The sequence below is a fragment of the Rossellomorea sp. QJM3NY_18 genome (genome assembly GCF_056173145.1).
The window spans coordinates 2106425-2164095 of the sequence record NZ_CM149659.1 but is presented as its reverse complement, the minus strand read 5'-3'; the positions used below and the strand labels follow the sequence as shown (position 1 = coordinate 2164095).

Annotated in this window: 59 protein-coding genes and 1 riboswitch (2 of these 60 running past the window's edge); of the genes, 14 read left to right on the top strand and 45 right to left on the bottom strand. The window is 40.8% G+C overall.

Features of this window, described 5'->3' with window-relative positions:
* On the bottom strand, positions 1 to 2748 hold the 5' portion of the coding sequence (locus AC0VXY_RS10990; RefSeq protein ID WP_475525268.1) for a GNAT family N-acetyltransferase. Its footprint begins 330 nt before the window's first position; only the first 2748 of its 3078 coding nucleotides appear in the window; its start codon is at positions 2746 to 2748; the stop codon falls past the left edge of the window.
* A gap of 267 nt (positions 2749 to 3015) precedes the next feature.
* On the opposite strand from AC0VXY_RS10990, the gene AC0VXY_RS10985 reads away from it, so the two are divergent.
* Positions 3016 to 3360: a DUF3889 domain-containing protein gene (locus AC0VXY_RS10985; RefSeq protein ID WP_475525267.1), complete on the top strand. Its 345-nt coding sequence runs from the start codon at positions 3016 to 3018 to the stop codon at positions 3358 to 3360.
* Between the two features lie 58 nt (positions 3361 to 3418).
* On the opposite strand, the gene AC0VXY_RS10980 is transcribed toward AC0VXY_RS10985, so the two are convergent.
* Entirely contained in the window at positions 3419 to 3982 is a 564-nt protein-coding gene (locus AC0VXY_RS10980; protein ID WP_475525266.1) for a helix-turn-helix domain-containing protein, read from the bottom strand.
* A 302-nt stretch (positions 3983 to 4284) separates the two neighbouring features.
* Here AC0VXY_RS10980 and AC0VXY_RS10975 point away from each other — a divergent pair, with 302 nt between their 5' ends.
* Both AC0VXY_RS10975 and AC0VXY_RS10970 read left to right on the top strand, forming a co-directional pair.
* Entirely contained in the window at positions 4285 to 5109 is an 825-nt protein-coding gene (locus AC0VXY_RS10975) for an STAS domain-containing protein (protein ID WP_435990759.1), read from the top strand.
* 148 nt (positions 5110 to 5257) lie between these two features.
* On the top strand, positions 5258 to 6259 hold the full coding sequence (locus AC0VXY_RS10970; RefSeq protein ID WP_435990761.1) for a DUF3231 family protein: 1002 nt from the start codon (positions 5258 to 5260) through the stop codon (positions 6257 to 6259).
* A 76-nt stretch (positions 6260 to 6335) separates the two neighbouring features.
* On the opposite strand, the gene AC0VXY_RS10965 is transcribed toward AC0VXY_RS10970, so the two are convergent.
* From AC0VXY_RS10965 to AC0VXY_RS10905, 13 genes are all read right to left on the bottom strand, one after another.
* A complete protein-coding gene (locus tag AC0VXY_RS10965; RefSeq protein WP_475525265.1) occupies positions 6336 to 7121 on the bottom strand; it encodes a serine hydrolase in 786 nt (261 codons plus the stop codon).
* Between the two features lie 17 nt (positions 7122 to 7138).
* The gene (locus AC0VXY_RS10960; protein ID WP_475525264.1) at positions 7139 to 8143 is read right to left on the bottom strand and encodes an ABC transporter ATP-binding protein; all 1005 of its coding nucleotides are present in this window, start codon (positions 8141 to 8143) and stop codon (positions 7139 to 7141) included.
* Positions 8140 to 9063 carry a C40 family peptidase gene (locus AC0VXY_RS10955; RefSeq protein WP_435990767.1) on the bottom strand — a complete coding sequence of 308 codons (924 nt, stop codon included), beginning with the start codon at positions 9061 to 9063 and terminating at the stop codon, positions 8140 to 8142. The genes AC0VXY_RS10960 and AC0VXY_RS10955 overlap by 4 nt, the downstream gene beginning before the upstream one ends.
* A gap of 18 nt (positions 9064 to 9081) precedes the next feature.
* Positions 9082 to 10161: a mandelate racemase/muconate lactonizing enzyme family protein gene (locus tag AC0VXY_RS10950; RefSeq protein ID WP_435990769.1), complete on the bottom strand. Its 1080-nt coding sequence runs from the start codon at positions 10159 to 10161 to the stop codon at positions 9082 to 9084.
* A complete protein-coding gene (locus AC0VXY_RS10945; protein ID WP_475527779.1) occupies positions 10158 to 11096 on the bottom strand; it encodes a S66 peptidase family protein in 939 nt (312 codons plus the stop codon). The genes AC0VXY_RS10950 and AC0VXY_RS10945 overlap by 4 nt, the downstream gene beginning before the upstream one ends.
* A 93-nt stretch (positions 11097 to 11189) precedes the next feature.
* Positions 11190 to 12815 (bottom strand): ABC transporter substrate-binding protein, encoded by a 1626-nt coding sequence (locus AC0VXY_RS10940; protein ID WP_475527778.1) that lies wholly within the window; start codon positions 12813 to 12815, stop codon positions 11190 to 11192.
* A gap of 42 nt (positions 12816 to 12857) precedes the next feature.
* Positions 12858 to 13871 (bottom strand): ABC transporter ATP-binding protein, encoded by a 1014-nt coding sequence (locus AC0VXY_RS10935; protein WP_475527777.1) that lies wholly within the window; start codon positions 13869 to 13871, stop codon positions 12858 to 12860.
* 5 nt (positions 13872 to 13876) lie between these two features.
* Positions 13877 to 14830, bottom strand: coding sequence for an ABC transporter permease (locus AC0VXY_RS10930; RefSeq protein WP_475527852.1), 954 nt, complete (start codon positions 14828 to 14830; stop codon positions 13877 to 13879).
* Positions 14830 to 15762, bottom strand: coding sequence for an ABC transporter permease (locus AC0VXY_RS10925; protein ID WP_435990779.1), 933 nt, complete (start codon positions 15760 to 15762; stop codon positions 14830 to 14832). The genes AC0VXY_RS10930 and AC0VXY_RS10925 overlap by 1 nt, the downstream gene beginning before the upstream one ends.
* 14 nt (positions 15763 to 15776) lie before the next feature.
* Positions 15777 to 16601, bottom strand: a complete 825-nt coding sequence (locus tag AC0VXY_RS10920; RefSeq protein WP_475527776.1) for a M55 family metallopeptidase — start codon at positions 16599 to 16601, stop codon at positions 15777 to 15779.
* Between the two features lie 923 nt (positions 16602 to 17524).
* Complete coding sequence (locus AC0VXY_RS10915) at positions 17525 to 17734, bottom strand: hypothetical protein (RefSeq protein WP_435990783.1); 210 nt, start codon at positions 17732 to 17734, stop codon at positions 17525 to 17527.
* Between the two features lie 84 nt (positions 17735 to 17818).
* On the bottom strand, positions 17819 to 18994 hold the full coding sequence (locus AC0VXY_RS10910) for a TraB/GumN family protein (RefSeq protein ID WP_475527775.1): 1176 nt from the start codon (positions 18992 to 18994) through the stop codon (positions 17819 to 17821).
* A 186-nt stretch (positions 18995 to 19180) separates the two neighbouring features.
* Entirely contained in the window at positions 19181 to 19768 is a 588-nt protein-coding gene (locus tag AC0VXY_RS10905; protein WP_435990787.1) for a vWA domain-containing protein, read from the bottom strand.
* A 94-nt stretch (positions 19769 to 19862) separates the two neighbouring features.
* Here AC0VXY_RS10905 and AC0VXY_RS10900 point away from each other — a divergent pair, with 94 nt between their 5' ends.
* Positions 19863 to 20342, top strand: a complete 480-nt coding sequence (locus AC0VXY_RS10900) for a hypothetical protein (protein ID WP_475527774.1) — start codon at positions 19863 to 19865, stop codon at positions 20340 to 20342.
* A gap of 34 nt (positions 20343 to 20376) precedes the next feature.
* Here AC0VXY_RS10900 and AC0VXY_RS10895 read toward each other — a convergent pair whose 3' ends face one another.
* The 10 genes from AC0VXY_RS10895 to AC0VXY_RS10850 form a co-directional block, all read right to left on the bottom strand.
* A complete protein-coding gene (locus tag AC0VXY_RS10895) occupies positions 20377 to 21066 on the bottom strand; it encodes a hypothetical protein (RefSeq protein ID WP_435990791.1) in 690 nt (229 codons plus the stop codon).
* A 195-nt stretch (positions 21067 to 21261) separates the two neighbouring features.
* Positions 21262 to 22338 (bottom strand): NAD(P)H-dependent flavin oxidoreductase, encoded by a 1077-nt coding sequence (locus tag AC0VXY_RS10890; RefSeq protein WP_435990793.1) that lies wholly within the window; start codon positions 22336 to 22338, stop codon positions 21262 to 21264.
* A 149-nt stretch (positions 22339 to 22487) separates the two neighbouring features.
* Entirely contained in the window at positions 22488 to 23162 is a 675-nt protein-coding gene (locus AC0VXY_RS10885) for a serine/threonine protein kinase (RefSeq protein WP_475527773.1), read from the bottom strand.
* Positions 23163 to 23338: 176 nt separating this feature from the next.
* On the bottom strand, positions 23339 to 24610 hold the full coding sequence (locus tag AC0VXY_RS10880; protein WP_475527772.1) for an MDR family MFS transporter: 1272 nt from the start codon (positions 24608 to 24610) through the stop codon (positions 23339 to 23341).
* Between the two features lie 38 nt (positions 24611 to 24648).
* On the bottom strand, positions 24649 to 24924 hold the full coding sequence (locus tag AC0VXY_RS10875) for a helix-turn-helix transcriptional regulator (RefSeq protein ID WP_435990799.1): 276 nt from the start codon (positions 24922 to 24924) through the stop codon (positions 24649 to 24651).
* A gap of 616 nt (positions 24925 to 25540) precedes the next feature.
* A complete protein-coding gene (locus AC0VXY_RS10870; protein ID WP_475527771.1) occupies positions 25541 to 26224 on the bottom strand; it encodes an HAD family hydrolase in 684 nt (227 codons plus the stop codon).
* 66 nt (positions 26225 to 26290) lie between these two features.
* Complete coding sequence (locus AC0VXY_RS10865; protein WP_435994516.1) at positions 26291 to 26785, bottom strand: NUDIX domain-containing protein; 495 nt, start codon at positions 26783 to 26785, stop codon at positions 26291 to 26293.
* Between the two features lie 54 nt (positions 26786 to 26839).
* Positions 26840 to 27028, bottom strand: a complete 189-nt coding sequence (locus AC0VXY_RS10860) for a hypothetical protein (protein ID WP_475527770.1) — start codon at positions 27026 to 27028, stop codon at positions 26840 to 26842.
* A gap of 30 nt (positions 27029 to 27058) precedes the next feature.
* Entirely contained in the window at positions 27059 to 27511 is a 453-nt protein-coding gene (locus tag AC0VXY_RS10855; protein ID WP_435990807.1) for an NUDIX domain-containing protein, read from the bottom strand.
* 304 nt (positions 27512 to 27815) lie between these two features.
* The gene (locus tag AC0VXY_RS10850; protein WP_435990809.1) at positions 27816 to 28106 is read right to left on the bottom strand and encodes a hypothetical protein; all 291 of its coding nucleotides are present in this window, start codon (positions 28104 to 28106) and stop codon (positions 27816 to 27818) included.
* A 262-nt stretch (positions 28107 to 28368) separates the two neighbouring features.
* On the opposite strand from AC0VXY_RS10850, the gene AC0VXY_RS10845 reads away from it, so the two are divergent.
* Positions 28369 to 28857 (top strand): sigma-70 family RNA polymerase sigma factor, encoded by a 489-nt coding sequence (locus tag AC0VXY_RS10845; RefSeq protein WP_475527769.1) that lies wholly within the window; start codon positions 28369 to 28371, stop codon positions 28855 to 28857.
* 89 nt (positions 28858 to 28946) lie between these two features.
* On the opposite strand, the gene AC0VXY_RS10840 is transcribed toward AC0VXY_RS10845, so the two are convergent.
* Both AC0VXY_RS10840 and AC0VXY_RS10835 read right to left on the bottom strand, forming a co-directional pair.
* Entirely contained in the window at positions 28947 to 29405 is a 459-nt protein-coding gene (locus AC0VXY_RS10840; RefSeq protein WP_475527768.1) for a GNAT family N-acetyltransferase, read from the bottom strand.
* Between the two features lie 250 nt (positions 29406 to 29655).
* Positions 29656 to 30303, bottom strand: a complete 648-nt coding sequence (locus AC0VXY_RS10835) for a pentapeptide repeat-containing protein (RefSeq protein WP_435990815.1) — start codon at positions 30301 to 30303, stop codon at positions 29656 to 29658.
* A gap of 213 nt (positions 30304 to 30516) precedes the next feature.
* Between AC0VXY_RS10835 and AC0VXY_RS10830 the strand changes: the two genes are divergently transcribed.
* Complete coding sequence (locus AC0VXY_RS10830; protein ID WP_435990817.1) at positions 30517 to 31023, top strand: GNAT family N-acetyltransferase; 507 nt, start codon at positions 30517 to 30519, stop codon at positions 31021 to 31023.
* 153 nt (positions 31024 to 31176) lie between these two features.
* Here the strand turns inward: AC0VXY_RS10830 and AC0VXY_RS10825 are convergent, their stop codons facing one another.
* On the bottom strand, positions 31177 to 31686 hold the full coding sequence (locus tag AC0VXY_RS10825; protein WP_475527765.1) for an NUDIX hydrolase: 510 nt from the start codon (positions 31684 to 31686) through the stop codon (positions 31177 to 31179).
* 270 nt (positions 31687 to 31956) lie between these two features.
* Positions 31957 to 33042, bottom strand: coding sequence for a citrate synthase/methylcitrate synthase (locus tag AC0VXY_RS10820; protein ID WP_475527764.1), 1086 nt, complete (start codon positions 33040 to 33042; stop codon positions 31957 to 31959).
* 112 nt (positions 33043 to 33154) lie between these two features.
* Here AC0VXY_RS10820 and AC0VXY_RS10815 point away from each other — a divergent pair, with 112 nt between their 5' ends.
* Positions 33155 to 34033 (top strand): LysR family transcriptional regulator, encoded by an 879-nt coding sequence (locus AC0VXY_RS10815; protein ID WP_435990823.1) that lies wholly within the window; start codon positions 33155 to 33157, stop codon positions 34031 to 34033.
* Between the two features lie 51 nt (positions 34034 to 34084).
* On the opposite strand, the gene AC0VXY_RS10810 is transcribed toward AC0VXY_RS10815, so the two are convergent.
* Together AC0VXY_RS10810 and AC0VXY_RS10805 are read right to left on the bottom strand one after the other, a co-directional pair.
* The gene (locus AC0VXY_RS10810) at positions 34085 to 34789 is read right to left on the bottom strand and encodes a class I SAM-dependent methyltransferase (RefSeq protein ID WP_435990825.1); all 705 of its coding nucleotides are present in this window, start codon (positions 34787 to 34789) and stop codon (positions 34085 to 34087) included.
* Between the two features lie 336 nt (positions 34790 to 35125).
* A complete protein-coding gene (locus AC0VXY_RS10805; protein WP_435990827.1) occupies positions 35126 to 35650 on the bottom strand; it encodes a GNAT family N-acetyltransferase in 525 nt (174 codons plus the stop codon).
* Positions 35651 to 35840: 190 nt separating this feature from the next.
* Between AC0VXY_RS10805 and AC0VXY_RS10800 the strand changes: the two genes are divergently transcribed.
* Both AC0VXY_RS10800 and AC0VXY_RS10795 read left to right on the top strand, forming a co-directional pair.
* Positions 35841 to 36398 carry an MEDS domain-containing protein gene (locus AC0VXY_RS10800; protein WP_435990829.1) on the top strand — a complete coding sequence of 186 codons (558 nt, stop codon included), beginning with the start codon at positions 35841 to 35843 and terminating at the stop codon, positions 36396 to 36398.
* A gap of 133 nt (positions 36399 to 36531) precedes the next feature.
* Entirely contained in the window at positions 36532 to 36966 is a 435-nt protein-coding gene (locus AC0VXY_RS10795) for a hypothetical protein (RefSeq protein ID WP_435990831.1), read from the top strand.
* Between the two features lie 73 nt (positions 36967 to 37039).
* Here the strand turns inward: AC0VXY_RS10795 and AC0VXY_RS10790 are convergent, their stop codons facing one another.
* Both AC0VXY_RS10790 and AC0VXY_RS10785 read right to left on the bottom strand, forming a co-directional pair.
* Complete coding sequence (locus tag AC0VXY_RS10790; RefSeq protein WP_475527763.1) at positions 37040 to 37414, bottom strand: nucleotide excision repair endonuclease; 375 nt, start codon at positions 37412 to 37414, stop codon at positions 37040 to 37042.
* A gap of 127 nt (positions 37415 to 37541) precedes the next feature.
* Positions 37542 to 38429 carry a diacylglycerol/lipid kinase family protein gene (locus AC0VXY_RS10785; protein WP_475527762.1) on the bottom strand — a complete coding sequence of 296 codons (888 nt, stop codon included), beginning with the start codon at positions 38427 to 38429 and terminating at the stop codon, positions 37542 to 37544.
* A 354-nt stretch (positions 38430 to 38783) separates the two neighbouring features.
* Between AC0VXY_RS10785 and AC0VXY_RS10780 the strand changes: the two genes are divergently transcribed.
* Entirely contained in the window at positions 38784 to 39806 is a 1023-nt protein-coding gene (locus AC0VXY_RS10780) for an STAS domain-containing protein (RefSeq protein ID WP_435990837.1), read from the top strand.
* Positions 39807 to 39821: 15 nt separating this feature from the next.
* Here the strand turns inward: AC0VXY_RS10780 and AC0VXY_RS10775 are convergent, their stop codons facing one another.
* Both AC0VXY_RS10775 and AC0VXY_RS10770 read right to left on the bottom strand, forming a co-directional pair.
* Positions 39822 to 40691: an aminoglycoside adenylyltransferase domain-containing protein gene (locus AC0VXY_RS10775; protein ID WP_475527761.1), complete on the bottom strand. Its 870-nt coding sequence runs from the start codon at positions 40689 to 40691 to the stop codon at positions 39822 to 39824.
* 148 nt (positions 40692 to 40839) lie between these two features.
* Positions 40840 to 42237 (bottom strand): protoporphyrinogen oxidase, encoded by a 1398-nt coding sequence (locus AC0VXY_RS10770; protein WP_475527760.1) that lies wholly within the window; start codon positions 42235 to 42237, stop codon positions 40840 to 40842.
* Positions 42238 to 42457: 220 nt separating this feature from the next.
* Positions 42458 to 42565: riboswitch (SAM riboswitch) on the top strand.
* Positions 42566 to 42671: 106 nt separating this feature from the next.
* Between AC0VXY_RS10770 and AC0VXY_RS10765 the strand changes: the two genes are divergently transcribed.
* Positions 42672 to 42887: a Fur-regulated basic protein FbpA gene (locus AC0VXY_RS10765; protein WP_475527759.1), complete on the top strand. Its 216-nt coding sequence runs from the start codon at positions 42672 to 42674 to the stop codon at positions 42885 to 42887.
* 72 nt (positions 42888 to 42959) lie between these two features.
* Here the strand turns inward: AC0VXY_RS10765 and spoIIP are convergent, their stop codons facing one another.
* Both spoIIP and AC0VXY_RS10755 read right to left on the bottom strand, forming a co-directional pair.
* On the bottom strand, positions 42960 to 44126 hold the full coding sequence (gene spoIIP / locus AC0VXY_RS10760) for a stage II sporulation protein P (protein WP_435990845.1): 1167 nt from the start codon (positions 44124 to 44126) through the stop codon (positions 42960 to 42962).
* A 172-nt stretch (positions 44127 to 44298) separates the two neighbouring features.
* Entirely contained in the window at positions 44299 to 45774 is a 1476-nt protein-coding gene (locus AC0VXY_RS10755; protein WP_475527758.1) for a flavin monoamine oxidase family protein, read from the bottom strand.
* A gap of 203 nt (positions 45775 to 45977) precedes the next feature.
* Here AC0VXY_RS10755 and AC0VXY_RS10750 point away from each other — a divergent pair, with 203 nt between their 5' ends.
* Entirely contained in the window at positions 45978 to 46214 is a 237-nt protein-coding gene (locus AC0VXY_RS10750; RefSeq protein WP_435990850.1) for a hypothetical protein, read from the top strand.
* A 327-nt stretch (positions 46215 to 46541) separates the two neighbouring features.
* Here the strand turns inward: AC0VXY_RS10750 and AC0VXY_RS10745 are convergent, their stop codons facing one another.
* Both AC0VXY_RS10745 and AC0VXY_RS10740 read right to left on the bottom strand, forming a co-directional pair.
* A complete protein-coding gene (locus AC0VXY_RS10745) occupies positions 46542 to 46856 on the bottom strand; it encodes a DUF3892 domain-containing protein (protein WP_475527757.1) in 315 nt (104 codons plus the stop codon).
* Between the two features lie 148 nt (positions 46857 to 47004).
* The gene (locus AC0VXY_RS10740) at positions 47005 to 48417 is read right to left on the bottom strand and encodes an N-acetylmuramoyl-L-alanine amidase (protein WP_475527756.1); all 1413 of its coding nucleotides are present in this window, start codon (positions 48415 to 48417) and stop codon (positions 47005 to 47007) included.
* A gap of 625 nt (positions 48418 to 49042) precedes the next feature.
* Between AC0VXY_RS10740 and AC0VXY_RS10735 the strand changes: the two genes are divergently transcribed.
* A complete protein-coding gene (locus AC0VXY_RS10735) occupies positions 49043 to 49687 on the top strand; it encodes a glycosyltransferase (protein WP_475527755.1) in 645 nt (214 codons plus the stop codon).
* Between the two features lie 56 nt (positions 49688 to 49743).
* On the opposite strand, the gene AC0VXY_RS10730 is transcribed toward AC0VXY_RS10735, so the two are convergent.
* The 3 genes from AC0VXY_RS10730 to AC0VXY_RS10720 form a co-directional block, all read right to left on the bottom strand.
* Complete coding sequence (locus tag AC0VXY_RS10730; RefSeq protein WP_475527754.1) at positions 49744 to 50316, bottom strand: maltose acetyltransferase domain-containing protein; 573 nt, start codon at positions 50314 to 50316, stop codon at positions 49744 to 49746.
* 208 nt (positions 50317 to 50524) lie between these two features.
* Positions 50525 to 51826: a M20 family metallo-hydrolase gene (locus AC0VXY_RS10725; protein ID WP_475527753.1), complete on the bottom strand. Its 1302-nt coding sequence runs from the start codon at positions 51824 to 51826 to the stop codon at positions 50525 to 50527.
* A 225-nt stretch (positions 51827 to 52051) separates the two neighbouring features.
* Entirely contained in the window at positions 52052 to 52900 is an 849-nt protein-coding gene (locus AC0VXY_RS10720) for a sulfite exporter TauE/SafE family protein (protein WP_475527752.1), read from the bottom strand.
* A gap of 100 nt (positions 52901 to 53000) precedes the next feature.
* Between AC0VXY_RS10720 and AC0VXY_RS10715 the strand changes: the two genes are divergently transcribed.
* Complete coding sequence (locus tag AC0VXY_RS10715; RefSeq protein ID WP_475527751.1) at positions 53001 to 53843, top strand: LysR family transcriptional regulator; 843 nt, start codon at positions 53001 to 53003, stop codon at positions 53841 to 53843.
* Between the two features lie 49 nt (positions 53844 to 53892).
* Here AC0VXY_RS10715 and AC0VXY_RS10710 read toward each other — a convergent pair whose 3' ends face one another.
* The 3 genes from AC0VXY_RS10710 to AC0VXY_RS10700 all read right to left on the bottom strand — a co-directional run.
* A complete protein-coding gene (locus AC0VXY_RS10710; protein ID WP_475527750.1) occupies positions 53893 to 55116 on the bottom strand; it encodes a dicarboxylate/amino acid:cation symporter in 1224 nt (407 codons plus the stop codon).
* A 138-nt stretch (positions 55117 to 55254) separates the two neighbouring features.
* Entirely contained in the window at positions 55255 to 56916 is a 1662-nt protein-coding gene (gene abc-f, locus AC0VXY_RS10705; RefSeq protein ID WP_475527749.1) for a ribosomal protection-like ABC-F family protein, read from the bottom strand.
* A gap of 469 nt (positions 56917 to 57385) precedes the next feature.
* Positions 57386 to 57671: the 3' end of an SDR family oxidoreductase gene (locus tag AC0VXY_RS10700; protein WP_475527748.1), read on the bottom strand. The gene runs 494 nt beyond the window's last position; only the last 286 of its 780 coding nucleotides appear in the window; the start codon falls outside the window, past its right edge — the gene reads right to left on this strand; it ends in the stop codon at positions 57386 to 57388.

The following is a 57671-nucleotide window of genomic DNA, read 5'->3' as shown; positions in this document are numbered from 1 at the left end:
GAGCTTGAAGAAAGCATCCAGATCCAGTATTTCTTTGTCAAACGTTTGCCCTGAATGTTGATGGATTTCTGCGTAAACGGCAAGAACCGGTACATCCGGCAGGGTCAAGGCGTATTGTTGTAGAGTGACGCCTTTCATCTTCCCGTGCTGCTTAAACTCTGTTGTTATACTGAGGCCGGACCAACGGTGACCGTTCTGATCCACTTTCGTTACTGATTCAATCGTTGTTTTTTCTTTCAGCATGGAATACCCACTGATATTTCGGAAGGAGTATGCAATCCCACCGCCCCATGGGTTCCACCAGGCACGGGGGCCAGGGGTCGGGTATTGATGATCAAGAGTTTCATTTCCATTTAAACTTAATGAATAAATTCCCGGATAGTAATTCGAAGAGGCCTTAAACGACGCAACCCCATTATCAACAGACCAAATCCCATCATTTTGTCCAATCTTTACATCACTTTTTCCTATAACAAATTGCAAGGAATCCACCCTCGCCGTTTGACTCTTTGTAATGAATTCACCTGATATCCATTTTACCCCAGGGGAATTATGTTCAAGTTGAACACTTATTTGAGTAAGACTCTCTTCTTTCAGCACATCCTTCACAAGCGTTTCATCTTCGTGCTGAACGGATAATGTTCCATGAACATAAGGAGTCATCATAGATTTGAATGAATAATCCTCTTTAACACCTAAGCTAGAGACAACGTCTCCCTTTACTTTTTCGAAAGCATAAAGAGGAAGCTCCTTCAATTCTACATCTTTCCCTGTAATGAATTCGCGCCACTTCGACCAGTGATTAGACACGTTGATGCCTACCTGGATTGGACCTAAACATAGCTCCTCATGGGCAGGTATCAAATCCATATCATATTCCAAAGCCATTCGCCAATCATCTTTTCTGGCAATGGCATTTTCCGGCCAGGATAAACCGATCGTATCCCCTATAGATGCTTCGAGAAACATCCATCGCTCTGAAATAGCTTTATCATCAATATACTCCACAAATGGAACCAGGGATTCATTACATTTCAAGACCCCTTCATTTTGAGGGACTGACAGACCTTCCAGACTTGTAAACACGGGCTGAATCAAAGAAAGCTTCTTCTTTTCCTGATCCCCTGTATTTACCACCTCATGCTTGACTTCCACTAACCCCTCTCCATATATCTTGAAATATGAATTGAGTAGTATGGAAGGAAACGCTTCTGATACGAGTGATGTTTTCACAACCAATGCCTCTGGTAACTCGATGTATTCAATAGAAGACGCTTCTTTCTTTGAAAATTCTTCGCTGTATGGTTTACCGAATTTAGGGGTAAAGAATGAAATGGGATCCCTGGTGAAAGCAGTTGAGCCGATTTTCACCATGTGATTTCTTTTTTCGATTTCAACATAGTGTGGTCCATTATATCCAAACCAGTGCTCGTCTGTTTCCCCGCCGAATTTTGCCCCGAATCCAGGAAATGCAATTCTCAGTGAAGTCGTAAAGGAGGATCGGTGTCCGTTTTCCCACTTAACCTCTACAACAATTTCTTCTGATAAAAACCCATTTTTCAACAGCTGCACAGGTACCGGGATGGAAACTCTCCCTTTGGCGCCGACCTTCTCGATCACCTCAGATTCATCCCAAGAAATCACTTTATTCTCAGGCAGTTTGACTGTCCAAGTGGAATCTTCGCCAACCTGACTTTCAAGGTCGAGATAGACGGTTCCCTTACTGTGGGGTCTCCAATTCTTCTTAACAGATCTTATGTTCACTTTACCTGCCTGCTTGGGGTATACACCCATTTTCAGCGAGAGAGGTTGTTTATTTATTTTGAAATCAGCCCCAATCACTGGATGTGTTTTCCATGGACCAGGTTCACTTTCTGGCATCGAAACCTTTACAGGGTAATCCCCCATCCATTTGTTTTCGACCAGAAAGGTAGCTTCGAAATCATGCTCTGCTATCGGTGACGAAACACCTTTTATTGAAATTTCAATTGGTTCCTTTCTGCGATTTTCAACATGATAGCTTACATAATGTTCTTCATTTTCCAAAAGTTTAAATTCCGGCACGTTCATTTGAACTAAATAATCCTGTGTTTCAATTAAACGAATGCCTCGTCCCGTTCGTTCAAATTGAATGCGGACGAATTCTTCGCCTGCTTCCCACTTATATTCATAATATGTGTGTTCATTTACCTTCAGAGCATCCGGTTTGACTTCAATCAAACGCTGACTGGTTTGATACCAATCATGTTTCTCGAAAAAAGGCTTCAACAGATCGATTTGAAGCACCATTGGGATGAAATTCATTAAATGAACTGTATCATCACGGTCTTCCCAGAAGAATCCGCATTTTTTATAAAGTGGCACGGCTTTAGTGTTTCCTGGCCACGTAAACAAGTCAAGTCGTGGCCATTGTAATTCCACCGTCTTCTCGATCGCTTTTAAGACAAGCTGTTTGCCGATTTTTAACCCTTGATACTTAGGGTGGACATTCAGTAAAGGAATGTATAGAGCACCTACATCTTCACGATATTCAGAAAGTCCGCAGTATCCTGCGACCTCGGCCCCTACCATGGCTAAAAATAAATGAAGATTGGTGGAACTCTCTTCCTTGTCCTTCACATCCTGTTCTGTTGTAACGGTGGAATCCCCGCCCCAGTTTTCGCGGCTTTCATTCCACATTTTGGCGATTCCTTTTGCTAATCCTTCATGATATTCTACGATTTTCACTTGCTGAAGAGTTGTCTTCATAATATCCTCCCACGCTATGTTTTAATTGAAAGAACCTCATAATCATTGATATTTTGACTTGCATCGACGATTGGAATCATCGCCATCGCCTCCTTTCATTATGTTGGAAAGATTTTCTTCCCACATCCACAGTTTAAGATTTTATGTGGATTAAGTAAAGAATATTCCAACTAAAAAAATAATTCACTTATCTTCAAATGCTATTGATATTAGAAAAAGGGAATAATTTCAGACAGAAAAGACAACCTACAAGGTAAAAAGAGGGTAATGCTTTTGAAATTGATCCGGTTAGTTTCAATTGTTCTTGGTCTGATGGTCATGACGAACCTGTCAATCGGTGACGGTACTCAGGTTCTTCATGCACAGCAGGAAATTCCGTCCTATGCAAAATGGGGAAGTCTTGCTGTGAGAAAAACGAAAGAAAGGTATCCTGATGCAGTGATCGTGGATTATCTTCACATTGGAAAAGAATATGGAACGATGAATTCAACTGAAAAATTCAAGCTTTGGTTAAGACGGGATGGTAAAGAATTCGGAGTGTTTATTGATATCCAGTTTGAAACTGAAAGCGAAAAACTCATTGATATTAAGTTTAGGGAAACGGATCGATAGCTTTCAAAAAAAGAGATCGGAGGGTTTATCATCCTTCGATCTCTTTTTTCTACTTTTCTTATTTCATCCTCGTATTATAGAGCTCATCATTGGGTCTGTTGCTATGTATTACTGTGGAAGCAGTGGCAACTCCAATAATGGCACCATCCTCATTTAGAAGGGGATGTGCATAAACATTATATGAAATTTCCCCAGATAATAATGGAATGGTAATGACTCGACTGACTGGCCTCTTTTCTGTTAAAACCTCTTTCTTTAACTTCATCAAGGCACGATTCCCTTCATTATCATCCAATTCCACATCTGTTTTTCCAATATGATCTTCGGGAATAAGGTCAGGGGTATTAAAAATCCACGTGTACCGTAATTGTGTATCACAATGAGCCAAGATGACAGGGGCATTTTGTAAGGCGATGGAGAATGGATTTTCCTCCAGGTTAAAACTTGATGCATGAAAATCCAACACTTGACCTAACTTGAGCGTCACTTCAGCACTTGGTTTCCGGATTCCATTTTCAATTTGGGCATAATAGGATCTTTCAATAAAGGCTTTTGCTGCTACTTCCTGCTGCGTCATCTTTTTCCTTTTTCGTAACTTAGTGAGCCAAGTTCTTTTATTCAACCCTCAATCCCCCTTCTGAACCATAATGACAGATAAACAAATGTATACTGAATGTTAGAAAGTGTCTAAACAGACACTTTTTTACCTGTTAATCTTCTGTATAATCAAATTGTAGGAATCTATCAATCGTCATTCCTTCACCTCTTCAATGAAACACCTTACTTCCTCAATTCCTAACATTGCTATTGTACTCTTTACAAAAAATCATAACATAGAATTCAACATTACCTCTATTCTTTTTTCCAAATATATTTACATAATTAGACAACCTTCAAAGTTGATCTATAATAGGAGGTTACCATATGCCGATGAAGGCTGTTCAGGACCAAGATAAATATCTTGATTTCATTAATCGTATCATCAAATCAAAATCTGAGCTGATTCAGGAAAGAGCAAATATAGACTCTTCGTATTCGAATATTGTCGAAATGTCTCTTAGAAAGTGGAGAGGCGATTCCATCGAGGTGCTGGCCGATTCATTGCGAATGGCTAAGGATTCAGGAAACATCGAAAAGTGGGCATGTTCTTCCGTTACCTTATTCAAGCAGCTGGGCGTTTCCCTTGAAGTAGCGATAAACGATCTTCATTACTTTCGCAAAATGATCGGAGAGGTGATAAAAGCAGAGGCGATCGATAAAGAGCTGTCGATTGCAACTTTCTACGATTTACTTTCTCTCTTTCACACAGGGGTGGACCGTGCCATTTTCCGAATTACAATCGCTTATTCTCATCCCCTTTCGGATACCATCAGTTCTGAGCTTTCCATCCCCATCGTCAAGGTGACCAATTCGATTGCCATTCTGCCACTCATTGGAGACATTGATGCCTCAAGGTCGAAGGATTTAATGGACAGGGCTCTCACAAAAGGGTCTGCATTGGGTTTACGATATCTGATCATTGATCTATCAGGTGTTACTTTGGTTGACACAATGGTAGCAGATCAGTTATTTAAAGTAGTCGCCGCTCTTAAATTAGCCGGCATTCAGGCAGTTTTGACAGGTATTCGACCGGAAATTGCTCAAACCATGGTCAACCTGGGAATTGTCATCACTCATATCCCAACATTCGCCAGTCTGCATACAGCCCTCATTCATTTGCAAAAAAGCAAGAGCATCCATAAATATTAGGGTGCTCTTTTTTTTTGCCCCGTCGCAGCTGAACTATGATTTCGCTATCTTATACAATAGGGAATAATCTTCAGTTTAAGAGGAAAAATGAGTATATGAAATTTCCGGGCACCATGATGAACTCGGAATAAAATGAAGGATGGTGTACATGACTGATAAAAAGGCGTTATGTTCAAGTGAGCTTGCTACTTTATGGATGACCTATCAACAAAAGACGATGATTCAGCGAATACTGGAGTATTTCATAGAGAAGGCGGATGATGAGGAAGCAAAACGCATTCTGGTTGACACACATACAAATGTAAAAAAATACGTCGAAAGGCTCATCTCTCTTTTCGAAGATGAGGGGTGTGTCATTCCGGCCGGTTTTACCGCTGAGGATGTAAATCCCGGGGTTCCCAAGCTATTTGATCACCATTTCGATATCATGTTTCTAAGGCAGCTTAAAGCTATTAGTATGGGGTTACATACATTACACGTCAATCTGTCATACAGGAAAGATCTCATCCTCTTATATAAAGAGCTGACCGGAATGACTCAAACCGCTTATGAAAAGTGCATGGATTACTTACGGGAAAAGGATGTATTACCAGGACCGCCTGCTGTGACCCCTCCCCGTACGATCGAATTTGCTCAAAGCCCTAATTATATGGCTGGTTTCAACATCTTTTCAGATAAAAGAGTGTTGAACACTGTAGAAGTTGCCTATCTTTATTTCGGAATCGAATCAAATACATTGGGAATGCAGATGATGACGGGATTTGCCCAGGTGGCAAATGAACCGGAAGTGAAGAAATATTTTATTAAAGGAAAAGAAGTTTCAAAGAAAATCATTAGTGATTATTCTAAAGTGCTGTTGCAAAGTGATATCCAAGCCCCTTCTCCATCCGGAGGGAGAGCAACAATTTCTACGATTGCGCCATTCTCAGATAAGCTCATGATGTATTGTACCTCACTCTTTACTAATTTCGGCTTAGGGAGCAATGCACTGGGCACCGCTTTCAGCTTACGTAGCGATCTTCCTGTAATGCTTGCTTCGACTGCGAAAGATATTTTAACTTATGGGCAAGATGGTGGTAAAATAATGGCAAAGAACGGTTGGATGGAACAGCCTCCAAGTATGGAGGATCGGAATAAGCTGGTTAAATAGCATATATTATTTTTATTTTTTGCCAAACAATAGCCAAAAGCAGATGTGCCATCATTCAAATGGCTCATCTGCTTTTTCAGCTGTTATCTTTGAGTAAGAAATCGCAGATCAACTTTCCGATCTGAGCAATCGTATCTTTCCCAGTTTCGCTTTCTCCAAGTTCATCGATAAGTACCGCTACATAGGCAGTTTTATCTCGAAACTTAATAATGCCGCAATCATGCTCGATCCCAGGCAATTCTCCTGTCTTATTGCCAATATATACAGCTTCCCGGTCCATCCTTGATGGAAGTTTAGTATCAAATTGTTGCTGTTGTAAAATACGCAGCATTTTTTCCCGGCTCGTCTGACTGTATTCGGTACCAATGTCCATCATCTTTAAACATGAAATGATATCGAGTGCCGAGGTATAGTTATTCAAACCCTGTTCCATTGCTTTGAAATCCATCAACTTCCTAAGAAGCCTCGTATGTTTTAATTTTATTGTATTGCAAAGCTCTTGTATGGAATTTAAACCAAGTCGCTCTATCAGGAGATTTGTGGCTGTATTATCGGAAACGATGATCATAAGAGTAAGGAGGTCTTCTATAGTAAGGGTGAGATGATCTGAAAGTGACACAAGCACTCCAGCCCCGCCAACTCTCCCCTCCTTAGGAATTGTAACCATATCACTAAGGGATATTTTCCCTTCCTGTGCTTGACGGAAAGCTTCGAGTAAAATAGGGATCTTAATTAAGCTGGCAGCTGAATAAGAGCGGTCCCCACCAATGTGGAAGGAGTGAGATGGAAGCTCTACGGCCACACTCACCCTTCCGTTACAACGAACAATTACTTCCCTGATTTTATATTCTGGACTCTTCATTTATTTCTTCATTCCCTTTACTTAGTGACCGCCACTTCGTCATGTTCCCTTGTGATTTCCTTGTCGTAAAGGTGACAAGCTACATAATGCTTTTCCTCAACTTCCTGCCATTTAGGTTTATGGGTGGCACAAGCTTCCATGGCTGCCGGGCAGCGGGTTCTGAACACACAACCAGTCGGGGGATTGATCGGACTTGGGATTTCCCCTTGAATGATCATTCTTTCCCGAGAATCCTCCACATCCGGATCGGGAATCGGGATCGTGGAAAGCAATGCCTGAGTGTAGGGATGAAGAGGTTTCTTATATAACTCTTTACTCTCGGTAAGTTCAACGATGTGACCTAGATACATCACACCTATACGGTTACTGATATGTTTGACCATCGAAAGATCATGTGCAATAAAGAGAAAGGTCAAGCCCTTTTCTTTTTGCAGTTTCGTTAATAAGTTTACAATTTGTGCCTGTACAGATACATCAAGTGCAGAAATCGGCTCGTCTGCAATCATGAAATTCGGATTAAGGGCAAGTGCCCTTGCGATGCCAATACGTTGACGCTGCCCCCCGCTGAATTCGTGAGGATAACGATTGACATGATCACGATTAAGCCCTACGTCCTCTAAAAGTTGATAAATGCGTTCCATCTGCTTTCTTTTATCCTTGAATAACTTGTGTGCCTCCATAGGTTCAGCTATGATCTCCCTTACGGTTGAGCGTGGATTCAGAGAAGCATATGGATCTTGGAAGATCATCTGCATATTCCGGTAGAATGATTGTTTTTCCTTTTCCGAAAGCCTGTGGACGTTTTTGCCATCATATAAGACCTCACCTTCAGTCCGGTCGTACAACCCGATGATGGTGCGACCGGTCGTGGACTTTCCACACCCGGATTCCCCTACTAATCCGAAGGTCTCTCCCTTGTATATATCAAATGAAATACCATCCACAGCTTTTAATGTCTTTCCTTTTTCCAGGTGGAAGTATTTTTTCAATTCTTTCACTTCAAGCAACTTATGATTTGTCATCGGGGTCCCTCCGTTTCTTCCCAGTAGCGTCTGGCGGCACATAATTCTCTTTCATAATACGTTCCTTTCAATGACAAAATCTCTATCGTTTTACCGGTGTTGGGAGAGTGTATCATCTTACCGTCACTATGATAGATTGCAACATGGTGAATGCTGCCTTTTCCTTCTTCGTACGCAAAGAACAAGAGGTCTCCAGGCAATAATTGATCCAAAGGTACCTCTCTCCCTTCCTTCGCCTGGTCATTGGCATCCCGTGGAATCAAGTATCCTTGAGTTTTGCACATCGTGTAGCTGAATCCAGAGCAATCAAACCCAAAGCTTGACATCCCGCCCCATAAATATGGAAGATCAAGAAATAATTCTCCGGTTGAGACAATGTCCAGGCCAGTTCCCCTTCGATCATTCACTTTCGATCTGGATACCATAATATCTGTCTGCCTTAAGAACCTTGTACCCAAAGGAGTCTCCACTTCTATCAAATCATCATGCTCTTTCACAATCGGTAAAATGGTTTGAAAGCTGAGTTCTAATTCAGCTTCATTCTCTTTATTGATTAAGTCCGTGAATTTACTTGTTACAATGGCATATGTAACCGCTTGGGATGACTCTCCGGGTAAAAGCTGAACACTCGGGATCCAGCCGGGATATCCGCGATCGTCTTTTGAAGATGATTGATCAGGTATAAGGACGTGGGACCAACCGTTACTCTCTTCTAACACAAATACTTCCTGACCGAATAAGGCTTGAGATTGTATTCGGTTCTCATCACATAGTGCTAAGCGCGTATCATAAGTTAAGGAGTCCAACCAATCTGTAATGTGAGCAGGATTGGTTATTGCGGGTGTATCCAAGTCACGTGCGGAATCCCGATTTGTCCATAGAGTTGCTACAGGCACTGCTATTTGAGCTTTCGTCGTCATTTGATTTCCCCTCTCTATTCATACTTTAACTCTCTCTATGCCAAGACCAGGTTTAGTCGGCATAGTAATCTTCCTTCCAGTATAATGTATACCACCAACTACAATATCTTCAGCCAGCATAAGTGGTGCATCGAAATCAAAGCGAGTGACGTTTTTCCTGCTTGCCGCAAAGTGGGCAGCAGCCGTTATTCCCAGTCTGGTTTCAATCATGCTGCCAACCATACATTCGACCCCACAAACTTCAGCTAAATCATTTATTTTCTGAGCCTGGTAGATTCCACCCGCTTTCATGAGTTTAATATTGATCAGATCAGCACTTCGGGTCTTTAATACTTCAAAGGCTTGATATGGAGTGAACACACTTTCATCAGCCATGATCAGGGTTTCGACCTCATCCGTGACCCTCTTCAAGCCTTCAATGTCATGTGCAGGCACTGGCTGCTCAACTAATTCGATATTCAGGTCAAGGTCCTCCATCTTGCGAATCGCTCTGACTGCGGATTTTGATTCCCATCCCTGATTGGCATCCAGTCGAATTTTGATATCATAACCGATCCGTTGGCGGATTTCATGAATTCTTTTTATATCTGTTTCGATTTCATCTTTACCGACTTTCACTTTCAGTACATCAAAGCCTTTATTCACATATGTTACTGCATCCTCACCCATTTCTTTCGGGCTGTTCACACTCACCGTGTAATCTGTCTCAAGCTCCCCTCTGTACCCTCCCAGAAGTTGATAGAGTGGCAAGTGACAATGTTGAGCCAGGCAATCATAAATGGCCATATCCACCGCTGCCTTCGCGCTTGTATTCCTGATGAGTAACGAATGAAGATGTTGAAAAAGATTCTCATGGTTTAATAGGTTTTTGCCTATTATCGCGGGTTTAATTACTTGTTGGATGCTATGTTCGATGCTGGATAAACTTTCTCCCGTGATCACCACGGTTGGAGGTGCTTCCCCCCAGCCGATAATCCCATTGTCGCAAGTCAGTTTAACAACGATGGCTTCCGCTACGGTCACCGTACGCAATGCAGTCTTAAAAGGGGTATGTAAAGGGACGGCAGTCCTGAACGTTTCAAGTTGGTGGATCTTCAATCGTTCTCAACCTCTCTTATGCCTGATTTGATATTAAATGTATGTTCAAAAGTATTCATTGTTCCAATGCTGCCCACCGGGATGGCAATATTCGGTGAAGAATGTCCGATATTAAAACCCTTTAATGCAGGTTTTCCTGCACTCGCGATATGTTCTGTCAAAACCTCATCAAGAGTCAGGGAACGTTCGCGCTTCTTAGGCACGCAGTTCTTAAAGTCACCAATGATGATTCCTGAAGCATCTCTGAATTTATTGGCCATTTTCAATTGATTCACCATTCGGTCGACTTGATAGGGCTCCTCATCAATATCTTCAATAAAAAAGATCTTTCCTTTGGTATTCACTTCAAATGGTGTCCCTAATGTACTCACAAGCAGAGTGAGGTTCCCGCCGATCACGGGGCCGGTCGCTACACCTTCTGAGATCGTCTCAAGTTTGGATTTGTCATGCGTATAGTCAATGTTCTCCGTTTTAAACAACTGTCGGAACGATTCCTTTGAGGCTTCATGGACGTCCTCGAGTCCGATATCGGAACTTAACATCGGTCCATGGAAGGTGACAAGACCCGTTCGTTGATGAATGGCCGTATGTAAAAAAGTAATATCACTATACCCCCAAAAAATTTTCGGATTTTGGCGGATCAGTTCGAAATCCAGTTTTGAAACAATACGTCCCGTTCCAAAGCCTCCACATGCACAGAAAATGGCTTTCACATCCGGATCTTCAAACATCCTATGGATATCTTCTATCCTTTCCGTGTCCTTACCTGCTAAGTACCCATATTTCTTATGTACCGAGTTCCCAACCTTTACTTCTAATCCTAATTCTTCAAGGAAACTGATTCCTTTTTTCAATGGTTCTGATTTCGGCGGGCTGGCAGGAGCTATAACCCCTACCTTATCCCCTTTTTTCAGTTTAGAAGGTTTCATCATCATACGTACCTGACCCCTTTCGTAGAAAAAGAGGGAGTGGGCGCATGGCCATAAATTGTGCCGACGCGCCCCTCCACTCATACTGTTTTACTTTCCTTATTCTTTATCAGCCCATTTTAATTCCATGTAGCCGACCGGGTGACGGACGATACCTGTCACATCCTCATTTTGTAGATACACATAATTGTAGAAGTGAATCGGGATGATCGGCAATTCATCCATTAGGATTTTTTCTGCTTCATACATCATTTCAAATCGTTTTGCTTCATCCGCTTCATTCTTTGCTTGTTGGATCAGCTTGTCATAATTCTCATTACCCCAGCCTGTACGGTTCATGGAGTGTCCTGTCTGGAAGTTTTCCAGGAAGTTAATCGGATCTGCATAGTCTGCTAAGAATGAACTCCGTGATAATTGGAATTTCAAAGCCTTTTGTTCATCCTGGAATACATTCCATTCCATATTGGCTAATTTCACATCGACATCTAAGTTTTCCTTGAACATTTGTTGAAGAGCTTCAGCAATTTTTTGATGAGTATCACTTGTGCTGTATGTTAAAGTGACTTCCGGTAGTTTGTCGTATCCCTCTTCTTCCATCCCCTTTTTCAAGAGGGCTTTCGCTTCTTCCACATCAGTAGTCACCAAGTCTCCGTTTGCTTCACGGAAGTCCTTGCCTGATGGATCTTTAAATCCTTTTGAAACGAATCCGTAAGCTGGTTTTTCTTTATTCTTTGTTACAAAGTCAACCATTTGCTGTTGATCGACAGCCATGGCGAATGCTTTACGGATGTTTTGATTTTGAAAAGGCTCTTTTTCTAAATTGAAACGATAGAAGTACGTTCCGGCCTGGTCTTCCACATTCACTTTACCTTCTTCAAATAACTGTTTACTTAAATCAGCCGGTACGTCCGCTGTATCCAGTTCACCGGTTTTGTATAATTGATAATCCGTATTTGTATCGTTTACCATTGCCCAATGAACTTTATCTAATTTCACTGAGTCTTTGTCCCAATATTGATCATTCTTTTCCATAACGAAGTGGCTGTCATGTTCCCATTCTGTCAGCTTGAACGGCCCGTTAGCAACGAAAGTATCCGCTTCTGCAAACCATTCGGGATTCTCTGTAGCAACCTTTTCATTGATCGGGAAGAATGCAGGATTGGCAATGACGCTCAAGAAATAGGCTTGTGGACTTGTCAGTGTGACCTCGAATGTTTTCTCATCCTTCGCCGCCACTTTCACATCGTCAACTGAACCCTTTCCAGTATTGAAGGCCTCTCCTCCTTCAATGAAATATCCGAGGAAGGCAGCCGGTGAGCCTGTGTCTGGATTTAATAGGCGTTTCCATGCGAATACAAAATCTCCGGCAGTGACATCATCACCGTTTGACCATTTGGCATTGTCCCTAATGTGGAACGTATATACTTTTCCATCTTCCGAGACATCCCATTTTTCAGCCATGGCAGCTTCAGGTTCATGATTGGCATTTAGTCGGGTCATCCCTTCCATTAAGTTATTCAATGCTGTCCATGAATAGGAATCAAAGCCGATTGGTGGATCGAACGACGTTGGTTCCGCTCCATTATTCAGGTGAAGGACCTTTCCTGCATCTTCTTTCTTATTATCCCCACTGCTTGACTCACTGCCTGCATCCTTCGTAGCCGTACAAGCGGCGAGCATGAACAGGAGCATTCCTACTAGAAAGACTGATAATAGCTTTTTCATACTTTTCCCCCTCTTATCCTATTTTTCTATTCAACGATCATTTTAACGAATGGTTAAACTGACCGATGAAAGCTTGACTTTGTTGGCTCTTTTATCCTGGAGCCAGCAGTCGACATGGTGTTCGTTCGATAACTGTGTCTTTACGGGATATACACGGTCGCATACTTCCATCGCTTTTTCACAACGTGGAACAAATGGGCACCCAACAGGCGGAGAAAATAAATCAGGCGGAGAACCGGGAATCGGTATCAGGTCTTCCCCATCAAGATCAAGCCTTGGGACGGATCCCAGCAGTCCTTGAGTATAAGGATGTTGGGAGTGATAAAAAATTTCTCGCCTGTTTCCTTCTTCTACTATTTTCCCTGCATACATGACGGCAATTCGGTCAGCCACTTGAGCCACAACTCCCAAATCATGTGTGATTAAAATAATCGATACACCCGTCTTCTTCTGGATCTCTTTAAACAATTCAAGTATTTGGGCTTGTATGGTAACATCAAGGGCTGTTGTCGGTTCATCCGCAATTAAGACATCAGGTTCACACACTAGGGACATGGCAATCACAATCCGCTGCCGCATTCCCCCGCTGAATTGGTGTGGATACTGCTTCAGTCTCTCCAACGGATTTGGAATACTCACAAGCTTAAGCATGTCGATCGCTTTTTGTTTCGCCTCTTTCTTGGATACATCGTTGTGTTGCAATATCCCTTCCATGATCTGTTCACCAATGGTCAAGGTCGGATTTAGTGCTGTCATGGGATCCTGAAAGATCATGGAAATATCGGCTCCCCGCACTTTCCTCATTTTGGGTTCGGTTACCTTTAAAAGGTCTCTTCCCTTAAAGAGGATCCTGCCGCCAGTCACTTTCCCGGGAGGATTCGGGATCAGTCTCATAATGCTCTGGGAAGTCACACTCTTCCCGCAGCCGGATTCGCCTACAATCGCCAACGTCTCCCCCTTATGTAAATCAAAACTTACTCCCCTGACTGCCTTGACTTCTCCGCCATAGGTCGTAAAGGAGACATGGAGATCTTGTACAGATAAAACTTTACTCATGGTGATTACCTCCTTAATTTCGGATCCAGTGCATCCTGTAAACCGTCTCCCAACACATTGAATGAAAACATAGTCAATGATATGAATAGAGCAGGAAAGAATAAGCGCCACCAGTATCCCGATAGAATCGTAGATAAGCCGTCATTGGCCATCACTCCCCAGCTTGCGTATGGTGCTTGGATGCCGAGTCCAAGGAAGCTTAAGAAAGCTTCAGCAAAAATGGCGCTAGGTACCGTCAATGTCATTTGTACGATAATCGGTCCCATTGTATTGGGGAGCAGATTCTTTCTGATGATTCGCGCGGTTTTCGTCCCGAATGTTTTTGAAGCTAAAATAAATTCATAGTTTTTAATCTGAAGCACCTGTCCCCTTACAATCCTGGCCATCCCGATCCACCCGGTCACGGTTAAGGCTACGATAATCGTCAAGAGACCCGGACCCATAACTACCATCAATAGAATAACGACAAGCAGATATGGTAATCCGTATAATATTTCAACAATGCGCATCATGACGTTATCCGTTTTTCCGCCTTTGTAACCTGCAATGCCACCGTATACAATCCCGATCACAAAATCGATAAGCGCTGCCATGAACCCTACGAACAACGAAATCCGTGCTCCATACCATGTACGGGTAAATACATCTCTTCCCATATCGTCCGTACCAAACCAATGTTGACCAGAAGGCGGCAGATTTTGATTGGACAAGGTTTGCTTAGTGACGTCGTGTGGAGAAATAATCGGGCCGACGACCGCCATAATGATTAGTGCAGTTAAGAATACTAATCCAAGCATGGCCAGTTTATTTTTCATGAGGCGCTTCCAGGCATCCTGCCAATAGGAAAGGCTCGGTCTCACCACTGCTTCAGCATCTTCTTTATTCATCTTCTTGGGTGTGAACCATTCATCCCTTACGTCTGGAGTCGCGAGTGGCTCTTGTTGATTTGGAACCCCCATCATTTTGCCTCCTTCTTATGTAACTTTATCCGTGGATCAAGGAAACCATATGCCAGATCGACTAAAAACAACATGACAATAAGGAAGGCACTATAAAATACCGTTGTTCCCATAATCACCGGATAATCACGTTGATTGATACTTTCGACAAAGTATTTTCCCATACCTGGAATGGCAAAGATCTGTTCAATGACGAAGGTTCCTGTCAAGATCCCAGCAGCAAGTGTACCAAGTACAGTGACCACCGGCAGCAATGCATTTCTCAAAGCATGTTTCACTACAATCTTGACTGGTGACAATCCCTTAGCGCGTGCTGTCCGTATATAATCCTGTGTCAACACTTCCAGCATACTCGAGCGGGTAAGACGGGCGATGATGGCCATTGGTCCTGTGGCTAATGCAAGAGTCGGGAGAATCATGTGTCGCCAGCTTGTCCATGTGGCAACCGGAAGGATTCCCCAAGTTACAGCCACTTGTTGAATCAATAAAGTCGCCATGACGAAATTCGGAATTGAAATTCCAAGTACGGCAAATGTCATCGCCAGATAGTCGATGATGCCATTATGTCTAAGGGCTGCCAAAACCCCCAGGATGATTCCTGAAAGCACAGCGATGATGAGAGTCGTCATACCAAGTTCAAATGAAATCGGAAATCCCCTCCCCAGCAAATCGTTCACTGTTTGCGATGGCTGAGTGATAGAAGGACCAAAGTCCAATGAGATAAGTGATTTTAAATATAAAAGATATTGCACCATCAACGGCTCATTCAAATGGTAATGAGCTTCTAGATTTTGTTGTACCATGTCACTCGTATTCCGTTCTTCATTGAAGGGGGATCCTGGTATGGTATGCATCAGGAAAAACGTTAACGTCACAATCAGCCAGAGGGTTATGACCATGGCTAGTAATCGTTTCAACAAATATGTACTCATTGATCTCACACTTCCTAACAGAATGTTGTTCTCATCGCGAGTTCAGTCATGACCAGCATGGCTCTATAGGCTTCAAGGATATCTCTGGCCTCAAACCTCACAATCGTGGTATCAACTTCATGAATGGTTCCCGGCATGAGACTTGCCCACTCCGCCTGTCCGTAATTTGCAAACTCGATACGTAAAGTTGGATGTTCAGGAGGAGTGAGTGGTTGTACCTTTTTCTTATTATGTATCGCTTCTTCTGTTTTCTTTTTTAATAATTGTTTTGATTTCTCCGGGGTAAGGCTCTTTGCAACAGAACGGGAAATCGTTTCCTTCACCACGGCAGTTGTCACATTTGGAATTAATGCTTCTGCTTCCTGTGCGGCCTGATCATCCCCGGCAATCATTAATACCGGAACCCCATAGTACCCTGCAACGTATGCATTGAATCCCAGTTCACCCACGGCTACATCATTGATGTACATGTTCCGCACCCCAAAGATCATGGAATGGGACATTACGCCTTTCGTGGAAGCCATGGCGTGATAACCCACAAAAAAAGCCCCATCAAACGTCTCATCCAGTCCTTCAACCATGGAATATGGTTTCACTCCACCGGATATCAGTTTCGTTTCAGGGTGCAATTTTTCTATTAACAAATTGTTCATCTGTGAATGACTGTCATTCACCAATACCTCCTTGCAGCCTGAATCAAAGGCAGCAGTCACTACGGCATTCGCCTCTTCTGTCATAATGATTCTTCCTCGTTCATAATTATGCTTATCTGATGAGACCTGCGTATGATCCACCAGGCCAGTTATTCCCTCCATATCAACCGACATATATACGTTCATTAAGTGTTCCCTCCTTTCTTAGGAAATATTTATTAAATTTTCTTAATATTATAATTATTATAGCATTTAATTACAATAATTTTTTGAATAAAAAGGAATATATTCCTATTTTCATAAAAAAAGGAATTATGAACTATAAAGGATTGTTTTCAACTGGATATTTCTCCATAAAGTAAGACGTAATAGTTCAATGGAATCACGGAATCGGATTGACATAAAAAAAAGGGGTGGATTTCCTAATCGAAATCACACCGCACTCTTTTTCTATGTATATGTCAAATATCATTGAAGTAAAGTATTCAATGGAGGACATATGGCTTATCATTATTTTATTGATATATTATTTTTTTCGCTGATAAACGTCAATCGTATTCCATAAGAAAAAGACCTGGAGTACTCATCTCTCCAGGTCTTAAACTCGGTACATGTATGTTAGCTTATTTTATTCATCAATTTTTCTGAGTGCTGAGAGCCCATCTCTGCCACTAAATCAAGTAATTCTGCTTTCGTTGTCTCATCTAGGCCTTTATAAATAAGGAAAGCTTGCGTTGCATCAGAAGTAATTAACTTTCTGTATAACTTTGAGATTCTTTTACTCCTGTGGGTGTCCATTAGATCCTCCTCTATAAATCCTTTCTGTTATTATAATAAATATAAGCTTGTATTTTCAATATATTCTTCAAAAATGAATTATGTAACTAAAATGAATTAACCATTTTCTTAGACCTATTATTCTCTCCTCACAAGGTCGTGGGTAAAGGTTAACTACTATTTACCCAAAGATCTGTTTTGAAAACGTGGCTGTGCCGTTACATTTAAATATAGATTTTGCGGCTTCTCCTTGTATATGTACAATATTCAATTGAAAACTCAACTGCTCAACCTGTTCTTTTGAGTTACTGAATCTGAAGTTTTGAATTTTTTTATTTTCCATTCTTCCTCTTCTGCACTTCCATATGGATGACTAGATAGGTAACGCCCAAAAATCCTGCTATGCCAAATATGCCTGCAATGATTCCTTGAACCGAAGATGTGAGGATTGTAAATCCCATCCCGATACTCAATCCAGTAATTAGCAGAAGGAGCCAATGGGCGTATCGATTGATGAATTCAGTTATCGTAATCCCCTCCACAGCTTTTGTATACTCATTTTAACATAATATTCCAACAATTACCTATATAAAATAAGCCATCCAGGAGGATGACTCATTTTGTTTCTATATATTTTCCAGAAATAATCTTACGACGTCTGCTCCGCCAATGACCGTCCCCAGTGTACTTCCTAAATTGGCAAGTACAACAATGAGCAGGACGCGGGTTACTTTATTTCTCCAGAATCCTTTTATGCTCAGAACATCTTCAGGGAGAGAGTCAAAATCACCGACATTGGGTCTGCGGAAATAGGCTTGAACGAATCCTGCAAACCAACCCGCTGCCAGAAGCGGATTCAATGAAGTGATAGGTGCTGCGACGAATGCTGTTAATATGGCTAATGGATGCCCCATGCCAATGGCTACCCCCAGGGCAGAGAATCCCCCATTCCATAATATCCAACTGATACCCTGCTGTATGCCTGCATCCGGGTTTGATATGAACGTGTAGGCAATGACGGCCAGGATCATGATAGGGAGGGTCCACCCGATGATTTTTGGCCATTTTGATTTAGCAGGTCGCTCATTGAGCTTATCTAAGTTATGTTCGTTATGGATTTCTTGCGTGATACCAGGAACGTGTGCAGCACCAAGAACGGCAACGATTTTTTCGCCAGGTGCTTCCTTGATTTTTTGAGCCAGGTATTGGTCACGTTCATCAATCAAAGGTGTTTTCAGTTTGGGAAACACTTGGGTGAATTCATTCAACATCGAATCAAGCATATCCTGTGATTTGATTTTCTCGAGTTCTTCCTCAGTAATTGTATCAGTGCTGAAAATGCTGTATATGATTTGGGTCAATAGCTTGGCTTTCCCACTGAAACCGACGCTGTTCCATATCCGGGAAAATGTCACCTGGATGTTACGGTCAGCAAGGACAAGTTCTGCATTTAGTTCTTTCGCTGATTCGATCCCCTGAATCATTTCCTGTCCCGGTTTGATGCCGAACTGTTTGGCCATTCTTCGCTGGAAAGATCCAATGGCAAGGTTCATGAGCAGTAATGTGGCTTTCTTATCCTTGATTACTTGGAAGATATCAGTGTCCCTCCACTTATCTCCTTCGACGATGGATTGATACCTCGGTTCGTCCAGCTCTACACAAACCGTGTCCGGGCGTTCAGCTTCTATCACTTCTTTCACCTGCTCAGCACTCTGACGTGACACATGAGCGGTTCCGATGAGAATGAATTCCTTCCCATCCATATGTATTCTCGTAATATTCTTTTCGTTTTCTGTTATCATCGTGTACCTTCCTTTAATTCCGTTGACTTCCAAATAAATTGAATCTACCTCACTATGATAAACTAGTTTTGGCAAAATTTAAATAAATACTGATCAGAATCGTGAAAGATCTTGATTCTGATGTAAGGCTAATATGTATTGGCAATGAAAAAATCCCATCCAATAGATGGGACCCCAACATCATGATTACCATTTATGTCTCTTTTCAAACACTGCTTCACTCACCACGTCGTACATCTCTTCAACCCCTTTAGAAGAAGCTTCAAATTGATACGCATTCCCGATATCGATGCCGATATTCCATGCTTCTTGAGAAGCATTGATATTCGCTCCCAGAAAGATGAACTCCCAATGGTATCGCTCCTGTTGATGACTGATAAGATCCTTCACCTGGCTTGCCGAGAACTCCACGCTCGAGTTCTCCATACCGTCGGTTGTGATCACAAAGATGACTTTATCAGGTCTTCCCCCTTCCTCCATCCTCGATAAGCGATGACCTACTTCATGAATCGTTTTTCCAACCGCATCCATTAAAGCAGTGCACCCCCTTACAAAATACTCGTCCTTCGTGAGCCGTATCTTACCTGCCTCCCTCCCACTCCATAATTGCTCAACCTTATCATCAAAAAGAACGGTAGTCACAAGTGTTTGACCAGGTAATTGACTCTGTTTTTCAATAAAAGAGTTATAACCTCCAATGGTTTCATGTTCAAGACCTCTCATCGATCCACTTCTGTCTAATAAGAAAATGATTTCAGTGTATTCACTTCTCAATTTTTCTCATCCTTTCTTTATCGTTTCTGATATAATCATAACCACTAAGAGTATGGAATGGGTCGCTTAGGAAGCGACAATTGGAGGTGAGAGCGTGCTTAATGAACATATTTTGCAGGAGCTTCTTGATTTCGTGGAGACAAGTAGAGAATTCCGAATATATGATATACATAAATCAGAACCCATCTTAAGTGATGAAATTTACTCCAGTGAGCTGGAAGAATTTATTGAGATGCACCATTCAGCGTCTTTTTCGGAAAGGTTGTTTCGGCATATCGATGGATTGGGTGTGACCGATGCTACCGTATACAAAAAAGCCGGAGTAGATCGAAAGCACTTTTCCAAAATAAGATCGATTCCTGAATATAAGCCGGGTAAACGGACTGTGGTAGCACTGTGTCTTTCTCTGCAATTGTCTGAGGAAGACACAGGAGAACTATTGAATGCAGCCGGGTTCTCCCTTTCAGACAGTGACCGATTCGATCTCGTGATTCAATTTTGTTTAGAGAAGAAAATCTATGACATCGATGACGTGAATCAAGCATTGTATTCCCTTGGGTTAAAACCTTTATAAAAAAGTAGAGTGCTAGAAACGGCACTCTACTCCCCTAATATTTCTTTTCAATTCTCTCCTGTAACGATTCAATTTTTTCCGGAAGAACATACAGGTATTCTATCAAGCCTTCCAATAACTCTATGAGCAGGCCGGCAGTTTCATCGTCAATCTCCCGTTCCAATTCCAACATTTCATAAAATGCTGATTTTGGATGAACAAGATGGCTGAGGGCCTGGATGGGTTTTGACAGATCTACATTCTTTGGCAGCTGATCGAATTGTTCCGACAGGGATTGACCTGGTGATTGATCACCATTGAAATTCTTCAGGACACTTTCCAAGACTCGTTTTGACATTACAGCCGTTGCGGAGTTATCTTTGGACTGGCTAACATTCAATGCAGAACGGAACGAACGGACTAGGTCCTGGGGAATCCGTTTATTCCCCTGGATCTGATCCAAAGGCCCATTTGTAGCCAGTGGATCATAAATATAAAGACCCGCTTCCTCCTTGTGATGAATCGAATCATCATTCAACATGATTACGAAAACAGCCGGTTTCTTACACTCCGAACAGTTTGCCTCTGCGAATAACCCTGTCTTATTCACTTGATAGAAATTGGCTTTCAACACAAATTCACTGGTCTTAGAGCAGTTTGGACATTGACTTTTGACTTTCTTAGGAACTTTTTGATATCCGTATTGAATGTGAGACAATATGGATCCAGGTAAAATTTCTCTCATGCGAACCTCCTAGAAAATGCACCTCAAAAATTGAATTTTAATTATTGTGAAAATTTGCGTTAAATAAAAAAGCGCTTTCCTTATATCAAAATTATACCTTTGCTAGAAAGTATTACAAGGTTAAATAATGGGAAAACAAGATTTGGGATAATGGGACTAAAGATGAGTAAATGATGTTGAAATCTATCAAAACCGTCACTGTCTGGTCAATCTTAATAATCCTTTTTCTACTTCTTTTACCAGGGAATCAATCAGTTCATCCACATATACGTCCCTACTGAGCCGCGGGCTTTGTCCAGACCATAATGACATTAGTTCAGAGTTATGTTGATTGCCGGCTTCCCTTCTTATTTCTTTTGTCAATGCGTTTTGCACAGGGTAAGGAAGGAATTGATTCTCATACTCTTTCATTATGTTTGTGAATGAGTTTGCCATGCCCCTTGCCGGCTTACCGCTGAATGCAGATGTGATGATTGTATTTGTCTCTTCCGCGTGTAAAATAGCTTTTTTGTGTATGTCTTTTGCTCCACTTTCTTTATTTGTAAGAAAAGCTGTACCCATCTGAACTCCTTTTGCACCCAGAGCAAGTGCTGCTATCACGCCTCTTCCATCCATTACTCCTCCTGCAGCAATAACCGGTACTCCTACAGCATCCACTACTTGTGGAATAAGTGAAAACGTCCCTATCATCGATTCATCGTATGTACCAATAAATGTACCCCTGTGACCACCCGCCTCACTTCCCTGTGCGACGATCAAATCCACTCCACTCTCTTGATTGATCAATGCTTCTTCCACCGTCGTCGCAGTTCCAATCACTTTAATACCTTCTTTTTTCAACTCTTTCATTATTTCCTTTGGCGGAATTCCAAATGTAAAGCTGCAGACAGGCACCCTTTCCTTTATGATCGTTTCAATCTGTCTTTCAAGATCAATTTGTTTTAAAGCGAATTGACCTTCATTGAATAGATTCAACTCTTCTTTAAATGGTTTCAGTAATTTTTGCATATGGTTTAACTGTTCTTCACTATACTCCGGTGCCTCAGGAATGAAACAATTCACCCCAAATGGCAGGTTCGTTTGCTTTTTTACTTGTTTGATACTTTCATTGAGATCCGTGACAGACATATACCCTGCTCCAATCGTCCCCAGCCCCCCGGAATTTGATACAGAAGCAACCAGTGCTGGGGTTGTGACCCCTCCAGCCATTCCTGCTTGGATGATAGGATATTTTGTACACAGACTCTTTGTTACTTCGTTTTGAAACCACATATTCTCCCTCCTGTTTCTATCCTACATAAGGTTATTCTAAATTGAATTATGTCAAAAGGAATCATGTTGTACAACTCATTCGAGTTCATCGATACCTCTTCTTCATCAAAAAAGCGTACAAAGCAACAGAAGCCTTGAACGCTTAAGACTTATTTAAAGGAAGTAAAATTTGTTACTCTTTTCATGAACTCCTCATATGAACTATAATGCTTATTCCATGAATTATACCACTTTCGTATGGTCTCCAATAACCAAAATGGTACGGCCCGTCCTTCTATAAGGTGGTAATGGTCTTCATAAGCTTTCTTTAAATGCTCCCATCTGAAATCATTTCCAGGTTGGATATATTCGGATACATCAATGATTTTCGCCCTTCCATTTTGCAATAAAATGTTTTTCAAGTGAATATCACGAGGGTTCATTCCTTGATCCCGAACATATTGTCTTGCATTTTCCACGTCTTCTACCACTTGTTCAGGAATCTTGATTCCCTGCAGCAAACAATCAAAAAGGGTTGCTCCTTCTTCAAAACTTAACACCAGTAATGTATCATATGCTGCATAGCAGGTGGAAAAATAAGGGGAATCTCCGATGGTTTGATAGACTTTTTCTTCACTTTTTATTTTAGATCTTTTATCTTCTGCATATAATTTGAAAGCAAATTCGGGTGCATAAATGGATTGAAAGACCGCCGCGTCTGTCCCGACACCAATGCATCGTAATGTTTCATCACCACCATGGATTGTGACAGGCTCATTATTTGCATTTGAAGACACGGTCATTTGAGATAAAGAAGGTAGTGCGACTTCCCATTTATTATCCATAGACTCTCCCCTCGTCCGATTGGTCTCTTTTAAAAGGTATGAAAGGGATTCGTACCTTATTCAGGATAATATAGCATTCGCCCATTTCAAATTTCAACTCAAAGCCTTCTCATCTACCTAGTAAATTTAAACAATCCAGGACTGAACACTCCCATAGTGTATTTCCGTCGTATATCCTAACCTGCTTTAACAGCGTCATGACTCTGCTTCAGCTCTGCGCCTGCTTTTCGCCTCTCCAATTCTGGAGAAATGATTTTTAAAATACCCGTACCAATAAGTCCAATGGAGAGGATGATCGCTGCCATGAGGCTCGATGGTAGGATCGCTCCGAGGGTTACGGTGACGGATGCGATCAACATGGAGAGGTTAAACTTCAGCCCGTTAAATGCCATATAGGAACTACGGGCATCATCAGGGGGAATGGCCGCCATATATGATTGCTCTACGGGCACGCGGAAGACTTCTCCCACCGTTAGTACCCCCATCATCAAGAACAAAGTGAACAAGTTATTTGAATAAGCAAGTGCCGCATACCCTATTGAAAAGAAGAAACAACTCCACACTAGTACGGTTTTGTCTTTGAACGAATGTGGAATCCTCGTGACAAAAAGCATGAGGAAGACGACCAGAATCGTATTTTCACTTCGAAGGATCCCCATTGTTTGGACGCCGTCTATGTCCCAGAAAAGAAACGGTTGCGAAGGCATTTCTTCACTTAGTCGAATACCTATGTAATTCGTGAGCTGGAACTCCATGGAAAGAATAAGCACCCCCGCAATGGTAAACAGAACAAACAGCTTGTCATGCATGACCTTTCCGTAGTTTGATATAAGTTGTTTAACGTGCTGAGGGGCTGTCAACTCGGTTTCCGACGGCGTATAGCTCTCATCAATGAAGAATGCCACCAAGGTTGCGGTAATGGCGGATGCAACACTCAGTGCCAGAAAGAGCTCGAAAAGGTAATCCTTGAATAAGAAAGCCCCTATGATTCCTCCGATTGCGATGGACAGATTGTTTGCCCAATAGGTAATTGAGTACATGAGCTTCCGTTGAGGAGGTGTGCTGACATCGATCATCATAGCCTGATTGGCAGGTCCTGCAAGGCCCCAGCAAATGCTGTTGACCGTCATCATGGCGAATGTGACAGGGGCAGATTCAAACCAGGGCGAGTTACAAACCATCATGGTGATGAAAGCCAGAAACCTGAGCGTTTCTGCGAATAACATGATTTTCTTCCGGCCAAATTGATCAGCAAAATATCCTCCGAGAAAGTTGATTCCTATTCCTACAAATACATTGATCAAAAGTAATAATCCTGCTACCTTTGTTCCAAAATGAACGGCCAGGTAGATCGACATAAACGGAAAGACCATGCTCCCAATAAAGCGGCTCATAAATGTTTCAATGATACGTATTTTAATATTTTTATGAAAATCTCTGAATCTCATATGTATTCCTTCTCTCTATAATTGAACGGTCGTTCATTTCATTCGTCTAGAAGCTTTGTCAGTCGAGAAATATTAACCCCCAGTGCTTCTATTATTTCTCGACAAGTGATATCACTTACCTTTTCTTTCCCTCCTTCAAGTCTTTTAATGGTTTGGGTAGATACATTTGCTTTTTGAGCCAGCTCCTCTTGCGTCAGTTGAGATTTCACACGTAGTAAGGATACAATCTCGCCCATATTTCTTTTGTCAAAAGGCGAACTCTCTTTGGTGAAACAGGAGTTAATGGAGTTACAAAATTTCTTCATATCATTCATAGGTAGCTGCCTCCAACATTTGGTAAAATCGCATTTACTAAATATATAGAAATTTCTCCATATTATCAAGGGGATTATTCCTTTACTATTTATACTATATTGATTTGGCGGGGGCATAACATGGTCATTTCAGATGAAAGGAAGTAAGACTTTAGGATGAAGTTTGTGAAGGACAAATGTTTTTTTAGATAAATGTTGATAAAAGAAAAAAGCACCATGTAGATGCTTTTTGCAGATTGTATAGATAGTTATAATGCGAGGAATAGATCCCATCTAAGTGAATAGTAAACTGTGCCGATTCCTACGAACACGACGACCAGGCCGATGATATTTTCTATGAACTTTTCTGGTAACTTAATGAATTTAAGTACCGTATATATAAGTGTGGTAAGAGATATGGTAACCAATGAAACAATTGCTATATTAATGGCAACTGTTTTTACTGGTTCTGTTAATAATTTACTGAATTCTAACAATTTAGACCCTCCTGATTTGATTCAATTCCAGTGCGCTACGCTGAATATGTAGTATCAAGAAGACTATTATACTAGAAATTCCATGAATTTAATAGTGGTAGCTTTGTCTAAAAAAGTATGTTAGATGGCGATTTCGCTCTTTAAATGGTCCGTTCAGAAAATTCAAAGCTCCTTATGCAGCGTGGTAAATCAGACAAGTCATCAATCACAGCATCTCCATGCTTTGCATCGGTCCTATGGGGGTCTCTTTTCCAAATCCCCTTCATCCCTATTTTTTGGGCACCATACACATCATACTCAGGGTGGTCTCCCACAAAAATACATTCTTCAGGTTTTACATGTAATCTTTTTATCGCCCTCTTAAAGATTTCAGGATCGGGCTTTTTCACTCCTTCCCATTCAGAGACAAGAATTTCTTGAAAGTAAGGCTCTATTTCAAGGGCCAGGATGTTGTCCATTTGAAATCTGCCGAAGCCATTCGTGATTATCCCCAATTGTATACCACCGTTTTTTAATTCAGCCAGCATATTATGTAAATGGGGAAATGCTACACAACTGTGTCTAAATTGACTGATATAATCATCAAGCAGTTCTTCCCAAGTTAATCCTTTGATTGAAAACTCATCGATAAGCTGCTTATAAACCCTGTCTTTCCACACATAACCCCTCTGATCTAATTCAATGAACCTGGAAATATATAAATCTTTCGGGATATGATGAAGCCAATGATAGAGTCGTTCATATTGTTTTGTGATGAATATTTGGACAGAAGCATCCCTGTTTAAAAGCGTTCCATCAAGATCGAATAGTGCAGCTTTTATCATAACTGACCATCTCCACCCCTCTATATTTATTAATCTAAGCATGGAACTCCTATTTAAATTGAAAACCTACAAATTTACTGTTCGAGCATGGGAGAGAATCTCCCCGTACACTCCGTTCCAATCAGAATAATAATCAGCTACTTGATCTGGCTCGACCCAACATCGTTCAGCGGATTCATATTCTGCTTCGAATGTATATATTTCATCCACGTCCACTCTATAAAAAAGTTGAAAGCCTAATTTGGGATAGGGGCTTTGTTCATTCCAGTGGGGATTATCATGATGATCCACGATCAGGTAACCTAAAAAGTGAGAAGAGCCGGATACATAGGCTTCCTCCATCACTTCCCTCTTCAAGCATCCTTCAGGGGATTCACCCTTTTCAAGATGCCCACCTGGAAAATCCCAGCCTCGCTTATGAAGATTCACCAAAAGCAGCTTTCCATCTTTAAAACAGAATCCATGCACACTGGTGACCCGTGATGTGTCAGGAAGGATAGAATTTTGCCGCCATGTCAACTTCACTTTGGATTCCCCCCACCATACATATGTAGAATTCATCATTATCACTCCGTTTACTATAGACTTTTACGTATATTCTCTAGAAGAGTTTAGTCAGAATTCCCTCGACTTTTCTATGGACGAAAGCCTGTGTAATAGAAGCCCGGTCCCAATCGTTAACAGCGTTAAGAGGAAGGCACTAAAGATGGAATTCAAGTTGTAGTCCTGTTCAAAACCATCTAACACACTTGAATAAATGCCTGCCAATATGCCAGTCAAAATAAAAGTACTTATTCTCATCAATCATTTCCCTCCTTTTTTGAATAAATAGAACTAATTAATGTCCCCCAGATAAACCTTGGATGATTTATTGACAATATATGATTCTATTTCTTTAGGATAGAATCTATATTCTTTCAGTGCACTCAAATCAATCCACTCTACCCCGACTTGATGACTATCGGGATTAGATGGAGTCTGATCACTGTTCCATTCATGGACTAGCGTACACTCGAAATAAAGCTCCATTTGATGCAATTCGGAATCAAATGCTGCGTGTTCATGGTTCTTACCGATATACTCCCTTACATGGACTAGTTCCCCTACTGACACCTCGCATCCAATTTCCTCAAGGCATTCTCTTTTTAACGCCTCATGGAGTGTTTCACCATGTTCTTGTCCACCCCCTGGGAAAAGATAAAAAATATTGACTTCGTCTTTGTTTTTCGTCAGAAGTATTTTGTTGTCTATGATAATGATGGCTTTTGCTGAGTTACGTATTTGCATCGGGTTATTCTCCTTCTATTTCTCATATGTATAAAACGTTTGACACTGAATGTAATTAGTAAACCTTTAACATTCCTTTACTCTTTTTCAATATTTAACATCTTAAATCCTGCCTAAGTTGTAAAGTGACTCCACATGGTACAGTCATTTCTTAAGCAGGAATAACATTTTAAGATGCAGACGATCCTTGGCATCTACCTAACGATATTCATTTTCCTGCATAGTATTTAATTTACATAATATTATTATGATGTTTTCATTGGTGTTTATCTATAGGGCATTTAGACTTCTAAACCGCTGGATGTTATTCATTTTTATTCTTTATTTGTTCCCGGATATGTTCTAATTCCTCAAGAGATAACCTGTTTAAGGACCCTTTTATCTCATCTTCCAGCTTCTTTTTGTTTTTCTCCCGATAACTACCCCACCATTCCCTGAGGTTATCCGTATTCGAAAGTAGATATTCGATATCAATCTCTTCAATTTCATCATCGGATAAGTAGTGAAGGACGGCGGCTAACATTTGTTCAAGCTTTTCAATCTCTGCATTTTTCTGAACCAGTAGATCTGAGTGTTCATCACTTTTCTTAGGCATATTAGGACCTCCTTATAGTGGATGGTCCTTTTAGTATTGCTAATGGGGAATGTTGTTAAACACTTTCAGTTTACAACATTCATATAGATTTTTAGCAAAACGATGAATTCCTTATCACCTAACGATGATGAGTATCCTTGAGAAGTTTCAGTTTCCCCTTTGAAAACAAGTATTTCCCCCTTTTGTCTCAAGCTCAGACACTTTGTAAGGTTAAGCTACCTGGGAATACAAAGAACGGCGCGCCGGTCAAAAGGATACTGACTTGGAGAAATTCGAAGAGCTTCATATGCAATATGACAGGATGATTCACAAGATCATTCATTCTTTACACATTTACAAAAACAAACCTGAATACTATCAGACCGGCCTCATTGCACTTTGGGAGGCACATCAAAAGTTCGACCCGGAAAAAGGGGCATTTCCTGCTTATGCTTATTCATATGTTCGAGGCAGAATACTTTCTCAATTGACAAATGAAAATCGAAATGAAGAAAAAAGTATTTTCAAAGAGACGGAGTTTTTTGACATGATCGAGGATGAGCATATCAAAGAAGGACTGGCCGAAGAAATACTATTCAGTTACTGTGGCGACTTAACTGCGAATCAGAGAAAATGGGTCATGTATACTTGTCTGCATATGCTGACAGTAAGTGAAATTGCAGAGGTAGAGAATGTATCCATATCCGCTGTGAAAAAGTGGAGGAAGGGCGCAAAGGAAAAGGTTCGGGGAATATTGGAGATTAGAGGGTAAGTCTTTCGTTTAAGATGATAGGTACTTTCAGCTTCTAATGTAACCTCAATTCACAAAGGGCCAATCATTTTAGGCCCTTTCAAAATATGTTAGTTAACCGTAACTTCTTTCACTACAGCCATTTCCCTGCCAAATCGGTCACCATGATCGATAAATCCTAAACTCTCATATAAGCGGTGGGCCCCTTGATTTTCGGGATGGTATCCTACTACAATTCTATTAATATCATAGGTTTCTGTCATTTCATGGATCATCAGATCAGTTGCGGCTTTTCCGATTCCTTTACCTTGATAGTTTTTATCCACCATGATCCGGTATACCCAATAAGCATCCAATTCTTCAGGTTCAGAATTGAACATTAGGAATCCAACTATTTTATCTTCATAATAAATGGCGAATGGTTTTAAAGTCGGCTCGAATTTTGATTGAGCGATTGATATGGCATTGGGCTCAATATATTCCTGTTGCTCAATAGATAGTTCCAGCTGACAGCATTCGTACCAATTTTCGGCGTTTACTTCTGCGATTTTCACATGATTCTTATTCAAATATGTTCCCCTTTCACTCCATGATGTTCTTGTATTTTAGACCATTGAATCATACCATAAATTTCAAGAAATAAGGAGCGTATTTTCATTTTTTAAAATAAATAGAAATTATTTTTTATCTGTCATTAACTCTTGGATTTACGAAGAAACTGCGGATAGGCAGCGATGGCAATCAAGCCACCAGCTTTTCCGGCATTCTGCCTTGTCAACTCATAGATAAAGGAAGTTTTGAACAACAACAGTCTTTATACTACTCCTTCACTTTCAATCCCAATAAGCTTGCAAACCCGATCGCCTGCTCAGGTGAAACTTCACAACCAGAAAGATTTTCAAGGGCTACATTGATGCGTGTAAACCTGCATGTACTAATATCAATACCCTTTAGGTTAGTCTGAGTGAAGTCAATATCATTAAGATTGCACTGATTAAAGTTGACCTTAAGCAGTTCACAGTCAGAGTAATTGGCATTTTGTAAAAAGGTCTTGTTATATGTTACCTGTTTTAATCTTGCTTCAACAAAGTCACACATATTTGCCAGGCACTCTTCAAAACGGACATTTCCTAAATGAGCACCGGTAAAATTCACACCCAATAATTTGCATTCTTTGAAGATGACCCGATGGATGATTCCTTCACTGAAGTTTACATTCGACAGATCGCAGTTTTCAAACACGACATCTGTCATGTCGATACGGGGGAAAGATGCACCGGTGAATGAGACATTTTTAAACATAACTTTTGATAGTACGAGCTGATCGATCTCTTCCAGGTCCAACCCCGTATTTTCTATCGTACAATTCGATAGGAATGGATCTTCTTCATAATAGATATCTTGAAAATTGGCAGACCTTAAACGAGCAGGGATTTTCGGGTCTTCGATTTTAAATTTGTGGCCCATGATTACACCTCAGATTATGTTCATTTTGTATAAAGAAACTATAACATGAAGAAAATTGAATAGTAGTCTTGGATTTTTAATAGGTGTGTGTCTCGCAATGGTGTTAGTGGTCAAGTTTATAGCATTAAGCGTAGTTAAGAGAAAATAATGAATTTCCTCTCTTAACTATTTCAAGTACAATAAGGTGGAATGATTGGAAATGGGGTGTTCACTATGAAAGTAACAGAAACGAATCGTCTCTCCCTTAGATGGGTGGAGGAATCGGATACAGGATTTATTTTGACATTATTGAATGAGCCTGGATGGCTTCAATATATTGGAGACAAAGGGGTTCATACTTTGGAAGATGCAAATCGTTATATCTTGAAAGGTCCGAGAGCCATGTATGAGCAAGAAGGATTCGGATTATTCTTGGTAGAACGAAAGCTTGATCATGCACCGATCGGTTTGTGTGGACTGATTAAGCGAGACGGACTGGAAGACGTGGATATTGGTTTTGCCTTTCTAACTGACTATCAATTTCAAGGGTATGCATATGAAGCCGCTTGCGCTACGGTGGAGTTTGCTAAAGAACTCGGGATTAAACGACTGGTGGCGATAACGACAAAAGATAATGATTCTTCCTCTAAACTTCTTGAAAAATTGGATATGAAGTTTGAAGGATATGTGACATTGCCCAATGATACAGAAGAACTAAAGAAATACGGATTGAAACTCTAACTATATAGGAAATTTAATAACTGAGTAAAATTTTCTCATATCGAAAAGAGCTGGGTCATTAAACGGACAGCTCTTTTCCATAGTTTATAAATAATCGGTTTTGCCTGAATGAATAAGAACACGCCTAACCTATACCAGGTAAGCGTTTACGTCCTATTCGTATAATTTCTTTAATTCTACCAAAACATAGTTTTCCCTTTTAATCCATCGATTATCCTCATACGTGCCCATCAACATTTCGTTCCCGTCAATGGCTTCATCCAATGTTACCCATCTGGGAGTCATCTCGAGCTCCGCCTCATATTCTTCTAATCGTTGAGGTATTTTATCCAAGTCTGATAGTTCGCAATGAAAATAGTGTGAAGTCATTTCAAATAGTGTATCTTCATCATTCATGTCCATATGCCTTTGTGTCACGATACCTACAGGCTCTTTTACCTGACAGTGTATGAAGCCGGTCTCTTCGGCAACTTCCCTTATCAGGGCAACAGACAGACTTTCATCTTCTTCGACTCCGCCTCCTGGAAATTTATAATCTCCCCTGTTGGAATGCATAAGAAGGATTTTACCATCTTGCATTATGACTGCCTTAACGGCGGTTCTATATTTCGTATTGTATTCAGTCATCCCGTCTTTTGGTTTACCTAATACAGTTTCAAACAAACCTTTTGCTCCTTTCTTCGAGTATATTAGTTACCCTACCGGGGTGGGGATTGGGTTGATTGAAAACAAGTAGGGAATAACTTTAATAAGGATTGATATAAGAATTGAGCATGCTTGAAGATATCCCTTATACCAGTTCGCACTATTTACCATTCGACAAATTTTCTTATTGTCCTTCAATACCATAATCTATTCCAAAGAAAAAAACGCTTAGAGGACTCTAAGCGTTTACACAAAACCTTCATCAACTAGACGGGAATGCTTCGTTATTTAGGCGTTTCGTTTTCCAATATATTCGGATTGCGGCCTGAATATGGTATTGTTTTCAGCCTGCTCCAATACATGTGCGGTCCAACCAACGATGCGAGCGGCCGTAAATGTCGGTGTGAATAACTCTGATGGCAGATTAATCGATTTCATGATGGCGGCAGCGTAAAATTCTACATTGGTGTATAGGGATCTTCCCGGCTTTAATTCAGCTAACAGTTCGATCGCCTTCTTCTCGACAAATAGTGCCAGATCCAAAGAGTGATCATCCCCCTTATTTTCTAACAGCTTTTTTCTTAAAGCAAGTGCCCTTGGATCATGAGTCTTATATACCCGATGACCAAATCCCATCAATTTTTCACCTTTCAGCAATTTTCCTCTGATGATATTTTCGGCTTTTTCAGCCACGCCTATTTCATTCAATAAATCAATGACCCCAGATGGTGCCCCACCGTGAAGTGGACCTTTCATTGTCCCGATCGCTGAAGTGATGGCTGAAACAAGATCTGATTCCGTTGAGGCCGTGACCCTTGCCGAGAAGGCAGAAGCATTCATTCCATGTTCGAGTGTGAGAACCATATATGTTTCAAGTGCATTCACAACTGCCTTTGAAGGACTTTTTCCGGTCAGCATATATAGATAATTCTCCACATGGCTTAACTTGGTATCTGCCTCTAATAGAGGTCGATCCATCAGCATATTGAATCGATAGGCAATGATGGTAGGTATGACAGCTGTCAATCTCAATGATTGCTCTATAGTAGGCTTCCATTTGTAAACTGATCCTCCCATAGAGGAGATAACCGTCCTTAATACACTCATGATATCCATTTCTTTTGGGAGAGTATGAAGGGTGTCCTTCATTGCAGGTGTCAAGTCTCGGTAAGTGCTCAATTTCTTCTTGATTTCCACTGCATCCTCGTCTTTTGGGAGATACCCATACCACAACAAGAACGCAGCACCTTCAAATGACAGATGACTGAGTTCTCCGATTTCATATCCCCTATAGATGAGGGTACCTTCCTTTCCATTAATGTGACTGATCGACGTTTGAGCTGCGACTATTCCTTTTAACCCTTCACTAAACATTCAGAACATCCCCTTTTTGCTTTATTACAATTATTGTATAATGGATTTATAATTAAGAAAATTAAATATATTTAATTGAATTGATTATATTTTATAATAAGGGGTAGATCTAGTGGATTTGAATATTATTAAAACGTTTATTATCGCAGCTGAATTCAATCATTTCAGGAAAGCTGCCGAGCGATTGTATATCTCACAGCCGACCGTATCGGTACATATTAAACAACTTGAAAAAGAACTCGGAGTGGTCCTTTTTGAGAGAGAGGGGAAGAAAATCAAACTGACAGAAGCGGGGAGATCCTATTTACAAAATGCGAAGCGATTGATCGAGGTTTATGAGGAAGGAATAACAGACATTCAATCTTTTAGTCAGGGTTATACGACCACACTTAAAATGGCTATCTCCCCTTTGATTGCTGATAATGTGTTGCCTTTTGTGTTAAAGCAATATTTGGGGAATCATCCCCAGGTGGAGATTTCGGTTGAAATCATTGAATCTGCGGAAATAGAAAACGCAGTTTTGGAAGAAAGGGTGGATATCGGACTTTCCTGTCTCCCCTGTTTCAGTCCTGAACTTGAACAGACTCTCTTGTTTTCAGATAATGTCATTTTGGTGGCTCCTCATGATGGAAGGGATTTTGAATCAGCACCGCCCCTGGAAGAAGAGGAGTTACTGGCTTCGAATTACTTATTGACCCACAATCACCCTTCTTATTGGGATGAACTCTGTTATACCATCAAACAATTTTATCCGACAACAAGGATGATGAAAGTTTCGCAGACACATATTACGAAACGGTTCATCGCAGAAGGGCTCGGCGTATCTTATCTTCCTTCCTCATCAGTTAGGAGAGAGCTGTTGGAAGGGAGGCTTCTAGAGGTCCATTCAAGTGCTTTTCCCATGCCGGAAGCTAAAACCTTCGCACTTACAAAATATCAACATAAAACACAAAACGAATTTTTACGTTTCCTGTCTCGATTCAGAGTGTGAAAAAAGGATGGGATCATCACAAATTAGTGACGATGCCATCCTTTTTATTAATTACCTTTTTTGAAAAAGACCTGTCAGTAAGTCAGATGCGCCAAACATGTTATCTGAACCATTTTTATCGATCATTTTCCTGATTTCAATGGGCTTTAATGATTGGAAGACACTCTTTAACCGTTCTTCTGTATATCCTAACCCTCCCATCAGTGAGCCTTTTTTATATACTTCCCAATCAGATAGATCAGAGCCGCCTAATTTACCACCCTGATAAAAACATGTTATACCAAAGTATCCTCCCTCCCCTAATGCTCTTTCAATGAGAGTTAAGTAACTTATCCTTCTATGAGGAGCAATATGGTGAAAACATCCTGAATCGTATATGAAATCGTACTTTCCAATTGGGAAGTCACAATCAAAGATATTCTGATGTAGAAAGTTGATGGTCAAATTTCTTTCCTTGGCTCGTTCCTTAGCCCAATCAAGGGACGTTTTAGATACATCGACTGCATCAACCTCGCATCCCTTTTCTGCAAGGTGAATGGCATTCCTACCCGGTCCGCAGCCAAGTTCGAGTACCTTGCCCCGTGTGATTATTCCACGTTCTATATAAGAAACTAAGTTCTCGTCGGGTGCATTCACAAAGATAGGTACAGGTTTCTCCCGGTCAGAAAAAAACTCATCCCAGAATGGTTCAGGTTCCCGTAAAAATGAATCAAGCATGGTTAATAAATCATCGTAATTATGAATACTTTCTTGCATATGGTTCCCTCCTTTATCTATCAACTGATTTCATTTTACTTTATTACAAGGATAGAAAGGTTACCACGATTTTACAAATATATTATTTTATGGATGAATCACGAGTGAAATTTATGATTCGCTCTGCTTATACGCATCCAAAAATCGATCTTACGGGGTCTTTTATGTACGTAAAAGCTAGGATATTCGAATGCGTTTTCATCTAACTGGGCGGAATCTGATCATACTGGAGAGTGAGGTTGAAAGCAGTCGGATTACTATCATTGTCACAATTGTTACAAAAATGTAATAAACTACGAATGTAATATGTATCCTAGTTCTCTAATTTTGAAAGAATCAAACCAGGATCTTCTCCATACGGATATCTGACCACATTTGTTCATTCCAATAGGTAAAGTCAGGGATTCTGGCTATTACCTGATAACCCATCTGCCTGTATAGCTTATATGCCTGGGTGTTAAATTCAAAAACACCAAGTTCTATTCTAGTTAGTCCCTGATTTTTTATTTCCTTTTCTAAATAACGAATTGCTTTATATCCTATTCCCTTTCCGCGTGCCCCGGGATCTCCAATCGTAATACCTAACCAGGCAGTTCCTTTCACTTTTTTATAAAGATGAGCGGGATCGATCATATAATTCATTTCCCCCACAAGTTTATTTTCAAGGTAAATAAGAAACATATGATGAAATTCCAATCGCTCTTTCAATACATCCATGTCCATGTTCCTGCACTGTTCAAGCTCTTCCCTGTTTGGATTCGGGCGAATAAATGGAATTAAATCGGGATGGTTATCCCATTTGTTTAATGCTTTAAGGATATCAGTGTTTGGGTGGGTTAATTTTTTGATGTGAAGAGTCATCTCTCTTCCTCTCTTTCTCATTCTATGGATAAAGTGAAAAGACAACGAATTGTGCCATGTGATCATTACTTCTAAAACACAATTATTAGAATATTCAATCATAAATCTGTATAGCTTCTTATACGTTTATGTTATGCTTAAAGAAGCCTAGTGTAAAGGCAAGAATTTTTGGGACGAGAGGTGAGGATATATGGAAGTGTTAAATGATTTGAAGCTTGGAACGATACAGAAAGGTCATGTTTTTTATCCATTTCAGCAGGAGGAAGCCTACATTCGGAATTTGATGTTATTTATTCGGACTGGTTTGAAAAATAATCAACACATGTTGATTATTGAAAGCATGAGAAATATCACCAAGGTCAAGAATAGAATGAACAGATTGTTTACAGAGGAACAGCTCTCATCCATTTCGTTAGTTGATAACTTTGACTACTATTTTTTTAATGGGGACTTTAACACTCAGCATATTCTCAAAGCTTTCCAGAAGGACCTCTCCGTCATTAAGAATTTAAATTCTTCCATAAGAACCTGGGGGCATGTCGAATGGATTTCGGAAGAACCAAACGCAAACTTAATTAAAGAGTTTGAATCAATTGCTGATGATTATGTTTTTCAGGAAGGTATTCTTTCCGTTTGCGCCTATCCCCGACGCAACCTATCAAGTACGTTGACTGAAACATTGGAAATGGTTCATCAATTTGTGTTGACAGATGAAGATCTTCGATTATCCATGACATATAGGAGATAGGAAACTGTAAAGACCCTTCTTTTAAGACGGGTCTTTTATTTTTGAACTGTTTTGTTCTCATGGTTCTATGAATGACACCCCTCCAATATCTATAACTATAAAGCTTTCAACATTTATTCCAGGAGGGGTTCTTATGATCGGAACCATCAATCCCATCAAATTGAATGAAGTCATTGAGTATGAGGATCTTTTTCATGAAACATATTCTGGAACTTCTTTAAAGGCAGGGCGCATAGTACAAATTGTGTACTGGATTAAACCCGGGAAATCTTTTATTACGTATGATATTCTGGATAATAAAAAGAAATATGTAAACATTGAAGATTCCCCCTCCCCACCATCGATTCAAAGACGGGAAATCAGCTTTCAAACGTTATTTGAATTGAAGCAACAAGTTGATATTGAGATAGCCGGAGTGAAGAGACCTTCTGTCATCGTATCGATCAACATTCATTGGAGTGATGACGGCACTGAGGTTTCTTACGGAGTAACTGATAGGACGGATACAACCTATTTTGGAGTTCGGGAAGAATTGTTGGTGAAATGGAATCCAGCGTATGCCCGTTAGAAGCTTAAATACATCTCTATAAATCAAAAAGGTACCAGGGACCTCAATCGGCCCCTGGTACCTTTTAGTATTCTTACTTATAGAACACTTTGTCTACATTATATTTCGCTTGAAGTTTATTGATGATGTATGTCTCATAAATGTCACGATCCATAGCGTCCTCTACGATAGCTACGTCGATTCGGTAGACTTCATCTCTGTGATTACGCAGTGGTGATACGGTATCTTCAAGATGCTTCTTTACTCTTTGTCGCAGCTTTCTGGCTTTCCCAACGAATAGAAGGTCATCATTGATATTATAAAATAAGATGATGCCGCCCTTATCTCTTGGAATCTCGTGAAGATCAATAAAGCCTTGGATGCTTTTGATCGTTGGTTCCTCAGAATCTTTCGGTTGTCTTCGTTCCGTTATGGAAATATCCGCTTGTGGGATTTGAATGTTTATCATGAATGGTCACGTCCTTTGTTTGCTGTAAGAAGTAATGGTAACACAAAAAGGTTAGAATTACTATACAACGAAGCACTTCCCTTTAAAAAAGGAGTGCCTCTCCCCTCTCATTTCGTTAGGCGAATTCTTATTTCTTAACCGGAACGAGAATGTCCAGATGCTGTTTCAAATTTTCTATTGTGATTGGGAGTTTGTCTCCCTCGTCCCCATCAATATTGGCTATCATTTCATAGGTGGAGTTCACCAGGAGTTTGCTAACTTTCATATAGTGTACATGTTCACTTTCTGCTAATTCACCTAGCAGGATTTTAGGAAGTAATAAAAGGAACTTGGGAAGAGCCATATCTTTAATGATAAAGACATGAAGCTGTCCATCATTCACCTTGGCTTCCGGTGCGATGGTTTCCATCCCCCCTACAGAATTGGTAAGGGCAACAAGCATAAGAAGGGCTTCCCCTTCCCAATCATGTTCGGATTGGACCTTAAGCTCAAACGGCTGCTTCTCTTTCATTTTCTTCATTCCTTCTATTATATAGGCAAGTGGGCCAAGCTTTGATTTCTGTTCAACCGGTGTGGAAAATGAAGCCTCTGCTAATGCTCCGACTGCCACAATATTGATGAAGTATCGATCATTGATCTTTCCGACGTCGGTTTTCTGAACATGATTTTGTTTAAAGATATCGATTGCTTCTTCAGGTTTCATTGGAATATTGAGAGCACGTGCAAAATCGTTGACCGTACCGAGGGGGATGAGGCCGAATAAAGGACGGTACTCCTGTTCAGACATTCCATTAATGGCTTCATTGATTGTGCCATCCCCGCCCATTGCGGCAAGGAAATCGTATCTTTTCTCACAAGCTTCCCTCGCAAATTCCATTGCGTCCCCCTCTCCTTTAGTCAATCGCAAAACGGTCTCATACCCCATATCCTTCATTGTTTTAAGTGCATGGTCACTATATTGTTCACCCAATTCCTTCCCAGAAGATGGATTGACGATTAACATGGCTTGCTTCACGTTATTTCCTCCCTTTTACATTATGTATTTCATTAGGCTTTACCCTAAATGTAAAGAGAGGAATCCTTTTCCATCGTGAAAAAGCAGGGCAGCCAAATGAATAACCTGATTTCTATAGTATCAACATGATCAATGGAACAACCCGGACTCTTTTGGTTTTTTCAAGATATTGTGCATATGTGTACCTGCCTTTGTTCCAAACTGAAGGTTTGGAACTTAGTATACCCAACTCATGTTTCTTCACTAGACAATGGTTTATCTGTTATCAGATTTGGGTAAAAGAGTAGTATTTGATTTATTCATATAATTTATAAAAAAGTAGAGAAATCTATTCTGGCATTGATGGGGGTAAAGATGATGAGGAAGTATGATATTGATGTGAATGGCTCTTTATTTGATTGGGACCTGGAAAAGGGCTCTATAACGTTTGAAAATGATGAAGTCGTTCTATTCTGGGTGAATACTGCTTTTAAAACGTTGATTGATTCTATCGAGGAGATTGCTGGTGAAAAAGAGGCGCGACTGGTTCTTGAAACAGCGGGCTACCGTACCGGATTAATCGTCAGTGACTTCTACTTGAAATCGATAGGAGAGCCGGAAATGATCCTGGATAAGCTGCCTAATACATATGTAACTGCCGGGTGGGGAATAACAGAAATTCTATCCTACTCCATTGAAAATAAAACGGCCGTCGTCAAATTTGGCAATGGATGGGAATATAAAGTGAACGTCGCTCAGGGAAAAGAAGTAGAAGGCACCTTCATGCCTGGTCATTGGGCAGGTGTTCTGACTGGAATATTCGGTTCCAAAGTATGGTACCGGGTCGCAAAAAGCCAGATCAGTGGTGACGACTGTAGTGTTTATGAGTTTTTCGCTTCCGACATTTCACCCTCTTTGAATGTCAATGCGCTAATGGAAGAGCAAACCCTAGCAGCACAAGAAGAATTGGACCGTATTACACAACAGAGAACAGAAGTATTATCTGAAATCATTAAAGAAATTTCTTCTCCGATCATTCCTGTTTTGGACTCGATTCTCGTGGTCCCTCTCGTTGGTCGCTATAATGAAATTCGAGCTGAAGAATTGCTGAATAAAACACTTCTCAATCTGCCGCGTTACAAAGCTGAATTTCTGATTATCGATTTGACCAGTCTCAGCAGGGTGGATGATTATACGTTATCTTTCATTCAGAAATTCGTAAGTGCTGCCTCCCTATTAGGTACTAAATGTTTACTTGTGGGGATTTCTTCTGAACTGAGTATTAAGGTCACCCAGAGGGGCTATCGGATGAACCATATTCCCTGCTTTTCAATCCTCCAACAGGGAGTCAACTACGCGCTGGATCAATTAGGCATGGAAATCATCAAAAAGGTGTAGTAAGTATAGGCAGGATCATTTCCTGCCTTTTACCTCTTTGTCCAAGCGTTGAATATGTGGTTCATTAGACAAATGATTGCACAGGGGAATCAGATATTTTAAAAACTTAATTGTTTGTTGACCACGATATTCATTGGAGTTTGTATCAAACCCATTCAACCCTGAACGGATGTTCATCGCTTCCCTAATCAGACTATGCCACTCTTCAGGAAGTTCCTGCAACCCATACTGACCGGCATCCTGCTTTGAAATGATAGACGCTTCTTTCAATGTGTAATATTGACGAAGAACTCCAAGGACCGACCACTCTATTTCAGCATCAATCATAGCGGTAGGGTAATGTTTTACCTCATCTAGCGATTCTTCGATGGAATGAAGTCTTCCAGCCCAATAAGTATTCATATTTTGAAGGACATATTGGCACAATTCCTCTGCCGATGGTCCTGAAAAGGATGATGAAATTTCAGGTCCTACAACTCTAATCTCCTTATGCTTCACTAAATACCATGTGATAGGGTTAAAGTTGAAATATTCTCCAAAGTTCAATTCACCATTGTTATAGTATGCGTACATTTCGGTATCATCTTTACAGCTTGGATCCATCTTCCCGATATCTTCTTTTAAAATATATACCCCGTCCATTTCCGGTTTTTGAAACGTTTGCTGGAGTGTGGTATGGATACGATTAAGTGCGTCGGAATCTTCTGTGGTTAGTCGACGGTTGGTAACGGTTATAAAATCAATGTCACTTGAATCATTCACAAATGCTCCCAGGGCAACGGACCCATGTAAATACAAGCCTTCCAGGGTTTCCGGCAGATATGTATTGAACAGTCTAATATATTCATCTAGTACACTGTGTACTATTTTCGGTACGTTTGTCATGTTTTCCTCCATTGAATAGTTTTTATTCGTACAATGAACTCGCCTCTATATAGCCAATTATTTCAAATAATGGAAGAGTATTCAATAGTTATCTTTCATATGGGGTATTTTATTCTTCATTACCAAAAGAAGCTTGACTCCTATGAGGTCAAGCTTCTTTCATGATGTCTTCTATTAATGACTCTGCTATTTTCTTCCCGTTCTGAATACATGCGCCTATCCCCACGCCGTAGTATGAGGCTCCGGCCAGTTTCACTTGGGGCATTTCAGTTGAGAGCAACTGCTCCAAAGCCTGCACGGCCTGATTGTGTGAAAGATGATAATTCGGCATTAGATTTTTCCAATTTGTCACTTCCACTGAAATGGGATCCGCATTGATTCCGACGCTCTTTCTTATATCATCCAGTGCCACTCTTGTCAGCTCGTCCTCTTTCAAATTCTTTAACTGCTCGTAATGAGCACTCGTGCTCTTATAAAAGAGTCTTACCAGGAGATTGTGCTTTCGGGATGTATGCTTCCATTTCCGGCTCGTCCATGTACATGCATCGCACTTCACCTCACTGCCATTCGAAACAATAAACCCTGTACCATCAGCAGGAAGCTCCTCATCAGGAACATTAAATCCCAGATAGATGGAGATCAAGGAAGAGTTTCTTAGGGCATTAAAATCCTTGTTTAAATGTTCGTGATTTAGGATCTGTTGAGTCACATCATGTGGTGTTGCAAAAATGACAGCATCTGCTTGAATGTTTTCATGACCTTTTAACGTGAGCTCATATTTGGCAGCAGTCATACGGAGATTTTTTGTCTCTGTTCCTTTTAGTATCGTCGCATCACCGCATTCTTCTTCCAGACGGTCGATAATGGTGGATAACCCATGCCTAAAGGAAATAAACTTTTTATTGGAAGATCCTTTGAATTTCATCTTGTTTGCAGATAACCCTTTGATGATGCTTCCATATTCATTTTTATAATCAAGAAGATATGGAAGGGTCGACGCCATGGTCAGTTTATACAAGTTGCCTGAATAAACTCCTGATAATACAGGTGCAATCTGATTTTCCACCAGTTCCTTCCCGAGAAATGCTTCCAAAAATTCTCCGATGGAGCTTTCCTTGGTGAATAAAGTATTTTTCGTTTCCAGGTCCAGGAGCGCCGCTTTCTTTCCCGCTTCAGAAATAAGCGTGCTTTCATTAAGTGATTCTATGCTCATCGGAATGCCGAAAATCGTGTCGGCGGGTATTCTATGCAATTCCCCATTTGTATAAATGTAGGATGTTCCTGTTTCGTTATATACGAGTTCGTCTTGAAGGTGTAGTTCATTAACAATCGGAAGAACTCCCTCATTACGGGCAACAATGGAATCTGCGCCAGCTTCCATAATAAAGTCACCTTCCGTTATCGTCCTGATCTTACCACCGAGCTGTTGATCTCGTTCAATTAAAACTAACTCAATATCCAGGTTATGTTCCCTGGACATTTTTTGCAGATAATACAGAGCTGTTAAGCCTGTAATCCCTCCACCAACGACAACCACTTTCTTCATGCTATCCACTCCATTAATTACGTGTATGTATACAGATTATCATGTTTTAGACAGATTAGAAAAAGAAACTATGTCTAAAATAGGAAAATAGCATGTAAAAAGAGAAAGGTATCATGTTGATCCTTGTTCCTTCAAACTATTTACGCCTATACATAATTCATAGTTGACAACTAGGAATAGTTTGATATAACATATAATTGAATTCTGATAACCATATAGCCACTTATCCAGAGAGGTAGAGGGACTGGCCCTATGATACCTCAGCAACAGATTCTGTTTTCTAGAACACTGTGCTAATTCCACAAGCGTGAAGCTTGAAAGATAAGTTGAAGTTTTACACCTAAAGTCTTCTTCTTATCTTACTAGGAAGTTGGCTTTTTTACGTTAAAAAGTCTCTTCCTCTATTCATTTACATTATAAGAGGAGTGATCATTATGGGAGAAATTCTCCAGGAAGCGATCAATAAACGAAAAAATGAGTTAATTAACAAATTGATTGTCCATAACATTTTCAAAAAAGACGATAAACAATTATTTGAGCTATCACTAAGAGAACTGGAGAATGAATATCTGTATATCCAGAGAGAATGCCATCCTCATAGTGATAGTGGCTCTATTCACTGGAAGAATTGCTCGAAACTAACCAGTTAGAAGCCACGTATATCAATTCGGGAATGGCAAAACAAAAAATGACGCGGGCCTTTGGCTCACGTCATTTCAATATTATTGAGCATTTACCTCAACCGCATCCTTCTTATAATAAGCTGCAAAAATCTCAGCAAACGCTTCGGTGGAATTATATAATTCTACTAAGTTATTTTCCACACCACCAAATTCAAGGAGCATGGCCCGTTCTGTTAAATCCTGATTGTAAACCCCGTTTCCTTCCGCTTTTGTTTTAACGAACACTCCCCTACTAATACCAGGGTACTTCTCCTCTAATTTAGCATTCAATTCTTTTGCGATTTTCAGATTCTTTTCAAAGTTCTTATTTTCTTTCCCTACAATGAAAAATAATCGGGCATAGTTCTTACCATTGATCGTCTTGGACGTAATATTTCGGGGCTGGGAATCCCGGTGAATATCAATTAAATAGGTAAGATTGTCATCTTGCGCGATTGCTTCCTGAACCAGTCCCCTGGTTAACTTGTAGGATTCAAAGTAGGTCCATGATTTATTTTTTAGCGCTTGGTTTACATCTGTCTTATCCTGAACTGCCCCGATCCCTCGTGATTCGAGTTCCTGTTTCAATTTTGATCCCACTGCAATGACATTGACCTTTTCATTGGTACTTGCCGGGTCTTTGGAGTCATTGTTTTTAATCAGTGGGCTAAAGGCTTCCCAACTGTGGGAGTGGTAAATGAAAACGGACTTTTCTTCGATTTCCTGCACACCGTCACCTGAGTTGTGATTGGCTTGATCGACTTGGTTCTGATCGATTTCCTGATCCTTCAACTGATCCTCCGTTGGCGCTGGGGACTCGTTAGGTAAATTGGTAATGTCCGTCCCTTTTCCGGCAACGGCTATATGCGTATGATAATTTTCGATTCCAGGGATTTCCCGTCCAAATAGACTCCTTGGGTCAAGGAGAGAAACATTTGTTACGCTTTCCAACCAATCAAAGTCAGTATTCATTGCCTCTTTATTCTCGATGCGCAAACCCGTCATTTCCTGTGACAGAAGCATAAGGAATGTCTCTTTCGGTACAAGCTCTGATACGGAAGTATAAAAGAGGCTGTCCACCCTCAATTTAATGGCCGTCGATGAAATCAGCCACACCATTGCATACATAAGGATGATCCCTATCAATACTACCCGGATGACGGCTTTCATAGAAACGAATACTAGTGGGACTAAGCTATTATTATTTCGAGACTTATACGACATCATCAGTACCCCTATATAAAGTATTTAATAGTTAACTTTATGCAGAGTGTCGAAGGAGTAGAAGATTTTTTCAGGATTCGGTCTGATTTCTTATGGGAAACAGGTAACAAGTAGTAGATCTTTTTTCTAAAACGACATGAACGTAAAAAAACGCATGTTGAGATGCGTTTTTGGTTTATCGCCCATTCACTTCATGTGCAGCCCTGATACCGGATTCTACCGCTCCCTCTATCCACCCGTGAAAAGAAGAAGTATGTTCCCCTGCAAAATGGATCCTTCCTTCGGGTGTCCGGATATAATCCCCGATATCAGCTGCCTGTCCCGGTGTGTATAGAGTGAAACATCCTGCCGAGAAAGGATTTTTGCTCCAATTATATACAAAATAATTCAGCAGTTCTGTATAAACCCGATTTCCATAAACCCTGGATAGTTCCTTCAACACTTCTGAAATGATTGCTTCCTTCGATTTGCTATTCCATAAGAGAGCGTTTTGACCCCAGCTGTAGCTTGCCAGCATCACACCAGGCTTGTTGCTTCCAATATCATGACTTGGCATATAAGTAAATCGGGTGGGAAGATCAGATACAATGTTTCCGTAATTCATTTCTTCCCAGAAGCGGCTTCTGAACTCGATTCCGATTTTTACAGAAGGCACATTGGTCACTTCACGGATCGCCTGCCACTTTTTAAAAGAAATCGAATTATATGGGACGACATCAATAAATTGAAATACGGTAAAAGGAATAGTGACGATCACGAAGTCAGCTTGATACTCCCTCCCCGTTCCATCCAATGGGTTAACCGTATGAACGATGACACCCGACTTAGATTGTATGATACGGGTCACTTTTTGGTTCAAAAAAAGTTGGGACTGTAGGTCACCCATAAATGAATAGGGCAATCGATCATTTCCACCTGATATTTCATAAAACTTCGTCTCTTTTCTAAAGATCGGAAAAATAATATCTTTCAATATATCGACAAATGAAAACTCAGGAAATCCTTCAATCCCGAGAATGACATTTATTTTCCGGATGGCATTCAACGATAAGGATTTTCCAAACGGGTTGTTAGACAAAAATTGTCCCACGGAATAATTCGAGTATTGCTTTATCAATCTCAATTGTTCTTCGTGCTCACTATTATTATATAGATCCACAAAGGGCTGGGTCGCTTCTAGAAAAAGTTCAGAAGCGGTTTTCCCCCTTTCATTTTCAGGAAGAGGATATTGCAGAATATCCGGATCCGCTTCGTACTGTTTTCTCGTCACTAAAATGTTATTTACTAAAAACAGGTCTTTCGAAGAAGTATTTTGAAAAGGTTGAAATGGCAGTTTGAATTTTCGTATATACTCAAATACCAACTGATGGTTATCTGGAATCCTCATAGCACCGGCATCCAAATAATTACCTGAGGTAAACGGCTTCCTAACAGTATAAACCCTCCCCCCGATCCTCTTGTTTCCTTCAAGAATCATGACGTCATGTCCAGCCTCTTTTAATGTTGAGGCTGCAACCAGTCCACTCATCCCGGCACCAATGATGATGATCCTTTTGGATTTAGATGGCTTTAGTCCTTTTCGGATGATTGAAAGCATATCATCCGGATATTTCAATTCAGAAGGGGCATCTCTCATTATTCGATCGTCCATTCTACACCTACCTCCCTTGCTCTTTCATCATATGAATCCATTTAAGGAGGTATACATTTGTTTCCTGTGACATACTGATCATTTGCAGTTGTTTTCAGAACGCATGTTTCTATTTCAACCGTTCTATGTTATACTTAAGGTTCATTGGGTCTACGAGACTGTATTTAGTCAATCCCTCTAGCAGTAGAAGGGAGACATGTTAAATGTCACTAGAAAATATCGTAACCATGCTCAAGACTCTTAAGGAATTCAAGGAAAGTGAGATTGTTCATACGATTTCTGACCATGAGCACTCACCAGTTATGACCGTTACTTACCATTTGGACAGGGAATGTTTCCGCATCACCTATGTGGATTCAATGAAAGTGGAAGAATTTACTGATATCAGCCTTTTGGCGTCGACTATAGAAAGTGTAGTGCTACTTGAACCTTCGAGATAACGTTAAACGAACTGCCATTACTCCGGTAATGGCAGTTTTTTGTTTGTATGATGATGCATTATGTTAATCTATAGATAAAAAGGGGCGAAACTATGTCATTTTATCATCAGCCTTATATACGGACAGTGTCACTCAAGAGAGAAGACATCCCCTCATTTCACTCCTATCCTTTTTACATTCCAAGTATACGCTACTTAAAGGATCTCAATTTTTTGAAGATCGAGAACGAATGTTGCACCATTTATTGAAGGAGGAAGACTGATAGGTCCGTCCCTCACAAAAACGAGCATAACCCATTATTGGGTATGCTCGTTTGTTTTTTCCTCTTTAGAAGGAAGGAAGTTCACTAAGATTATTTTCTTTCAGTCCATCCGGCTCACTTCGCAGGACATCCCTGCCATAACGATGAATCACATCGACATGGGCGATCTTTCCTGCTTTTGCCTCCTTGAGAGCGGTTATATAATCCAACTCCCTGCCACTTTCGGTCTTGAATGCGATAAGGTCATCGTCACTGTTTCTTCGGACAGCGACAATTTGTTCTGCACCTGTAGTAAGTTCATCAGCTATTTCCATTTTAGCCTGGACATTACCTTCTTGCTTGTATTCTTCATAAATTTGTTCAAAATTCTTTTTTTCCAATTGGACTCACCTCCCGAACATACGTTTAGTATTTACGTTCCGGTCCATCCATATGTATGGACTGATTAATGCATTTATTTAGGAATAAAAGTGAAATCGGTTTTAAATAAAGTTAAGAGTGCCGACTATACAGCACTCTCTTTTCAGCTTAATTCAATTTATCCAGCGCATTATTCAGCAATATTTTCTGACTTTCAATTGCTTTAAGAGCATCTTCAATATTTCTTTTATATATAGAAAGAATACTTTGACCATAGGCAGTTCCTGGAACAGCCCACTTTCCATTTAGATCGGTCCAGTTCTTGGCAGAACCTCTGGTGACCAGTGAAAATCGCGGGTCGACCAGTGGTGCACCATCTGGAAGGGGTTCGATTGATGCGTACGCGTAAAGGTGCTGAATGTGTGCAAGTACCCCCTGTTCAGGCGTAGCGAATGAAGCCCCATCATTTCCGGGTCCGATTGTACCTATCCCTGCATAGTTATTTTGAGAAGGTTTCACTTGTCCTGTGAATCTGAAATAATTGGTTTCGTGAATGGCTTGTGCATATGCAATATCTCCACGGATACCACAAAGGCTTCCGTAAAAAATGTAAAATTCCCCCACCATGGGAGCGGAAGGGTTCACGGTTTTAACAAACTCATCTAATTGCTGGGGTTGGATAATAGATGTTCCTATAATGGTATACTCGATACCCGGCAGCTGTGGGGGCTGGGTAGGTTCCGGTGGATCGGTTGGCGGAGGGTCCGTCGGCACAGGAGCTGGCGCAGCCCCTTCTTTTAGAAGGAAGGCATCAATCCCAACCCGGCTTAATGCTATTATCTGATCCTCAGCATTTTCCCTCACTGAAAAAGCCCCTGTTTGAACCCTGAAATACGTTTTCCCTGAAACGACTACAGTATCAATGAACGACTCAAATGATGCAGCTTTCAACTCTTTCAACCGGTCTTCAGCATTCTTCCGTTCTGTAAATGACCCGGCTATCACTTTGAAAAGTGGCTGATTACCGGACTCTTTTGCTGGAAGTGAAAGTGCTTTTGCAACTCCTTTTGCAAGGGAAATCCCTACTGCTTTTCTGAATTTTGTATCAATCAGGAGCGCAACGTCCTTTGAGGTGTCAACAAACAAAATTTCCACTAACACTGATGGCATTTTCGTTTCACGGAGTACATGAAAATTTGCTCTCTTCTTCCCTCTGTCTGTTACTTTAAATGGCTGAACGGCTTCTATTACTTCTTCGTGGATAGTCTTTTGATATGATAAAGTCCGTGTAGGTACACTTCCATTGTATATATAGCTTTCAAACCCGGTCCCACCACCTGCATTGTGGTGAATGGATAAATAAAAATCCAGATTCGAACGATTGGCAAGGTTGGATCTATCTATTAAAGACAAGGTTTGGTCCCCAGTCCTCGTCATTAATACCTTCACATTGTAATTCGACACCAAATAATCCCTTACTACAAGTGCCGTCAAAAGATTGAAGTTCTTTTCTTCATTTCCATTATACGTGGCACCAGGATCAGATCCTCCATGTCCTGGATCAATCATGATGGTTTTCAATTAATTTCCTCCTAAGAGTTTGACATATAGTACTATATTCACTAGTGGACAAGCATGCTTGGACATTATCCTATCGCAACCTCTTTTCAATATAAAAAAGGTTCCCCGCTTATGAGCAGGAAACACTTTTTTCACGTACAATTTTATATTCATGGAGGGGACTTTCTTATAGGGTTTAATTTTTTCTTTCTCTCTATTGTATTGCAAAAAACACGTTCTTATTCACTTTATTCATAATCATTGTATCGATTGACCGGCGGAGTTCCATACTGTGGTCGCTTCAATTTTTTCAGTATGAACTGTTGATCTTATAACCATTGTTTCTTTACCTTTATATGGGGCCTAAGAGTCACCCCAAACTGTGCAACGTACGGATTCGAGAGGGAAGGAGATCCCATTTCAAATTTGGCATGATTTACGGGTGGACTGAGAAAAAGGTATTGAAATATTTTTCTTGCCAATGCATCACCTCCATAGAACACTTTATGTCGAGAGTGTCGGGTTGGTGAGGACAAGCAACTCAATTTAATTAAAAATGGACAACTTTTTTCAAGTTAACATATCTTCTAATCACAATTTAATGAATGCTTGACGTAAAGAAGCAAATGATAAACATAGAACAAATATGCTGGGAGGAATTCAGTTGAAGAAATATGGGGTTCTTTTGTTAATCGTAATGGCGTCCCTCTTTTCATTACCGGGAATGGCAGCAGCTAAGCAGGATTCTTGTTTAAGTGAAGCTAGCATGAAAGTCCGGGAAGAAATGAGGACACTATGGACCGATCACGTCTTCTACACAAGAAACTATATCATTAGTGCAGTGGATGGGTTGGAAGACACAGATGTAGTACTGGCTAGGTTGCTTCAGAATCAGAAGGATATCGGGAATGCAATCAAACCCTATTATGGGGAAAAAGCAGGTAACAAATTAGCCGATTTATTAACAGAACATATTGTACTTGCAGGAAAGATCGTCGATGCTGCAAAAGGTGGCAAGTCAGCTCAAGTAGAACAACTTAATAAAGAGTGGTATCGAAATGCCGATGACATTGCCCGACTCTTAGCAAGCGCCAATTCCCATTGGTCTGAGAAAGAATTGAAAGATTTGCTATACATGCATCTACAATTCGTTACCGACGAAGCAGTGGCACGGATTAATAAAGATTGGAAAGCTAATATCAAAAGCTTTGATGAGGGGAGGGCACATATTCGTCACTTGTCTGATGCCTTATCTAATGGCATTGTGAAGCAGTTTCCTGAAAAATTTTAAATAAAGGAGCTGGGAGTATGTTTTTTCCAGCTCCTTTTTCTATCTTAATCATACCATTAAGTATTCCCTTCCAACTCAATTTCCTTGATGATCCGGGCAGGATTACCACCAATCACTACGTTTGAGGGAACGTCTTTTGTCACAACCGCGCCAGACGCAATGACTACATTATCCCCAATATTCACCCCTGGGTTAATGATTGCCCCGCCGCCTATCCAGCAATTATCCCCGATGGTGACAGGCTTTCCAAATTCAGGTCCCTTGTTACGCTCGATGGGATTGATAGGATGACTCGCCGTGTAAATATGTACCCCGGGTGCAAGCATACAATTTTCTCCGATACTGACGTTGCACACATCCAATATCACACAGTCGAAATTAGCAAAGAAGTTGTTTCCTACGCGAATGTTATATCCATAATCGCATCTGAAGTTTGGTTCTAAATAAACCGTTTCTCCCGTTGAACCGAATAGCTGTTTAATTGTTGAAACTCTTTTTCCCCCTTCTTCCTCCGTTGTTAGATTTAACATTCGCGTTAAATAACGGGCTCTTTTTCTCTCTTCGGTTAATTGTGGATCCCAGGGTTCATAAAGCTCACCATTAAGCATTTTCTGTTTTTCAGTTTTCATGTAGACCTCCATCAATGTAAGTAGCTTTGATAAAATTTTATCTAATATTATTTTAAAGTGCAAACGATTGCATTCTACCTGATATCGTTCCTTATTGATCTCTTGACAGGTTTGACTATACGATAAATAAAGCTATCTCTTTAGTGTGATAAGAGATAGCCTGGCGTAGCGGGACAGCATTCCTTTGTACTAATCAAGAGTCGACTCTTTAGTTTTTATCATTTGAAGAATACCCGACTTTATCCGGAACAAGGTGATCGACTCTTTGTTCCTGACAAATTCGCAATGCGGTGGCGTATAGAAGCTGCACACCTTTTTCGATATCATCCATCTCTGCAAACTCTAATGGATTGTGACTGATTCCTTTTTCACAGCGGACGAAGATCATTCCATAGTCACTAATATAGGACATGATCAGGGCATCATGGAACGGTCCGCTCATCAAGGTAGGAGAGTCGAAGCCGAGCTTTTCGTCTTCTTCCTTCATGACTTTCTTAATCCAATCTGCACAGTACCTTGGTTCACTTCGTGTATCTTCTTGGATGTCATATTTAAGGTGATAAGCGGAAGCGGTTTCTTCAATCATTTGATAAAGTTTTTGTTCGAGTTTGGTCCGTGCTTCAAGATCGATATCACGAAGATCGATTGTAAACTCTACCTTCTCAGCAATAATGTTTCTGGAATTCGGAAACACCTGCATACTTCCTACTGTACCAACTGTGGTATCGGTTCCTTCTTCTTTAACCAATTCATCGAATTTGCGAATGATTTCTGATGCACCAACCAGAGCATCCTGTCTCATTTTCATTGGAACGGATCCGGCATGACCGGCAAATCCTTCAAGTGTAATCGTCAACCAAATCGGCCCTGAAATTCCTGACACAATCCCAACTGGCTTATCTTTTCCTTCAAGCACCGGTCCCTGTTCTATATGAAGCTCCAGGAAAGCGGCGATATCACCCTTCCTATATACAGGGCTTAATGTCAGGTCTGTATCGACACCAAATTCCTTCAGTGCCTCCCTTCTCGTCACCCCTGATTTGTCTTTTCGATCGAGTTCCCCTTCCTCCAACATTCCAGCCAAAGCCCTGACACCAAAAATGCCTTTATTGAAACGGCTTCCTTCTTCATCAGAGAAACATATTACTTCAATGGTCCGTTCAGGTATGATCCCATTGTCCATCATTGTATGAACAACTTCGATTGCTCCAAGGGCCCCCGCTGTTCCATCGAATCTGCCCCCGTAAGGCTGTGAATCAATGTGAGATCCAAGTATAAGGACGGGTTTGTTTTTATCTTTTCCTTCCATCCTGCCGATCAGATTACCAAATCCATCAATCCTTGCCGTTAATCCAGCATCTTCCATCCATCCTTTTACCTTATCCACTCCTTCTCGATCTTCTTTCGAGTGAGCCAGGCGGCAAACGCCAGTTTCCCCAATTTTTCCGATTTCAGCTAACTCTTGCAGATGAAGACTTAATCTTTTTCGATTGATAGTCAATAGAATCATCCTTTGTTAATGAATTTTAGACTTATTACCATTGTAAGGTCTATTGTCTCGCTAATCATTAGACAGATTGTCAATAAATGATGAAACAAGATCAGAAGGATACTTATCAATACTTACTTCGGATCTTGCTATAAAAATAGGTTCTCTACTTTAACAACTTTATCCTTCCAACTTTTAAAATTAAAAAAAGAGAGGGGAATCCCCTCTCTCCAAAAAATGGTCTCATCAATAGTTTGCTGCTCTCTTTGATTGCTGTTGTGAATAAATCAGCACTCCGAAGAATATAACTACCGCTCCGAGTATCAAACCGAGTGAGACTGTTGCTATAGAAAGCATTTTGAATATGACACTTACTGCAACGACCATATACAGGACAGCAAGCATCCGTTTTACAATGACGCCGGAGAATCGTTTGAGCTGGATGGAACCGATTGGTGTCCCGATCAACGCACCGACGATCAGCAAGATTCCGTGTCGATAGTCAAGTGACTCCCCTGTGTACATATATGAGGTAATACCTGACAATACAATGATGGAAGCAGCAGTAATACTTGTTCCAATCGCTTTGTTCAGATCAAGTTTCAGCCATTTTGTAAGTAAGGGAGTCATGACAAATCCCCCGCTGACACCCATAAGGGATGAAATCATTCCCGTGAATAAGCCTATTACGGGAGCTGCAAAGATCCCTTTGGGCTTCGAGTCCTGTTGTCGTTTGCTTAAAAACTGGTAAGAAAACCAACTTAATATAGCAATATACACAATTGAGATAAACGTCGATGCCCCGTTGATGGCGTCAAGCCATTTTACAAATGGTACGGTTACTACAGAGCCTATTACTCCGAACACCCCAAGGAAAACCGCTAACTTCGTGGACACATTCTTTAAACGCAAATGTGACAGGGTACCCGTCACCGTAGATCCCAGAGTAAGCATCAAGGATAAGATGATGGCCTGACTAGGCTCATATCCAAGAACCAGTAAGGTAGGAGTCAGAACAATCCCACCCCCTATCCCAAAAAAACCTGAGATGACACCGATGACGGCGCCACCTATCATAAATAAAATCCATTCCATGTCGTACGTCACTTCCTTCATAGAACATTATACCTCTATATAAGTTATAATAGAAATGAATAATGATAATATAGTCGATTACGTTTATTAATGGAGGTATATGATGCAACTGGACTGGATTCGCACGTTTGTTACTCTCGCCCAACTTCAGCATTTCACCAAGACAAGTGAATACCTGAATTTATCTCAACCTACCGTCAGCGTCCATATTAAAAAGTTGGAGCAAGCCCTTGGAGTAGCACTCATTCACCGTTCCTCCACCAATCAACTGTTTGAGTTGACGCCTGCAGGAGAACGGATATTTGAGCAGGGAAAAAAGATGATGGAATTGTGGAGGAAAATGGAACAAGTGAATCAAAAGAAGCAGGAAATTCAATTACGGATTGGGTCCACTCACACCGTCAGTGATGTTCTGCTTCCTGATTTTGTTAAAAGGATCAAGGTCTTATACCCTCAAGTCCGTTTACAATTGATGATACATAATCACGAGACGATAGTGGAAGCTTTGAATTCAAACAATCTCGATCTTGCCCTCGTAGAAGGAACAAAAGGATTAGAACCCTTTCATGTAGAGGTGATCAGTCGGGATGAGCTCCGCTTCTTCGCGAGCAACAGGATGAACCTGCACTCTTCCCCGTTCATCCTCAGGGAAAAAGGGTCTGGGACGAGGGAATATGCGGATGAATTCTTAAAGTCGGAGCGCATCGTACCGGTTGAAGTCCTTGAAGCAAGCAGTCATTTCTTAATCAAACAACTTGCTGTAAGAGGACTCGGAATCGCATTTCTTTCAAGCTCCATGGTCAAAGACGAAGTGCTCCAAGGAAAACTCGTCCCCATTGAACCACATGTTGTCCACCGACCCATCTATGCAGTTCATCCTGAAACTGCGACTTCAGATCCTGTCATAAAAAAACTGATATCCTTGATTGAGCATCCGAATTAAATAGAGGGACGGACCTTGTTTTCAAGGTCCGTCCCTCTTTCATAACAAATTAGCCGTTTTTCTCTTCTGAGCGATCTACGACAGCTGCACCGACGATGTCGCCGGTAACGTTAGATGCCGTTCCACCCATCCCGATGATGGCATCGACTCCTGCAATGAGGGCGACTATTTCGAGTGGTAAGCCGAACATCGTTAATACCGCAGATAATGTAACCAGTCCTGCAGCAGGAACTCCAGATGTTCCTATAGATAGTAAAGTCCCGACCAGCACGATCATCAACAGGTCTGTAACAGAAAGGTGCAGATTCGTCACATTTGCAGCGAATACAATCGATACACCCATTCGTAAAGCTCCCCCGTCTGAATTGAAGATAGCCCCTAAAGGTAAGGCGAAATTCGCCGTTTTTTCAGAAATACCGGCTTTTTTAGCAGACTGAATGGCTACCGGCAAGGATGCGATGCTGCTGGATGTAAAGAAAGCAGTGCTATATGCTTCTTTCGTCTGTTTGAAGAAATTGATGACAGAGGTACCCGTCAGCTTCAAGAATCCAGCATATACTACACCCCACAAAAGAAGGATTCCAAGATAAAAGACCCCGACAAACTTCAATAGAGATTGGATCGTTTCCCACCCCTGCTGACCAAATGTAGCCGCACTGATGGCAAACACACCGATGGGAGCATAAGCCAACACCCCTCTTAGGAGAATATAAAACATTTCGTTGAAGGCAGTAAAAAATTTATCCAATAATTGCCCGTATTCTTCCATCTTTCTGTCTGCAGAATATTTCATCCACGAAATGGCTATCCCCATGATGATCGAAAGGAACATAATGGCCAGAGTATCACCACCGGCAAAAGCCTGGAATAGATTATCAGGAATGATTTGCAGTAAGACATCCCCAAACTGCGGTGCTTTCGGTTCTTCCACCTGCGTATTGGGCAGTTCTAAATTTGTTCCAGGGTTGAACAGGAACGCCAAACCAAGACCGATGAAGACAGCGGCTGCCGTAGTAGCAGCATAATAAAGAATCAGCTTCCAACCCATCCGACCAAGCTGTGTCATACTCATCTTGTTCACCGCTTGAACCACGGTGAGGAATATCACTGGAATGGCAATCAAGCTAAGAAGGTGAATAAGTACCGTCCCAAATGGTCTCAGGATCTCAGCATCTGATTTTAAGACAAGGCCGACGATGATCCCTAAAAGGAACCCGACGGACATCTTCAAAACAAATGGCACTTTCATATATTGCTTCCATATGTACTTCATTTCATCTACGTCCTTACCTATATTTTTTTCAGATATTCATTATATCACTTTTACGTGATGAGGGACGGACCTTGTTTTCAAGGTCCGTCCCTCAATGATTTAACTAATCAGATTTTTAAGGTGCCTTTCCTCTTTACTTCACTTTTCCATTTCTCTTTTATAATCATCATAGTTGCCACTGTAGCTTTTTAATGTATAATCCTCAACGGCGATGATTCTTTCTGCCATTCTATTGATAAAATAGCGGTCGTGTGAGATGAAGAAAATGGTACCACTGAATTCGTCCAGGGCTTCCTCGATAGTTTCAATCGTATCGATATCCAAGTGATTCGTCGGCTCATCCAGGATCAGCAGATTGATATCCTGAAACAATAACAATGCAAGTTTTAATCGGATTCGCTCTCCCCCTGAAAGATGTTTTACTTTCTTGAATACACTGCCTTTGTAAAACATGAACTTTGAAAGGTATTCCCGCGCCTTTCCTTCCAGAATAAAGATGTTTTCCCGGAAAGCGTCTAGGACGGTGGCTTCTTCGTTCTTAAATGTAATGATTTGAGGTAAATAAGGAGCTTTTACATTTGCACCAAACTGTAGTGCGCCTTTATCCGGTTGATCTTCGCCTATTAACATCCTTAGGAAAGTGGACTTTCCACATCCATTTGGGCCCAGCATGGCTACCCGTTCTCCCTGACGGACCATGACGTCAGTATTGGCAAATATCAATTTATCTCCAAACTGTTTCGACAATCCAACTCCTTTAATCGTGTCTTTTCCCGATCTTCCAGAGGCTTTCACCTCAAGTTGCATATTCCTTCTTTCAAAAATGGGTTTATCAATTTGTTCGATCTTGGATAGTTTTTTCTGAACGCTTGCAGCCCTTTTAAAAAACTTCGTATTATCAGATCGCATTGCCCAATCCCTCAAACTTATTACCGTATTTTCCATCCGTTTGATCTTCTTCTGCTGCTCCTTAAAATGTTCATATTGTAGTCTCATATTCTCCTCTTTTTGAAGAACAAAAGAAGAGTAATTCCCCTTATAGGAAATCGATTTCTTATCTTCAATTTCCACAATTTTTGTCACTACGTTATCTAAGAAATAGCGATCATGGGAGACAATGAGAACCATACCTTTATAGCTCTTCAGGTAGCCTTCCAGCCATTCAATCGATGATATATCCAGGTGATTCGTCGGTTCATCGAGGAGCAGGATGTCCGGCTGGTGGATCAACAGCTTCCCTAACCCGACGGTTGTTTTTTCTCCACCACTTAATAAATCAAAGTCACGGTCCAGCAAGCTTTCTGTAAGCTGTAGTCCCGTACAGACCTTGCTTAATTTCTCATCCCTCTCATAACCACCCTTTACTTCAAATAATTGAATGACATTACTGTATCGATTCAAAGCTCTATCAAGGTCATTCCCTTCCAACATCCTCATATCATTTTCCAACTTACGCATTTCTAATTCGAGTCGATCTACTTCTTCAAATGCTGAATTAAGGACATCCCTCGCCGTCAAACCTTCAGGGTAGCCAGGCGATTGTTCCAAGTACGCACTTGTAGCCCCCTTTGACATGTGAATGAGACCTTCGTCATATCCATAGCTAGAAGTCTGCGGGTATCCAGGATAATAATTCATCGGCTCAATGCCTGCTATCACCTTTAAGACTGTACTTTTCCCGCACCCATTTTCCCCGACGATCCCCACTTTGTCTCCTTGATCCACTTCAAGTGAAACATCTTCAACGACAAGTGTTGCTTCCATATATTTTTTGATTCCATTTACTTTCAACTCCAACATATGCGTTCCTTCTTTCCTTCAAAAATGAAGTTACGCTAGTTATGGTCAGGTCAAAAAAGAATTTACTTCTATTCAATTGCAATAAAAAAGACCATAAGAAGGGAATCCTTCCTACAGTCTTGTATCATAATCAACATCTAATCCATAAAGAAGCCGATGACGTCATACATAATGCTGACGTAGCTTGCCTCTTTGTGAAAATATAATCTTGATATCAGGAAAGTAAGTTTCCTTCTAATTGCCTGATCCCATAAAGAGCATAACAAATAAACCTATCTTCCATAGGCTTTTTCAGCTCATTACAAAATCATATTAATTTAAAAAATAAATTAATCAGCAATTAGTTGGTTCCATAAACTTACTATCCCTCCCCGCAACATTTTCATTATTATCTCATTATTAGATAATTTTGTAAACAGAGGGACGGACCTATATTTCTAAAAATCAGGTCCGTCCCTCTTTAAAACCATCATTTCCCTATAAAACCGCCTTCGGATTTGATCACTTGTCCTGTGATCCATCCGGATTCTTCACTGGCTATGAATTTGATCAGTCTTGCTGCGTCATCGGGTTCTCCGATACGGCCGCTTGGAAACATGGGGAGCAAATGATTTCTGATTTCATCAGTGATCCACCCTGAATCGGTCGGGCCGGGATCGATCGAGTTTACGGTGATCCCAACAGGTGCAAGTCCGACTGATAACGGTTCTGTTATTGCAATCAACATTCCCTTTGACGCAATATATGCTAAATTA

Excerpts from the sequence above, each read along its gene's own strand:
- AC0VXY_RS10985 (WP_475525267.1), top strand. The coding sequence starts at position 3,016 with ATGCTTTTGAAATTGATCCGGTTAGTTTCAATTGTTCTTGGTCTGATG.
- AC0VXY_RS10975 (WP_435990759.1), top strand. The coding sequence starts at position 4,285 with ATGCCGATGAAGGCTGTTCAGGACCAAGATAAATATCTTGATTTCATT.
- AC0VXY_RS10970 (WP_435990761.1), top strand. The coding sequence starts at position 5,258 with ATGACTGATAAAAAGGCGTTATGTTCAAGTGAGCTTGCTACTTTATGG.
- AC0VXY_RS10965 (WP_475525265.1), bottom strand. The coding sequence starts at position 7,121 with ATGAAGAGTCCAGAATATAAAATCAGGGAAGTAATTGTTCGTTGTAAC.
- AC0VXY_RS10960 (WP_475525264.1), bottom strand. The coding sequence starts at position 8,143 with ATGACAAATCATAAGTTGCTTGAAGTGAAAGAATTGAAAAAATACTTC.
- AC0VXY_RS10955 (WP_435990767.1), bottom strand. The coding sequence starts at position 9,063 with ATGACGACGAAAGCTCAAATAGCAGTGCCTGTAGCAACTCTATGGACA.
- AC0VXY_RS10945 (WP_475527779.1), bottom strand. The coding sequence starts at position 11,096 with ATGATGATGAAACCTTCTAAACTGAAAAAAGGGGATAAGGTAGGGGTT.
- AC0VXY_RS10940 (WP_475527778.1), bottom strand. The coding sequence starts at position 12,815 with ATGAAAAAGCTATTATCAGTCTTTCTAGTAGGAATGCTCCTGTTCATG.
- AC0VXY_RS10935 (WP_475527777.1), bottom strand. The coding sequence starts at position 13,871 with ATGAGTAAAGTTTTATCTGTACAAGATCTCCATGTCTCCTTTACGACC.
- AC0VXY_RS10930 (WP_475527852.1), bottom strand. The coding sequence starts at position 14,830 with ATGGGGGTTCCAAATCAACAAGAGCCACTCGCGACTCCAGACGTAAGG.
- AC0VXY_RS10925 (WP_435990779.1), bottom strand. The coding sequence starts at position 15,762 with ATGAGTACATATTTGTTGAAACGATTACTAGCCATGGTCATAACCCTC.
- AC0VXY_RS10920 (WP_475527776.1), bottom strand. The coding sequence starts at position 16,601 with ATGAACGTATATATGTCGGTTGATATGGAGGGAATAACTGGCCTGGTG.
- AC0VXY_RS10910 (WP_475527775.1), bottom strand. The coding sequence starts at position 18,994 with ATGATAACAGAAAACGAAAAGAATATTACGAGAATACATATGGATGGG.
- AC0VXY_RS10895 (WP_435990791.1), bottom strand. The coding sequence starts at position 21,066 with ATGAGAGAAATTTTACCTGGATCCATATTGTCTCACATTCAATACGGA.
- AC0VXY_RS10890 (WP_435990793.1), bottom strand. The coding sequence starts at position 22,338 with ATGTGGTTTCAAAACGAAGTAACAAAGAGTCTGTGTACAAAATATCCT.
- AC0VXY_RS10885 (WP_475527773.1), bottom strand. The coding sequence starts at position 23,162 with ATGGATAATAAATGGGAAGTCGCACTACCTTCTTTATCTCAAATGACC.
- AC0VXY_RS10880 (WP_475527772.1), bottom strand. The coding sequence starts at position 24,610 with ATGAGATTCAGAGATTTTCATAAAAATATTAAAATACGTATCATTGAA.
- AC0VXY_RS10875 (WP_435990799.1), bottom strand. The coding sequence starts at position 24,924 with ATGAATGATATGAAGAAATTTTGTAACTCCATTAACTCCTGTTTCACC.
- AC0VXY_RS10870 (WP_475527771.1), bottom strand. The coding sequence starts at position 26,224 with ATGATAAAAGCTGCACTATTCGATCTTGATGGAACGCTTTTAAACAGG.
- AC0VXY_RS10865 (WP_435994516.1), bottom strand. The coding sequence starts at position 26,785 with ATGAATTCTACATATGTATGGTGGGGGGAATCCAAAGTGAAGTTGACA.
- AC0VXY_RS10855 (WP_435990807.1), bottom strand. The coding sequence starts at position 27,511 with ATGCAAATACGTAACTCAGCAAAAGCCATCATTATCATAGACAACAAA.
- AC0VXY_RS10850 (WP_435990809.1), bottom strand. The coding sequence starts at position 28,106 with ATGCCTAAGAAAAGTGATGAACACTCAGATCTACTGGTTCAGAAAAAT.
- AC0VXY_RS10835 (WP_435990815.1), bottom strand. The coding sequence starts at position 30,303 with ATGGGCCACAAATTTAAAATCGAAGACCCGAAAATCCCTGCTCGTTTA.
- AC0VXY_RS10830 (WP_435990817.1), top strand. The coding sequence starts at position 30,517 with ATGAAAGTAACAGAAACGAATCGTCTCTCCCTTAGATGGGTGGAGGAA.
- AC0VXY_RS10820 (WP_475527764.1), bottom strand. The coding sequence starts at position 33,042 with ATGTTTAGTGAAGGGTTAAAAGGAATAGTCGCAGCTCAAACGTCGATC.
- AC0VXY_RS10810 (WP_435990825.1), bottom strand. The coding sequence starts at position 34,789 with ATGCAAGAAAGTATTCATAATTACGATGATTTATTAACCATGCTTGAT.
- AC0VXY_RS10805 (WP_435990827.1), bottom strand. The coding sequence starts at position 35,650 with ATGACTCTTCACATCAAAAAATTAACCCACCCAAACACTGATATCCTT.
- AC0VXY_RS10800 (WP_435990829.1), top strand. The coding sequence starts at position 35,841 with ATGGAAGTGTTAAATGATTTGAAGCTTGGAACGATACAGAAAGGTCAT.
- AC0VXY_RS10795 (WP_435990831.1), top strand. The coding sequence starts at position 36,532 with ATGATCGGAACCATCAATCCCATCAAATTGAATGAAGTCATTGAGTAT.
- AC0VXY_RS10790 (WP_475527763.1), bottom strand. The coding sequence starts at position 37,414 with ATGATAAACATTCAAATCCCACAAGCGGATATTTCCATAACGGAACGA.
- AC0VXY_RS10780 (WP_435990837.1), top strand. The coding sequence starts at position 38,784 with ATGATGAGGAAGTATGATATTGATGTGAATGGCTCTTTATTTGATTGG.
- AC0VXY_RS10775 (WP_475527761.1), bottom strand. The coding sequence starts at position 40,691 with ATGACAAACGTACCGAAAATAGTACACAGTGTACTAGATGAATATATT.
- AC0VXY_RS10770 (WP_475527760.1), bottom strand. The coding sequence starts at position 42,237 with ATGAAGAAAGTGGTTGTCGTTGGTGGAGGGATTACAGGCTTAACAGCT.
- AC0VXY_RS10765 (WP_475527759.1), top strand. The coding sequence starts at position 42,672 with ATGGGAGAAATTCTCCAGGAAGCGATCAATAAACGAAAAAATGAGTTA.
- spoIIP (WP_435990845.1), bottom strand. The coding sequence starts at position 44,126 with ATGATGTCGTATAAGTCTCGAAATAATAATAGCTTAGTCCCACTAGTA.
- AC0VXY_RS10755 (WP_475527758.1), bottom strand. The coding sequence starts at position 45,774 with ATGGACGATCGAATAATGAGAGATGCCCCTTCTGAATTGAAATATCCG.
- AC0VXY_RS10750 (WP_435990850.1), top strand. The coding sequence starts at position 45,978 with ATGTCACTAGAAAATATCGTAACCATGCTCAAGACTCTTAAGGAATTC.
- AC0VXY_RS10735 (WP_475527755.1), top strand. The coding sequence starts at position 49,043 with ATGCTGGGAGGAATTCAGTTGAAGAAATATGGGGTTCTTTTGTTAATC.
- AC0VXY_RS10730 (WP_475527754.1), bottom strand. The coding sequence starts at position 50,316 with ATGAAAACTGAAAAACAGAAAATGCTTAATGGTGAGCTTTATGAACCC.
- AC0VXY_RS10725 (WP_475527753.1), bottom strand. The coding sequence starts at position 51,826 with ATGATTCTATTGACTATCAATCGAAAAAGATTAAGTCTTCATCTGCAA.
- AC0VXY_RS10720 (WP_475527752.1), bottom strand. The coding sequence starts at position 52,900 with ATGGAATGGATTTTATTTATGATAGGTGGCGCCGTCATCGGTGTCATC.
- AC0VXY_RS10715 (WP_475527751.1), top strand. The coding sequence starts at position 53,001 with ATGATGCAACTGGACTGGATTCGCACGTTTGTTACTCTCGCCCAACTT.
- AC0VXY_RS10710 (WP_475527750.1), bottom strand. The coding sequence starts at position 55,116 with ATGAAGTACATATGGAAGCAATATATGAAAGTGCCATTTGTTTTGAAG.
- abc-f (WP_475527749.1), bottom strand. The coding sequence starts at position 56,916 with ATGTTGGAGTTGAAAGTAAATGGAATCAAAAAATATATGGAAGCAACA.